Origin of the sequence: Bacillus sp. TE8-1 (genome assembly GCF_008368855.1) — a bacterium.
Taxonomy (GTDB): Bacteria; Bacillota; Bacilli; order Bacillales; family Bacillaceae_G; genus Bacillus_A; species Bacillus_A cereus.
The window spans coordinates 1-57,671 of record NZ_QPET01000032.1 but is presented as its reverse complement, the minus strand read 5'-3'; the positions used below and the strand labels follow the sequence as shown (position 1 = coordinate 57,671).

Genomic DNA, 57,671 nt, shown 5'->3' with positions numbered 1-57,671 from the left:
TTCATACTCTAAACAATTCTTAGATGTTAGTTCTTCTAATTCATCACCGTCTATATCTCTTTTAATTGACAGCTTCAAATTTAATTTACCATTTTGCGCAAAACGTTCTTCATATATTTTTTGATACTTACTGCAAATGTCTTCACTTATACTCTCTAGTTCCATTATTTTTTGTTTTAACTGTTCATTTATCTGTTCATTTTTGATTTCTAAATATTGTCCATCCTTCTCTTCATTCACTTTATTATTTTTTTGAAACCATCTAAACAAATGTTCATTCCCCCTATATAAACTGTATTAATGTCTTTTAAATAGAACTACTGGATCATCAAATTTACTATTTTCAAATAAAACATCTGCAATTTCTTTCGGATTATGCTCATCTATATACAACTTACAGGCCGCATGATATCTGTTCAAAAACATCTTCTCTGCTTCTTCATAACTTCCAAAAGCTTCAGTTTCCCGCTTAGCACCACGTTTTCTCGCAATCTCAAAATTTGTATCTACAAAGATTTTGTAATCAAATAAATACGCAACGTCTTTTTTCAATAGAAACGTTCCATCTACTATTAATATCATATTTTGCGTGGCCAATAGCGGCTCATTATGTACAGACATATCCGTTATTAAGTTATGAGAAATCATTTCATATTGTAAATTCCCGTTAGGTCCTAAAGGCATTAATAATCTTTCTTTGAAAGCTGTATAATCGTGTGCATCTTCATAATACCCTCTTGCAGATTCTTTTCCTTTTGCATAGCGAATCACTCTTGGATTATGAAAATCATCAATGCTGGCGCGTGTTACTGGTAATCCTCGTTTTTTTATTTCTTCCGCTAGTTCGTTTGCAAATGTTGTTTTTCCTGATGCTGTAATACCACTTACTCCAACTCTTGTTGGATAGGTTAAGTTTAGCTTTACAATATGATCTGCAATTTCTTTGATTCGTTGTTTTCGGTTCATGATATCTCCCTTTATAATTAGTTTACATAATGTAATTATAAGTAACAATCCATGTCACTATTTGTCGGTAAATCGATATCCTTTGTCGAATCGTTGATATATTTTAAGTTATGATAGATATATTTGAAAAATCGTTGATATATTATTAGCTTACTTCCCCTTAAACCCTCGATATAAAGCAGTCCGTAATTCTTGTTTGTATTCTTCAATTTCTGGCATTTCGAGTTCTTCTGCTAGTCTGATAGCTAATTCAATATCATACGGTACTCGTACAAGTTGAATAGAAAAGCTCGCTGCTTCTTTTTCATTGTAAGTTCCTTCAAATATTAAATAGGAAGCTTGCGTTATTTCAAGTGGGTTTCCTACGCTGCCGGCATTACATAACGTTTTCCCTCTGAAATTTTGAACGAACGCTTGGTGAACGTCACCGTAACAAACGACATCTGGTTTTCTTTCTCCTTCTATATTTTCTGTCAGATCACTATTTTCGAACATACTAATACGCTCTTCTCTTGAAGCGTGTGGTTGAATTCTTTCATATAAACTTCTCGGTGAGGCGTGGAACATACGAATGAGTTTTCCACTCATATAAAACTCGATTGAAAATGGTAAGCTTCTTAAATAGTCGTTTTGTTCTTCCGATAATTGTTTTTGATGCCATTTTAATGCTTCAAATTCAGTCGGCTTTGTAATAAAATCATCCCAGTTTCCCATTACGACTACTTCACATTCTTTACGAATGATTTCAATTGCTTCACTGGAATGAGGTCCTTTTCCTACTAAATCTCCAAGACAAATAATGCGCTCGATTCCTCTTAATTTAATATCATTCAACACGGATTCTAATGCTTGAATATTACCGTGAATATCTGAAATTACTGCTATTTTATCCATATAAATTACTCCTTTATTTATTACATTCGCTTGATTGATACCATTTTGGAATATAAGATGAAAAATGATTATGCTCTTCTAATATTCCATTTAATCTTTCCTTCATATCATCTACTAAATGCGGCGTACTTCGATTCGTCCAAACGATATCCGCTGGGAATGTCATCGCGGCGTACAATGTATAGAGTTTCCAAAAATGAAGCGATGGTTCGCCTCCGCAATAACCGTGAACTTGTCCAACCGCAAATGGTTTACTTATTCTTGTAGTAAAAATCGCTACATTATAAAAATCGTGTATTGGATCGCCAAAATCATATCCACAAAAATCAATAACGATAAACTCCTTATTATGAATCATACTATTTGCTGGATGGAAGTCATCATGTAAAAATCTTATTGGACGATTTTTCAATAAATCTTTATGATTTTCTACAAAGGTTAATATTGGATTCAAATCCAGAAAATTCACCTCGTAATCTGTTAGTGCCTCTATGTATCTTTCGTATTTATTCCATCTAGATGTTTCCCATTTATTACTTGCACTTTCTCTTTCAATTGAGTGAATCCTCTTTAATACTTCCCCTGCTTTTCTTCCTGCCTTATACTGTTCTTCCACCGATAACTTCGTTAAACCTTCTTCACCATTTATACCTCGGGTCCATTCAAATACTTGAACACATTTATTTAATTCCTCAAGTTTTATGAAATGAATTAACTTAGGCGTTGGAATATGTAATGACTCTAATCGTTTCATATACGTATATTCTTCTTGTTTACGTTCAAAATGAACTGTATCACATACTTTTACAAAATATGTTACTTTGTTTTCTAATTCTATTTTATGTTTCTCTTCATGTGAGAAACCTTTTGAAATAGCTGTACACTTTACAATACGAGGCCATTCTAGTATTCTCTCTATCTCCCTAAGCATTTCTTCCACAACGTTCACCTCTATTAATATATGTACAAACTACCTAGCACTTCATGCTCTCGTTTATTTCCACCTTTAAACTCTACTGCAAATGGATATTCGCCATTCTTATTCAAATGTTCTAGTACTAGCCCTTCTCCAATCGGTTCACAAAACTGCACATGAATATTTCCAAACACTACACTTTGACTCTCAGCATTCCATTTTTCATTTTTCACAACTGAACTTGTAGATAGTCCCATTACTTTTTTCCATTTCCGTACTGTTTCTCGAACGTTTTTTACTGCGTAATAAATCGTTTCAATTTGTTGCACTTTGTTTTTATGTTCAGTGATCGTCCTACTGTTACGTAAATCGTTTCTTCTTTCTTCGTCCGTTTCATTCCACTGTATAAAGAAAGGTAATTTCGGTCCGTTCTCTTCTTGCCTAACAAATAACATTTTCCATTCTAAAAGCCGGCCATCTTTTCTCATGCGTTTCCCTTCAAATGGCCCTATCGTATGTAAGCCGTACTTATTAAAGTTAACTGCTAGCTCCTCAATTGCATCTGTTCGGATCGCGATTTGTAGCATTCCTTCTCCATTTTGTAGTTTCACCACTGTTTCTTGTACTAATGGATTTTCTGCTTCTTTCTCTTTTTCTTCATGTTGAACTGCTAAAAATTCTATATATGATAAATCAAAATAACTTAAACTATTCCAAGTACCCCAATTCGTATGCTCTCCGCCTAATACAGTATGAAATCCAAGTTCCTGCATTTGTTTTGCCGCTTCCTCCGGTGTACCATGAACTGCGTGAACAAGATGATCAAATCGTAACATGTCTTTCTCCCCTTTCTCTCCATCCTTTTATTGTATATTTTATTTTTATTTCATTCAATTCAAAAACTTTAAAACCTAGTTGATTTATACGATTAATATGTATTATAATGAAACAAATTTAATTATTGCTGATTGGAAAAACCAAAGGCACTTTTCTCATACGGGAAAAGTGTCTTTTTCATTTATTATTACAGGGGGATTATTTATGCAGAAATTAATTGTCTTTGCTATTATTGGATTTTTCGCTCAACTGATCGATGGAGCACTCGGAATGGCGTATGGGGTAACGTCTACTTCACTATTATTAATGTTTGGTATTGCACCGGCTGTAGCTTCCGCATCGGTTCATTTAGCTGAAGTCGTTACAACTGCAGCTTCTGGCGCATCTCATATCAAATTTGGAAACGTTGATAAATATACAGTTTCCAGGCTTACATTACCTGGGGCAATCGGCGCATTTGTTGGGGCATGTTTTTTAAGTAATTTGCCTGGAGATGTAATCAAACCGTACATTTCCGTATTTTTATTTACTTTAGGGGTTTATATTTTATTACGATTCATCATTCAAAAACAAATTGTCACTTCAAATAAGCGTATGTCTGCAAAACAACTTGTGCCGCTTGGTTTATTCGCTGGATTCGTTGATTCAACTGGTGGCGGTGGTTGGGGGCCGATTACGACACCTGTTCTTCTAGCAAGAGGAAATGAAGCTAGAAAAGTTATTGGATCTGTAGATACGAGTGAATTTCCTGTTTCACTCGCTGCAACAATCGGCTTCTTCATCTCACTTGGCTGGGAACAAGTAAGCTGGGTTTGGGTATTTTCTCTCATGCTCGGTGGTATCGTAGCGGCACCAATCGCGGCATGGCTAGTTCGCATCGTTCCTTCTCATTTACTTGGCGTATTAGTTGGTGGTCTTATTATCTTTACAAACATTCGTACACTGCTTACTACCTTTAAAGTGGATCCAACTATTATTTCACTTTCTTACGTTGCAGTTGGTCTTGTCGTTATTATTTCTATTTTCATTGCTGTTCGTAATCATTCCAATCGTCCTAATACGTCAACGGCTGAGTATCCGAATGATCAGAAGCAAATGCTACCATAACTATAAAAAATACCGCTCAATTTAGAGCGGTATTTTTTATTTTTCTATTTTCCAATTAATCATCATTTCTGTAGCATTTACTCTCTTCATATGTAACTTTTCTAAAACACGCATCGAACTATAATTATCTAGAAGTGTCTCTGCAATTATTGTTTCTACCTCACCTGTTTTGAAAGCCCAATCGATTAGTTCTTTTACAGCTTCTGTTGCATAGCCCTGATTCCAATATTTCTCAATGAATCCATAGCCAATTTCTACTGTTTGATCCTCGTTTGGTTTCCCTTTAAACCCAATATCACCTAAAACGCTATCATCTTCTTTTCGAAGAACATACCACGCCCCCCATGGTAATAAAGTTGCATCTTGTTTTACATTCTTTACATGCCCTACAATATGCGGGCCGCTATTGTATCCTTGCTCGTTAGCGACTTGAATCCTCTCTTCTGTACACGGCACTATATAGAGCCTTTCTGTTTCTAATTTCATTTTGATTTCCCCTTTTTGCTTAAACGTTACTCTAATTATAACAAATAATATGACTTTATTATGAATGTCGAATTATATTTTTCTGAATTTTCTTTTAATTTAGAGGGTTTTTCAATATTTTTTGCGAAACATTTGTATAACAATTTTTTCTTTGCTTATTGCTACATAATAGTAGGTTCGGGTGGAGTTTTGCAAGCGTTTCCTATACAATAACCGATATTTTTTGACTTTTCCTAACAAAATATCTTGCAATATATTCAGAAAGTCATTACAATTGCCATATATTAAAAATCTTAGCAATATATCAAATCCTCATCAATCCGATGAGGTAGAGGTTGCGACTTTTAAGAGTACGACGGACGAGACACAGAGAATGTCACCGACTCCGTTTGAAAGGAAAAGTTGCCGAAGTTTATATTTCTTCTCTGGAAATATGAGCTGGGGCTGTCTCCGAAAGGAACAGAACTGTCACGTTTACAAAATTACCGTGTAAACGTGGGGTGCTATCTTAACGGAAGGGTATGATGGGGTGGTTATTTGTGAAACGTTCCGCCAAATTCCTTTGGCGGTTTTTTGTATTTTTCTCCCCCGCTCCTTCCTAACCTACAAGAAAAGGAGTGTTGAACATGAATAGCGCAACAAATCAATCTACCTCTAAAACGCAAACTACACAAGGACAAGGTGAATTAAAACGCGGATTAAAATCTCGTCACCTTACGATGATTTCTCTCGGCGGTACAATTGGTACCGGACTATTTCTTGCCAGCGGTGGTGTCATCCATTCAGCTGGACCTGGTGGTGCATTAATTGCATACGCCGCAATTGGAATTATGGTTTACTTTTTAATGACAAGCTTAGCTGAACTCGCAGCTTACATGCCTGTTACTGGATCTTTTAGTACGTACGCAACAAAATTTGTTGATCCATCACTTGGCTTTGCACTTGGATGGAACTATTGGTATAACTGGGCAATTACGATTGCTGCTGAACTAGCTGCTGTAACATTAATTATGAAATTTTGGTTCCCAGATACCCCTTCTCTTATTTGGAGCGGATTATGTTTAGCTATTATTTTCCTTTTAAACTACTTATCTGTTAAAGGGTTTGGTGAATCTGAATATTGGTTCGCACTTATTAAAGTAGTTACGATTATTATCTTTTTAATTGTTGGTTTCATGATGATTTTTGGAATTATGGGCGGCGAAACGGTTGGCTTCAAAAACTTCACTGTTGCAGATGCACCATTTAACGGCGGTATCATGGCAATTATCGGTGTGTTTATGGCAGCTGGTTTCTCATTCCAAGGTACTGAACTATTAGGAGTAGCTGCTGGTGAAACATCTGATCCAGAACGTAATATCCCAAAAGCAATTCGTTCAATCTTTTGGCGTATTCTTTTATTCTATATCCTTGCGATTCTCGTTATCGGTTTATTAATTCCTTATACAACTGAAAGTCTTGCTGCAAGTGATGTAACAGTAAGTCCATTTACACTTATTTTCGAAAAAGCGGGCGTTGCCTTTGCTGCTTCTGTTATGAACGCTGTTATTTTAACGGCAGTACTATCTGCTGGTAACTCTGGTATGTATGCATCAACTCGTATGCTTTGGGATTTAGCTCGCCAAGGGAAGGCACCAAAGTTTCTTGGTAAATTAGATAGCCGCGGTGTACCTGTTAACGCATTAATCGTAACATCGATTGTCGGTAGTATTGCTTTCATTGCTTCTTTATTCGGTGACGGTGTTGTATACATTTGGTTATTAAATGCATCAGGAATGTCTGGCTTTATCGCTTGGGTCGGCATTGCAATTAGTCATTACCGTTTCCGTAAAGCGTATATCGCACAAGGAAAAGATTTAAATGACTTACCATATAGAGCAAAATGGTTCCCCTTCGGTCCAATCTTTGCATTTACACTTTGTATCATCGTAATTTTAGGACAAAACTACGGGGCATTTATGGGTGAGTCAATCGACTGGAACGGTGTACTCGTTTCTTACATCGGTTTACCACTCTTCTTAGTACTATGGTTAGGTTATAAATTTACGAAAAAAACAAAATTGATTCCACTTGATAAATGTGAACTAAAATAAAGTGAAACGAGCAAACAAATTTGTTTGCTCGTTTTTTGTTGCAAACCTCTTTACTTCCCTATTGCTCCTGTTTTTGCAATAATAAAGGAAATATAAATAAAGGTTGGGATACAATGAACATTCGCATTACTGATGAAGCAAAAGCAGCTATACATAGATTAGAACTTGAAGATAAAAAGATCGTTCGCATTAGAGGAACAATGACGAACTCTTGTAGTATTTTCGTTGATGTCGATTTAATTTGGGATACATATAACGCAGATGATGTTGTATATGAAGATGCAGAGCTTATCGTACAAATGGATTCATTCACGAAAGACTACACTGGTGATACGGTGAAACTTGATTATAAGACGACAGGTTTTAGTATTACGACTCCGAGTGAGACTTTGGTTTATGGATTGTCGATTAAAAAATAAAAATTGTTTTCATTTGACCACCGAGGTGAAAAAATGGGTAAATATGTTCCGTTAAAATTTTTATTTAATGAAGAATTAGCAGAAAAAATAGCTGATTCTATTTGTAAACACGATCCTTATTTCTCTAAAAACATCTTTGTAGATTCTGTAGCTTGTAAAGTTGAAAATTTAGAGTTAAAACAGCGTATTGAAGTAATTGCAGATGAATTACACAATGCTTTACAAAAAGATTTTAATGCCGCAATACATATATTACTGAAGACATTAGGACCAGAAAATACAACAGAAGTAGGCACATTTACAAATGGATATATGTATATGCCTCTTGCAAAATACGTTGAAAAATATGGGCTTAACGATTTTAAAATCTCGTTCAATGCAATGTATGAAATAACGAAAAGGAATACTGCTGAATATGCCATTCGGCCTTTTCTTGAAACATATCATGAAGATACACTAGACATATTGCAACAGTGGATTCATGACGAAAACAGCCACATTAGAAGATTAGTTTCTGAAGGTACAAGACCAAGGCTTCCTTGGGCTAAAAAAATAGGAGCTCTAAAAGGTGATTTTAAGTACAATTTACAACTTCTTGAACCATTAATGAATGACCCTTCTAAATATGTTCAAAAATCTGTAGCCAATCATATTAACGATATTACGAAAAAAGATAAAGAACTCGTTTTTCAGTGGTTACAGCAATTACGTGATAAACAGCATCCTATTAATCCTTGGATTATAAAACATGGGTTAAGAACAGTTATTAAAAATGGTACTTTACCAAAAGATTTTTGTTTTTGAGTATATTAAACAAAAACGCTATCTTTTCCTATGATTCTAGAAAAAGAATAGCGTTTTTTTACTCGTCCAGTATTTAGTAGGTATAACTTTTTATATTTCAAAAGACTTTTCTCTCTAAAAATATTTTTCATACAAATTTTCACATTCTAAAAAATCTATAAATTTCTTATAATGTGTCACTGTTCTTTCTAAAGCAATCATTAAAACAAAAATAAAATAAATTGCTTGGATTCCATTCATATAATTAAAGAGTGATTCAAATATATATACAATACTTGCAATCATAGAACAAAACCATAAATAAAACTTCATTTTCAGCTTTTTAATTTTTTGCTTAGTTGTCTTACAATACTGGCCATGAACTCTTATAAACAAATAAATTGCTGTATGTAAAATAATAATTGAAAATTGAAAACTTCGATTATCCTCCGAACTAAATTCAGAAAAATCTATTTCTAATGAATGTAATACTATCCAAATAGAAAATAAAGATAGCAGAAATACATATAAAAAACCAATTAATAATTCAAAAATAAAGAGCCAAGGTTTATTTATGATTGAGTAAAATGGATTTAGATATTTTATGGTTAATAAAAATTTTCTCACTAAATCAGTAATAATAATTGATGTATTAGTTATATTCATATAGAAAAGTAATGTTATTGGAACTAATAACATTATAGTGATGCCCCAAACAGTAATCTTAATGCCTGATAAAAAGAAAACAGCTCCATAAATTATAACTGAAAAAATAAAAGTTGATACTGGAACAAACATTAAAAATGTAAAAGTTCTTATTAAGATTAAATCCCCTAAAAAATCTTTTATTATGGAAACGTGTATTTTTTCCTCCTTGTATTTTTTCACAGTATCAACTATTTCTTTCTCAGATAAAAGAAAACACTTCAATCTATTAAACATAAAAAAACCCCTTTATATTAAAAAGATTAAAATATATACCAAACTGTTATTAAAATTTCATAAAAATAATTGTAAATTTTGTATAAGCATTTTTTTCACTTTCAACTGTAATTAAGGCGTGATGTGCCTCTATAATAGCTTTGACAAGTGCCAATCCAATTCCGGTCGATCCGTGCTTTTTAGAACTACTTGATTTATAGAATCGTTCAAAAATATGAGGTAATTCTTCAGCTGAAATTCCCTCTCCAAAGTCTTGGATTACTAGTTCTGTATAGATTGGAGAATTTTTGGCCTGAATCATTATTTTACCACCGGGTTTAGAATGTTCGATTGCATTCTTCAACAGGTTTAACAAAGCTTCCTGCATCCATAATTTGTCGTGAATAACGACTATTTCTCTTGGTGCATTCCAATCAATCAAAATATTTTTATCACTTATCATGCTTTGCAAGCGATTTAGTACTTCCTCAGTCGTATCTACTAAATTCCCTGGCTCTTTATCAAACGAAATCGCTTTTGCATCAATTTTTGCTACTTTTAACAAATTCTGAATTAAGACATTCATTCTAGAAATCTGAATATCATTATTTTGTAGTAATTGAGCTTGTTGCTCTCGGGATAGTTTCTCATTTAACAACATTTCATTATAGATAGAAATAGTTGAAAGCGGCGTTTTTAACTGATGAGATATATCCTGCAACATTTCTCCTAAAAACCGTTTCTCTTCAAGCAAATCATGCATATTTTTTCTAATGATATCCCTCATTGAACGAAATGAAATCGCCAGTTTCGCGAAATCCCCCTCTTTATTTTCATTGATGACAACCGAGTAATCTCCCTCGATTATCTTTTTTGCAGCTCTAGTAAGCTGGCTAATCTTATTGAAAATAATTTTTTGTTGCATGTAGTTTGCAACAAAAAGTAAAAATCCAAAAGCAATTAATCCCCACATCATAAATTGATTGTGATTAATAATTAGATTATTTAAGTGAGGAAAAAATTTTGAATCCAAGTCTTCATATAATCCATATTGCTTTAGGATCTCTGTCCCTTTTTCCTGATATTTACTTGAGTGAGACGAATGACTTGATAAGACTTTCATAATTTCCGCTTCATTTTCTGGATTCTGCTCTACCAACCTAGCTGTAATTTCCCCCCATGTTGCAATAGAGTCTCTTTTCAAATGATCATAAAATAATTGTTGAATAATAAATTGGTAAATCACAAATATAGATAAAAGGACGGCTAGTATCGTCATATAGCTTTTTAACTCGGTATTTTTCATTATCTTGCTCACCCAATCACGTCCTTGCTCCAACGATAACCATATCCTCTTTCGGTAACGATAAACTGTGGTTTTTGAGGATTGTCTTCAACTTTAGCTCTTAAACGCTTTATGTATACAGATAACGTGTTTTCATCAAAAAAAACATTTTCTCCTTCTGTTATTTGTTGTAGGAGTTCATCTCTTTTTAATGCTTTGTGAGAATTCTTCATGAAATTCAATAGCAGCTTGTATTCTAAATTCGTCAATGTAATACTTTCACAATTTTTATAAACCTTGACTAGGTTCGTATCGATTCTTATATTCTCAGATCTTAAAATTTGAGATGGCGTTTCTAGCGACGCTTGTTTACGCAATTGTACTTTCACTCTGGCCATGAGTTCCCTAACCCGAAAAGGTTTGGTTATATAATCATCACCGCCTATATCCAGCCCCATTACCACATTTGCTTCTTCGTCTAGTGCAGTTAAGAAAATAATAATCGAATTCTCGTTTTTCTTTTTAAAATACAAACATAAGTCATAACCATTACCATCTGGTAGGCCGATATCAAGGATGGACAAATCAAATGTATTGTGAACAAACTGGTGTTTAGCTTCTTTTACACTGGACGCTCTAATCACCTCATAACCTTCATTTCTCAATGAAAATTCGATGGCTATGCCAAGAGCTTCATCATCTTCAACTAGTAATATTTTTTTATTCAAGTATGCCCTCTCCTTTTTTCCCCTAGCTTATACTCCAATTACAATAGCCTGGCTATAATCTAGCCAGGCTTATAATATTATTGTTCTCTGATATTATCAATAATATTATCTTGTTGAATTTTTTTCAATGGATTTAAGACTGATAAATAACTAATTATTAAAGCTGAAACAAACGTAATGATACAAGCCTCATAGGGAATCGTCCATGTCATTTTCAACATATCAGATATAGCTAAATATATAATATAAGACAATATACAGCCAAAAAAGATTCCTTGTAAACTTCCAGAAAAACCGTAAATCAAAGCTTCATAGGTAATCATTTTTTTCAAATCCTTTTGTGACATACCAATGGATTTCAAAGCGGCCAATTCTTTTCGTCTAGTCATGATACTTATAGTTATAGTATTGAGGATATTAACGCTACTAATTAAAGAAATGACTGTGATGAAACCATATGCAAGCACTTGTAAAGTAAGTTTTTCTTCTTTTTTTGTTTTATTTTCTTGATAATTATTTACGATTGTAATGGAATAGCTTTTTCCAATCGTGTTTTCTATTTCCTTTACTGTCGCGGAAGATTGAGTTACATCCTTTAATTTAGTTTCAAAGCTATTCTCCTTTTTTTCGTATACTTTAGATATATTTTCAAGTGATTTCAATTGATGCAAAACTTGTTCACTTTCAGCTAAATGATCTGGATTATTATCCACTATCTTAATTGTAATATCCGATTTAACAGATAACTTATCAAAAGATTTAGATGCAAATGCAACACTCATTAAATACGAGAAAGTAATAAATAACACACTACTTATAATAATTGATAAGATTGTAATGGTATAGCGATTTTTATTTCGCTTAACATTTTTCATAGCCATGCTCAAAGGAATAGATAAAGGTTTTTTCACCATGGAATTCTTTTGTTTTTTGATTTGTTCCTTTTTAATTGACAACCTGCTACTAATTGCCAACAAAGGGGAGATTTTCCCTGCAAAATAAGCTGGGTACAAGCTTGACGCTATTACAGAAAGCAAGGTAATAATCGAACTTATTAGTAAAATATTCCAATCAACATGGAATATCGAGACCGCTTTACTATTTTCCATTAAAAGTGAAAAAGTGAACTGAAGAGAGGTAAGCGCTATTAGGCTGCATATAATTCCAATAGGTATAGCGATAACAGCTAGAAAAGTAGCTTCTCTCAGCACGATTTGTCTAATTTGTTTTCGTGTTGCACCAATGCTTCTCAACAAGCCAAACTGCCTCGTTCGTTCTACGACACTGATTTGAAAAGCGTTGTAAATCACAACAATTGTCGCTATCACAACAATGCTGATTGTAATAATTAGCGTAGCCATAATCGAATTATTGTAACCTGGTTTCTCTAATTGAATTAATTCATTACTTATATTAATATTATTTTCTCCGGAAATGGTCTTGAGTCCCTCTAAAACCTCATTAAAGTTTGCTTTTGAGCTAATTCCAACTAATATTTTTCCTTCACCAGCGCTAAACTTACTCTTATAGGTTAGTAACCGTCCCACCTTATTTTCCTGTGTATATGTACTATCACTTAGAAAACCAACCAATTTGTATTTTTTTTCATTTAATTCGAATGAATCACCTATTTGAATATTTTCTTTTATATAAGGTAATACCCAGGGATCAACAGCAACTTCTTGATCATTAGATGGCAATCTGCCCTTAATAATACTGTATTTTAAAAATTCCAAGGCGTTATCATCAGCAAAATTCATTTGTACAGCAGCCTCTCCAACTTGGACTGTTTCTCCCTGTGACATTAAACCAAATGATTCAATTTGCGGGTTATATTTAATTTTTTTCAATATCGATTCATCGTAATTTAATACAACGGCATGAAAAGAATACCCTTGCCTCTTTTTCGTATTCTCGATTTGAGAAATCTGAGTACCGTTCATAAATAGGCCGATTGTAGAAATTAACGATACAGAGAGTACGATTCCTATCAAAGTTAAAATTGTTCGTTTCTTATTTCCCTTTAAGTATCTCCTGCTTAATTGTTTATAATTACCAATCAAGATTAGTTTCCTCCCGTCTTAGGCTTATTCGTGGATAGCCACTGATCGGAAATGATTTGGCCATCTTCAATTGTAATAATACGGTCAGAAGTTGATGCAATTTTTAAATCGTGAGTAATCAATACAATAGTTTGATTATATTTTTTTGCTGTCAATCTTAATAAATCCATGACTTCTTTTGTATTTTGAGTATCCAGATTTCCTGTAGGTTCATCAGCTAAGATTAAATGTGGGCGATTTATAAGTGCCCTCCCAATCGAAACCCGTTGTTGCTGACCTCCTGATAATTCAGATGGTAAATGATTTCGTCTTTCATGAAGTCCCAGAATTTCAATAATTTCGTCCATATAAGGATTATCTACAGGTTCATTATCTAGTAAAGTGGGCAAAGCTATATTCTCTTGCACATTCAATACAGGAATTAAATTAAAGAACTGAAATATAAAACCAACTTTTCTTCTTCTAAATATCGAAAGTTCATTATCTAAATAATTATAAATATTGTTCTCTCCGATAAATACTTGTCCTGAACTCGGACGGTCCAACCCTCCCAAAATATGTAACAATGTACTTTTACCTGAGCCAGAAGCTCCTACGATTGATACAAATTCCCCTTGCTGTATAGAAAGATTTATGCCCTTCAAAGCATCTACCCTACTATTTCCTTCACCATAACTTTTGACTACATTTTCTATTCTTACGATTTCCATTTATATCACCTTCTTATCATTTTAAGTTAGTCTTGTACCTCTACAAAGTTTATTTTATACTGATTATTCGATGAGACCTTATCAATCTGTTGTAAAACTTTATCTACTTCTTGTTTGTTTTTATAATCAAAATCACGTTTTTTAAATTGAATTAATTTCATTATTGACTCTGATTCAGAAATTGCATTATAGTCTTGGTCTTTTAGAATAACAAGGTTCATTGGGGCATACCCAATCCAAATTTGCTGTTTAACATACTGGGCAGATACCATCTTACCGTTCAAATTCAACTGGTTATTTTCAAAATTATCAACCGTTGAATTATCACCCGCATAAGAAAATAATAGATTCTGATCACTAGATACTTTATTTTTATCTTTCACCCTCTCAGAAATAATAGATGCTAAATTTGGATCTTTTCTAGCTCTTAGAAGTCCCTTATTAAATAATTTTACCGCGGTAGAACTATTAATAACTGCATATTCTGTAGTGTTGATTTCAAATTCTTCATTTGTATCATTTTGTTTCTTATCTTCTTCTGATAATGGAATCCTTTTTGTTGTTGTGACGTACTTTACCTTATAGTCTATTGATTGTTTAGTGTCATCTTTAAACTCTTGTTTAACTTTTTCTACGTCAGTTGCAGTACCACTAACTAGAATCCCATCGACTGGTTGTCCTGGACCTTGCACATAACGTTTTACTCCTAATCCTATTCCTATAAAAATAGCAATAACAACCGTATAACTTATAATTTTTTTCATTAGAATACTCCTTTAGTAAATGATTTATATCTGGATTATAGATGAGTTTTTTTCATAAGTTAATGACTTCTATCTAACTATGTGACTTCTAATCTTACAATTTTGTAAGATTAGTATTCCTCATGCTCAACAAGCTAAATTTATATAATAATAATCTTATACGTTATTATTCTCTTTTTTTATTGAAACGGGTCGAATCACAGGCAATAACCCGACCTATAATGATTAATGTTACAGATAATAACTTAAGGCCCGTCTTATATATAATCTAAATCTTTAAAATAAACAAAGGATATTACTCCTAATACAGCACCAACTACCCCTAGCATCAAACCCTTATAATTTTGTATAAACATCTTATTCCTCTTTTCGTACAAATAAATTATTCCATATATAACAATACTAAATTATAGAATGTTTTCAAAGAATTAAAACGTTTTTATATTCAGTTTATATGTCTACTTCTTTACTTATCCCATAGATAAGTAAATCCAAAGGGATACAAAAACGTCACTTCTTTTATAAACAGTACGACTTTATTGTTACTTAATAGTAGTGAGAAATATCACATATTTCATAAAAGGGCTGGGCGGAAATTTAAGTTTATTAAATACCTTTTCTAAAGTTTGAGTGCACCCTTTTTCTGTACACTCCATCCAATCTTTCATTAAACAACTACCTTCTCCCATAATTTCAAAGGATTTCTACTCGGTTATCCCGAATATATAAATTACCATTCTCACAAGGAGCAAATTTATATGAATCTATTCGAGCACGAAACGTAAAACCGCTTCACTTTCATAAGAGGTCCTCCTTTTTTCTTTTCTCACCATATCATTTACTTACAAAATAGGAGGATACAATTATGAAACGTGATCCATTATTTGTAACTTTATTAGAAAGTGCAAATACACATTTTAGCGGTTGGGATTTTTCTTTCATTTCAGAAACGGGCCGAATGAAGAGCGAGCCTTTATCATGGTCGTACGGCAGTACTGCTTTCCAGCTTATGCAACGCGCTAAATCAATGCTCGATATGGGTACTGGCGGTGGAGAGTTTTTATCTATGTTACAACCATTCCCACCAACTATTTTTGCGACTGAAGGTTATGCTCCAAACGTGCCAATCGCTCGAAAGCAATTAGAACCTTTAGGGGTTACAGTTATAGAGGTAACGGATGATACCGCTTTACCATTTGAAGATGGTCAGTTTGATTTAATCATAAATCAACATGAATCATATGCTGCCTCTGAGGTAAACAGAATCCTTTCTCCAAATGGGATTTTCCTTACACAACAAGTTGGTGGTCTCGATTGTGCGGAACTTAATGAGCAGTTTGACTCACCACTAAATAGCGAATTTGCAAGTTGGTCTCTCGAAATCGCATGCAGTGAGTTAAAGCAAAATGGATTTACTATTTTAGAAGCAAAGGAAGAATTCCCTTTCCAACGCTTTTATGATATTGGCGCTATCGTCTACTATTTAAAAGCGATTCCGTGGCAAATTCCTGATTTTACTGTCGAAAGGTATTATGAGGATTTATATCGTATACATGAAATTATCTTACAAAAAGGATATTTTGATGTGAAGCAACATCGATTTATGATTAAGGCGATTCACAGCTAACAAAAAGGAGGCGGCAAAGCCACCTCTTTTTTGTTCCGTTTACGTATGTTCTCTACGCTTTCACCATAAGAAAGGTTATATCATACATATTACAATTCTGACCAATAAATTGTATTTCTGAAACATATAATCACTTCGTATATATAATGAGAACAAAACGTGATTTTTCACTATCCTCTTCTATTGAGAAATGAGTTGTTTTTCATATCGCTTGTTCGCATCATCTTCTGTCAAACATGCAGTTGTGTAATGAATAATATTCCGGTTATCGTACGTGAATATATGTTTTAACTTATTTTCTTCTGTTAATACTGTCGGTAAGTATTTTGGTAAATTGCTAACTACACCTCTATTATCACCATCTAATATCCAATCAATTTCTTTCCATTCTAATAATCCTTCAGCCGTACGAAATGGTGTATTCATCTGCATGCCATCTGGCAAATCAGCAACGAACACATACATTCCTTCACTAGCCTGGGGCTCATCTTTACCTTTAAAACCAACAGTCCCTTTATACGTTACACTTGAAAGTTCTATACCCGTTTCCTCAAATGTTTCTCTAATTATTCCTTCGTATGGCGTTTCATTCTCTTCTATTTTTCCTCCAACACCATTCCACATCCCCATATTCGGCTTTTTATTTCTATTTAATAGCAATATTTTATCACTTTTTCTAATAAAGCAAATTGTGTATTTGTACATACGATTATTTCCTTTCATTTTCCACATGAGTTATTTGGCTTATTTTCAAGTAAAAACACTCGCCTTACAATTCCTTACTACATAATATATAGTACAACTTTCATGCGTAAACACTTTACGTCAAACGAGAGAAGCCTTTTTAGAAAGGAGAATTTAAAATCGATACTATAAGCAATGAATTTCTAAAACAATATTACGATAGCCTTGTGTGGTTAAAAGATACACATTGGTTTGGAGTTCCAATCTGTAAACTTCCCTCTGATCTCTTTTTGTATCAAGAAATCATTTATGAATTAAAGCCCGATTTAATTATTGAATGCGGGACTTTTCACGGTGGTAGTGCACTGTATTTAGCTTCTATGTTAGATTTAATTGGAAAAGGTCACGTACTTACTATCGATATAACTCCGCAGCCAAATCGGCCATCACATAATCGGATTACGTATTTAACAGCATCTTCTGTTTCTGTGCAGGCCATCCAAACAATAGTAAGCATGCGCAAACCTGATGATGTGATTTTAGTTATTTTAGATTCTGATCATAGTAAAGAGCATGTATCCAAAGAACTCTTACTATATAAATCTATCGTCACTACTGGCAGTTATATAATTGTAGAAGATACCTCCATTAATGGAAATCCGCTTCTTCCCGATTGGGGTCCTGGCCCGATGGAAGCTGTGGATGAGTTTTTAACTAAAAATAATAACTTCATAATCGACGAGTCTAAACATAAATTTTTCATATCATTTAATCCAAAAGGTTTTTTAAAGAAAATAAAGTGAAACTTTAATAAGTGGGGTTTTGCCCATCCCCCCACTTATTCTATCATTTTCATTTTTGAAAATGGATAATATACAAATTCCACCTTGCCAATTATGTTATCTTCTTCAATATATCCTAAGCCATTGCGACTATCTCTACTTACTTCGCGGTTATCTCCCATTACAAATAACTTATTTGGCGGAATTTTTGTCTTTTGAAAGTTATAAAACACTTGTGTGTTGTTAAATAAATCTTTGTTCGTATATGGTTCTTCTTGCTTTTTATCGTTCACATATACCTTTCCGTTCGTTATGTTAATTACATCACCAGGAAGCCCTATTACACGTTTCACATAATATTTCGATTCATCCTCTTCTTTTATAATGACAATTTCTCCGTGTTGTAAATTAGAAAGACGTACTACCGCTTTATTTACAAATACGTAGTCTTCTTCATATAAAGTCGGCTGCATCGATTCCCCTTCCACCTTACATAAAGTAAAAGAATGGTAGCCTATGACTATCACCAATATAAATAGTATGTACTTTCCCCAGCCTCTCTTAATCTCCTTTTTCATATCCATTCCCACCTTATAAAGCGCTTTTTAACTCAAAAAATATATCACTGCACAATATGTTTCCATGCAGTGATACTATTTTTACTGTGCCTTGTTCGGTTGTTCTACTGGAATTGAATTTGTATTTGATCTATTTGTTTTTAATTCAAAATACGCATCCAAAATCTCTTTACCAATCGCAGAATTAATTCCTGATTTATCATCATTCACCCATGGTACAACAACTGAAAAAGCTACTTCCGGATCCGCATCATATGGTGCATAACCGGCAAGAGTTAAATTATAACATTTTTTTCGGTTGTTGTTCTCATCTCTTCCAATATCACTTTCTCCACCATATACTGTCTCAGCTGTTCCTGTTTTTCCCGCTGGTTTATATGGTAGACCTTTAAACGTTCCGGTACCTGTTCCGTCAGCTTCTTGAAAAACTCTTCTAAATCCTTCTTTTACATGATTAATGTACGAAGTGTCCATATCCACTCGATTTAATACAACTGGTTCAATCGACCGAACGACTTTTCCTACATCCTCTGGTCTATTCGGTTGCTCTCTAACTTCTTGTACAATTTGTGGTTTCATTCGGTAACCGCCATTTGCAATTGTGGAAATATATTGTGCAAGCTGAAGCGGCGTATATGTATCATACTGTCCAATCGCGTAATCAAGTAAAAATCCGGGTATGTTATCAGTTCTACCTATTTGACCGATCGATTCATTTGGCAGGTCAATACCAGTCGACACACCTAGGCCAAATTGTCTAAAATAGTAGCGCATTTTATTAAATGTTTCTTGTTTAATATCTAATGGATTGTTTGGAACATAATTAATGCCTGCCATTTTTAAAGCTGTATTAAACATATAAACGTTCGATGACACTTGCAAAGCTCTTAAATCATCAATATCCCCAAATTCTTTCCACGATTTCTTCGGCTTAGAACTTCCTTTAAAATACATTGGCGCATCAAAGAAGTGTGTATACGGCTTAATCGCTTCTGTTTGATATCCAGTTAATAAAGTAGCCCCTTTTACAGTTGACCCTAACTCATAAGAACTTGTCATCGTTCCTAATGCATAATCTTCTATTTGCATACCGCCATCTTTATTTACAATTTTCTTTCCTGCCATTGATAAAATTTGACCGTTTTTCGGATTCATCATTACTACGAACGCACGATCCATCATCGGCTCTGCAGCATGAAAGGCTCGTAAATTCTTTTCAAGGCTTCCCTCTACTCTTTTCTGTAAATCCATATCGACTGTTAACATCAAGTTATTTCCACTTTTTCCTTCAGTCACTTTTTCTGTTCGAACAATCTTCCCTGCTTTATCCATAATATTTTTAGACTGTTCTTTCGTTCCATGTAGTGCATCTTCGTATTGTTTTTCGATGTAACTTTTACCAATACGGTCGTTTCGATTATAATCACGAACTAAATAATAATCTAAGTGTTCTCTTGGCAACCCTTCATTTTCATTAGAAACGCTACCTAGTATAGAGCGCAGTATTTTATCATTTGGGTATTCACGTTCCCAATCTACTGTCGTATCTACCCCTGGTAAGCTTGCCAACCTTTCACTAACAACAGCATATTCATTTTGACTTACATCTTTTTTAACGATTTGCGGCGTCATTTTATATCCCGCATTCATTTTGCTTTTAATTACTAATACTTCTATATCTTCCTTTGAAAGCTCATTTAATTCTTCTTGTGTAATTCTTTCCCGGCGCAGTTCTTCTACTTTTTTATCTAACTCTTTTCCTTCTATTTCTTGCTTTCTAAATTTACTCTCATCTTCTTTCGTTACTTTCGCTGCTGCCCGCTTTTCATTTAACTGCATCCAAAAATCTTTCTTATCTGTGTCTGTTAACTTATCCATGTCCTCTTGCGACATTTCAATTAGTTTGGCTAAATCTCTTGCTACTTGTAAAACTTCTTTCGAGTCTACTCCTCTCATTTTCGTATATGTAACGGTTCGCAATGGTTTATTATTTACAATAACATGACCTTGCCGATCAAACATTTTCCCTCTAGGAACGGGAGTGCTTACCGTTACATCTTCCTTTTTATTTACTTCATTTCTATACGTTTCTCCATCAATGATTTGTACTTTACCTAATTGAATTATAATAGCTGAAAATAAAAGAAAGACAATAAAAAATAGTACATTTAACCGAAATGGAATATGAGTCTTTTTCTTTTTCGATTGTTTTTTCTGCTCCTTTTTCTGTCTCATTTCGCTCCCTCGCTTCATTCTATTAACATTTCTACGCAAAATCATTATGTATCAAATTTATTTATATGATATATATAGAATTTTATATTAATTATAAAAGAAATAAAAGATTTAATTTTCAGTTTTTTGTTTTTATATCCTATTTATTACCATTCCCTTAATGCACAATAACATGAATATTATTCTAAAAGAAAAATGGGGCAAATTGATTTTTATAAATTATAGAGATGTTGTTACTACATTATCAAAATGTTTTCATATGGCTTAAAACAGTGATTACTCAAATAAAAAACTGAGGCAGATACCTCAGTTTTTTCGATAACTTATTTCATTGAAGATAACCCTTCAACAAACTCACCAATCTTATTTTGAAAAACAAAATCAAAGTTATATTCCTGTCCTGTTAACTCTTCATTTACTAAAATAGTTGTTGCTCCTACTTCCCTCTTTGCAATTTGCGGGAATGAAGCGACAGGCTGTACTTTTAGTGATGTTCCCATAACGATAAGCACATCTGTTTCATATAAACGTTTGATAGCATTTTGATATTGCGGCAATGTATCTCCGTATAAAACAACGTCTGGATTTAAAATGAAATTACACTTCTCACAACGCGGTACTTCATGATCAATCATATACTGTAAATCATAGCCTGATTTACATTTTGGACAATGTGCTGTTTGAAGTGTTCCATGTAAATCGATGACATGCTTACTGCCACCTAATTGATGTAAACCGTCAATATTTTGCGTTAAAATCGTAATATCTTTCCCTTGTTCTTCTAGCGCAGCTAAAAAGCGATGTCCACGATTTGGTTTATATTGATGGAACGTATTAATTTGAAAGATTTCTTTATAATGCTTCCAAAACTCTTTCGGACTTCGATTATAATACCCTCTTGATAAATACATCTCCACATTCGCATCAGCATACAACCCATTTGCTGAACGAAAATCTGGAATACCACTTTCCGTACTTGCACCAGCGCCTGTTAATACTGTAATTTTCTTCGCTTTTTCTAAAATTGAACGTACTTCTTCAAATTGTTGCACAAAAATCACCTCTATGTATTTTCCTATTCTTATTATACCAGTTGTTTACAGGAGGTGTTGTACAATTCATTTTACTTAATGCGTTGCGCCCCCAACCTCTACAATATCTACCTTAACTGTCGTCGTTACTTCGATTGCCAATTCTATCCCCTTACGAATAGTAGAAAGTGACATACTCGGTTGCCCTGGATAATTACTCGCTTGTTCTGGTAAAAACGGAATATGAATGAATCCGCCTTTTATTTTCTTATCATGTTTCTCTAGTTCATGCATAAGTCCATAGAATAAGTGATTACAAACGAATGTGCCTGCCGTCTGTGAAACAGATGACGGTATACCCTCTTCGCGAAGTTTTTTTACGATTGCTTTCATCGGAAGTGTAGACCAATACGCAATCGCTCCTTCTTCTACAACCGGTACATCTACCGGCTGATTCCCTTCATTGTCAGCGATTCTTGCATCATCAATATTAATTGCGATACGTTCTATCGTAATATCTGGTCTGCCCCCAGCTTGTCCAATGCATATAATAATTTCCGGCGCTAGTTCTTCTATATACTCTTTTAATACGCTTATTGATTTATGAAATACAGTTGGTACTTGTTTGCTTATTATCTTGTATTCTCCAATTGTTTTTTCATGCAAACCTTTTGCTACTTCCCAAGCTGGATTGATATTTTCTCCGCCGAACGGATCAAACCCTGTTAATAATACTGTTTTCATAGTTTTATCCTCCTAATTAGAAACGATATACTAGGCCGTACATAATAAACATATTTATGATAAAAATTGAAAGAGCAATTGGTACTTGCGCTTTAATAACCGCATTTTTATCCTTTAGCTCTAAAAGCATCGCAGGTACGATATTAAAGTTTGCTGCCATTGGTGTAAGCAGCGTCCCGCAATATCCAGCAAACATACCGAGCGCTGCCATAATTGCTGGGTTTCCGCCGTGCATTTGAACTATTAAAGGTAAGCCAATTCCGCCAGTAATAACAGCAAACGCTGCGAATGCATTTCCCATTACGACTGTAAATAGCATCATGCCTAAACAGTACGCCATAACGGCAACGAACGGATACTCTGTCGGTAGCACTTGTCCGACTAAGTCTGAAACAACTTGTCCAACGCCAGACTTCGCGAATATACCGCCAAGTGCTGCTAACATTTGTGGTAAAATTACAGCCCAGCCAACAGCTTGTAATAGTCTGCTTCCTTCTTGTACAGGTGTTGTTATTTTTGATTTTGTAATACGCATCGCCGCAACAAATGCGAGTAATGCACCAAGCGCTAGTGCAACTAATGTTACTTTATCTGGATCAACAAGAGAGACATTTCCCCATTTAATTTTCCCTAAGGTCAACGTACCGATAATTGTAAAAATAGGAATTAATAGTGCAGGCATAAAAATTTTATTTTTTAATTTCTCAGCATGTTTCACACGTTCTTGTACTGGAACTTCTTTTTCCTCTGATTTTGTTACTTTATTTAGCGAGGCTAAAACGACCATAGCGAGCACGATACAGCCAACGTAAAACGAAGGAATTACATTTCCAAATAAAAATGTAACTGCAAACAATGCCCAAAATAAACTAGAACCGAATCTGTTTGGATGTTCACGATCGAATGCGATACGAACAGCGATAAAAGCAACGATTATCCCTAATACATAATAGATTGTATCCATTGTGATGATGTTCATATTAAATTGCCTCCTTCTCTTCTTTTCCTTCTGCCTTCATTGTTTTCTCTATATATTTATCAAACCTTCTAAATCTAATCCAGCTTACAATAAGTGCAGATATTGCTGTCGGAATGCCCCAAAGTGCCATATCCCATACTCCGACATGCATACCTACTGAATCGAAGAATCCTTTCATTAATAAAATAGCTCCAGTTGCGATGAAAATATCTTCTCCGAAAAACCAAGCTGTATTTTCAGCAGCTGCTGCGTTTGCTTTAATCTTTTCTCTTAATTTTTCAGGAAGTTTACCGTATTTACCTTGCGCGGCCCCTTCTGCCATCGGTGCAACGAGCGGCCTTACTGTTTGCGCATGCCCACCAATATTAAGCCCTAGTGCTGCTGATGATTCTCTTATCGTAAAATATGACATTAATACTCTTCCAGTTGTTGCTCCTTTTGATTTCGTTATAAGTGCTTCTGCTCTTTCTTTTAAACCGTAACGCTCTAAAATTCCGATTACCGGTAAAGTTAATATAATTGGCATAGACATATATCTATTTTCTATGAAAAATTTACCGAACATGCTGATCACATCATAAAAACTTAATCCTGAAACCATACCAGTAACAATACCTGCAACCATAACTACTAAAAGTGTATTTAATCTAAATAAAAAGCCCACTGCAACAAGTAGTATTCCGATTAATTTAATCATCCCAGCACTTCCCCCTATTTTTTATTTCGGTGCACAAATAGAAATATCATTAAGTTTGAATGTTCTGTATATTCTTTTTGCAAATTGCACTGCTTTTTCCCCATCACCGTGTAAACAAATTGTTTGCGCCTGAACTGCTACTTTCTCTCCATTGACCGCATTTACATGGCCTTCTTTCACCATTTGAAGTACTTGCTTTATCGCTTCGTCTTCATCTTTTATAAGCGCATTTTCTTCTGTACGGCTCGTTAATGTACCATCTTGCTTATATGTACGATCCGCAAAAGCCTCTTGTACAAGAGTTACTTTGTATTTTTCTGCAGCCTGTATAAACGCCTCGCTATTTGCTAATCCATAAAGTAATAGACTTGGATTTATATGATAAATTGCCTTTGCAATTGCATCTGCAATTTCCGGATTAGACGCCGCCATATTATATAAGGCACCGTGCGGCTTTACATGCTGCATTTTCCCGCCTGCCGCTTTCACAAATGCGTCTAATGCGCCTGTTTGATATAGAACATAATCGTATACTTCACTTGCTGAAACATTCATGTTTCTTCTACCAAATCCAATTAAATCAGGAAATCCAGGATGCGCCCCTATTGCTACGTTATGCTCCAAAGCTTTTTCAACAGTTTGACGCATAATAGACGGATCACCCGCATGAAAACCGCAAGCAACGTTTATAGAGGAAACGAACGGAAGAATCTCATCATCATTCCCCATTTTATAAGCGCCAAAACTTTCTCCTAAATCACAGTTTAAATCGATTGTAGTCATAATGTATTCCTCCTAATTTCAGCTTCGTAAAGCGATGAATTTCTTTAATAAATTCATATTTACTTCTTGTTCTATGTACAATTGTTCCGCTTCTTCAAGCGTAATTTTCTCAAAAGAAACATAGTCCCCCGGCTTTAGCTGGGCAAGAAGAGGTAAATCTACTGAAATGATATTTCCCATTCTCGGATAGCCACCTGTCGTTTGCCTATCTGCCATTAATATAATCGGCTGTCCACCATTAGGAACTTGAATGGTTCCAAATGTAACAGGACTCGATAAAATCTCTTTTTCTTCATTCCTATTTAAAACCTCTCCCTCAACCCTATAGCCCATACGGTCAGCATAATTAGATACCTTATACTCTTTCGTAAAAAATGCCTTTCTACTTTCTTCTGTAAATTGATCGTATTCAAAGTCAGTTATGACACGAAGCTTTGGATGTTTCTTATACTTTGGTAGTACGCTGTTGCTAATTGCCCATTTCGTTTTTATTCTCGCATCTTTTTGTAAGTCTAGAATGAAACGACTCGCCATTTCTGGTTGTGCACCAATTTGGAAGTAGTCACCCTTTTTCAGCATTCTTCCTTCTATACCACCAATCGCAGCACGTATGTACGTACTTTTGCTTCCCATTGTACGCTCAATATATATACCACCCGCAAAAGTTACATACGCTCTGCAACCACTTTTCACTTTTCCAAAACAAAGCATACTACCTTCTTCCGCTAAAATGGGACGCCATAACGGGATACGTTCTCCATTCAATAACGGTTCCATATCTGCTCCGCCAATCGCAAGTAAAGTCGTTTTCTTTATTAACAATTTAGGTCCCATAATCGTCATTTCGAGTCCCGCTTCATTCTCTTCATTACCAACTAACATATTGATCATCCGAAGTGCACTTTGATCCATCACCCCGCCAACTGGCACACCGTATTGTTGATAATGAGATCGCCCTAAATCTTGGACTGTTGTAAACATTCCCGCATGCAAAACCTCTACATCCATTTTTTAGCCCCCTCAAGCGATACGTACTCTTCCTTCGTTATTGGAATAAATCGTAAATACATACCACTTTGAATATATGTTGGTATTTCTTCTTCCGGATTAAATAATGAAATAGGAGTTCGGCCGATAATATTCCATCCTCCTGGTGTTTCAAGCGGATATATACCTGTTTGATTTCCGCCAATACCTACTGAACCAGGAGAGATTTGTAACCGTGGTGTTTCTTTTCTAGGTGTTTCTAATTCTTTTGAAAGTCCTCCTAAATACGGGAACCCTGGTGTAAAACCTAGCATATATACAAAATATGTAGTTTCACTATGTATTCGAATCACATCTTCTACTTGTAAACCGTGATAATGCGCGACTTCTTCTAAATCAGGTCCATATTCTCCCCCGTAGCACACTGGTATAGAAATATGTTTCACATCCTGTTTTACTTCTTCTTTATAAGAATCACACAGCTCCTTTATATACTGGCGAACGTAATCATGTGACCTTTCACTTCTCTCATTTCCCTTCCATACTTCGTATACATTGTAGTAAACAGCTAATGAAGTAAACGACGGAACGCACTCTATCATTCCTGCAAACGGATGTTGCTGCAGTGCTTGAAATAACCGCTGTACTTTCTCATATATATCCCTCTTAATTTCTTCACCAAATGTAACAATAATTGCTTGATCCCCTAACGCAGAAAATTTCATCCTACTCCCTCTTTCTATGCCAAAAAGCCGAGTTCTTTCGAAATGCGATGCGCTGTTTCTTTCACCTTCGCAATAAAATATGAAATGTTACTTTCGTTGTACTCAATTGCTAATCCCGAAATACTAATGCCTGCTACAACCGTTCCATCGCTCGCGAAAATGGGTGCTGCTATCGCGGCTGTATGATTTTCTAACTCAGAATAACTAATGGTGTAGCCTTCCTTTTTTGCCATTTGCAACACTTCTAACAATTGTTTCTTATCCACGATTGTTCCATCTGCAAACTGTTTTAAATCCACTTCCTCTATGTATCTCCGTTTCTCTTCCTCAGAGAAATACGATAGTAAAATTCTTGGACATGCGCCAGCATAAAGCGGTGCTCTTCTTCCAACCGCCGTATACACGCGTACCGGCTGAACACCTTCCATTTTTTCAACATAAATTGCGTCATTTCCATCCTGAATTATTAAATTAACTGCCTGTCCTAAACTATCTCTAAGTTCTTTCATATAAGGAATTGCTATATTTCTTACTGATAATCGGTGTGAAACAAGTTGACCGAACCGTAAAAATACGACCCCTAAACGATATTTCCCCTTTTCGTTTTTTTGTAAAAACTCCATCTCTTCCAACGAACCAATTAAACGATAAACAGATGTTTTCGGCATATTTGTAAGCTGAACCATCTCAGTTAAACTTAGCTCTTCATGCTCATAAAACAACTCTAAAATATCCATTGTCTTAACTGCCGTTTTATTTATACTCATTCTATCTCCCTTTCGTTCCGAATTACGGAACTTAAATTCCGTTTTTCGAAACAAACATATAATTTAAAATTATAAAATATTCTTTCAATTCAATCAATAGATTTTAAGCAAATAAAAAAGTATGGAAGAATATCTCTCCCATACTTCACCACACTTTATAACGCTCTTACTTGTTCCAACGGCCAGAAAACAGCTTGTCCTTTTCCGACAATTTCATCTTCTGAAATAAAGCCAAACATGCGACCATCCTTAGAAACTTCACGATTATCCCCTAAAACAAATACTTGGCCTTCTGGCACTTTCGTTTTCCCAGTGATTTGTTCTAACGTAAAGTCTGGAGTTAATACACGGCCTACTGCTTTTTCTTTAAACTGTTTTAAATATGGTTCTTCCATCGCTTTTCCGTTTACATATAAAACATCATTTTTATACTCAACTGTATCGCCTGGCAAACCAATTACTCGTTTTACTAAATCGTATCCTTCTTTCCCGTGGAAGACGATAATATCAAAGCGATCTAATCCACTTATACTATAACCAATCTTATTCACGAGAACTCTTTCGTTATTTTTTAAAGTGGGCATCATTGATTCACCTTGTACTAAAGAAGGTGTAAATAAAACACCGCGAATAATAGCAATTAATACAAGGGTAAAACCTATCGTTTTAGCCCAAGAGAATAATTCTTTCTTCGTATTTTCCTTCATCGTTTCTCCTCTTTCTTAAGCACTTATTTTATTATTTCAACTAATTCTTGTACTAAATTAGGATCTATTTCAGAAAAACATGATTTTCCTTCTCTTACCGCTGTACCGACATGCGCCTGCGTGATTCCAGTTTCATCTAGCAATCGCTTTATATTTTCTTTCGTCACGCCAGCTCCAGATACAAGCTGAATTTGACCATCACTTACCTTTTGCATTTCTGTAAGCACCGGAATATTCTCTACTATATTTCCTTGTCCACCTGAAGTTAAAACGTGAGTCACTTTATGAAACTTCTTTAAAGTGCTCATCGCTTCTACTGGATTTTTTATATCATCTATCGCACGGTGGTACGTTACATTTATTCCATCTACAACAGATAGTAAATCCGCTAATTTCTCTTCATCCACTTCATTTCGTTCGTTTAATACGCCTAATACTACACCAGCTGCTCCTAACTTCTGTGCAACTATAATATCTTCTTTCATCATTTCAATTTCTTCTTCCGTATATGTAAAAGACTTCGCATGCGGACGAATCATAACATGAATTGGTATACTTACCACTTCTACCGCTTTTTTTATAAAAGCATAACTCGGTGTTAAACCACCTTCTGTATAAGATGAAATTAATTCAATCCGCTTCCCGCCAGCACTTTCAATTCGTTTTACATCTTCTAAACATGTTGCAATAACCTCTAGCATGAGATGACCTCTTTTCGTGCTTTTTTCTTATTATAACATTAGTAAAAATAAGAAGCCTAGCTTTCTCCTTTAAAACTTAAAAAAGAAGAATGAAAAGAAAGATTTTTTATTGGCAACGATTATTGGTAACATCCTATTATTCATGTACACTCCTACCATAATGAAAAAAGCCCTTCATTTTGACGGATTTTTCTAATTTCAAGCTTTTCTTTCCTCAGTTTTCAGATCAATGCCTAATTGATCTTCCAATAACTTTACACCTTTCTTTGTAAGATGGACAGCTCGGTTCTTATCCGTTTTCGTAATCCATCCCTGTTCAAAAAGCAGTTTTGCAATTGCAGACCCTAACCAACCAGAAATATGGTAACGCCGTTCACTCCAATCAAGGCAAGGTTTTGCAAATACCCTCCTTTTTGTATCTGCCTCATCAACATTTATTCCAAAATTCAGAAACCATTTCTTACCTTGTTCCGTTACAATGTATTCTCCATCCTCTAAAATTATAAATTGCCTATCTAGTAATTTTTCAGTTATCTCTACACCGAGTTTGCCTGCAAGATGATCATAACAAGTTCGAGCATAACGAATTTGTTTTAGTTGGCTTGATTGTTTTAAAGAGCGAACTTGAACTGTTGGTGCAATTGTCCCTAACTTTTCAAGCACTTCTGCAACTTCTTGATTAGCAAGTCGATAGTAACGATGTCTACCATGTTGTTCAACTGTAAGTAAATTCCCTTCTACTAATTTAGAAAGATGCGAACTAATTGTTGGATGTGACACTTTTGCCATATAAGCCAATTCACTAGCAGGTAGTGCCTGATTATTCATTAGACAATCTAAGATGATTGCTCTTGTAGGTTCAGCAATTAGTTTAGCTATATATGAGATATTCGGATATACATTCATATTTCGATGATACCCTAACTATTAAATTGATACAATTATTTTAAGTTTAATAGTAAAGGAGAATGTATTATGAATGCAATTGATCTTAGTATATTAAATTTAAAAGAAACGAGAAGGCGCTCAGAAAAATTATGGAATTCTCTTCCCGATAATTTTCTTAATTGGAAGCCTGATCCTGAGGCTATGTCCTTTGGTGAAATGATTCGTCACGTATGGAGCTCAACTTTTTACTATCATATGATTATAAAAAACAACGGTTCAATAAACGACATACGTACCCCGTATGATGACGAGCCAATTACTTGTGTAAAAAAAGAAATTGAATTGGCACAATCACACTTTACTGACTTCATAGAATATATTCAATCAATAAGCATAGCCGAGCTAGATTCAAGACTTATTGATCGAAGCGATGTTGGCTATCAACGATATTTAGGTGATATGCTATTACGAATTGCCTATCATGATGCGGTCCATGCAGGTCAATTTTTACAATATTTACGAATGGTAAACTTAGAAAGGCCATTAATTTGGGATTAAATACGAAAAATGTTTATACAGCCTCCAAACTGGCATTACAATAAGAATTTTTCAACAAGACACAATCAAAAAAACATGATAATCATTTATATTAAAAACCTACATCTCAACCAAGTGCTTCATACATATAAAAAGCATGGGTTTGATTAGTAATCAAACCCATGCTTTAAAAACTATGACCGAAACGCCGCATCCGCAAGCATAGATAGTGTTGCATCATCCATCGGCGGATTATGCAGTCCTGCTCTGACATTTAAATAGTAACGATGGAGCGGATTTTTTTCTGATAGACTTTTTGCTCCTACGATGCGCATTGATTTATCCACTATGGATATCGCCGCATTTGTTACGGCGTATTTCACTGCCGCTAATTCTGCTTGCAGTGACAGTTTATCTTCTGCCTCATCGTATTTTTTCGCAATTTGATATAAAAAGACGCGAGCTTGCATAAGCTCGAGTTCTAATTCTCCAACTAATCTTCTAACATTCGGTAATAAACTAATAGAATGGTTTAAACTATTTGGTTTGTATGATCCCGCAAACTGAACTGCATAATTTCTTGCTGATTGTGCAATTCCTAAATAACATGCTGGTATATGTAGCAACCAGCCAATACCCTTTTGTTTCACTTTCCCGACTTTTACATCCGTAAAAAAGCGGTTGTCTATCTCTACATTTTGTAAGACAAGGTCGTGGCTAGCAGTCCCTCGCATTGCAACGCTATCCCACGTTTCTTCAATAGATACACCGAGTGTATTTCTTGGAATAACAAACTCACCAACTTCTTCACGGCCTTCCATACTTGCTGAAATAATAAAATAATCAAGTACTGGCGCCATCGTTGTAAAAGTTTTTCTTCCATTTATAACCCACTTCTCGCCTTGTTGAACCGCTATTGTTTCTGGTTTGCCGCCACGCGTCGGACTCCCTGTTTTCGGTTCTGTTGCTGCCCTGTTAAAGAGCGCACCATTACGTACTTCTTCGCAAAACCATTTGAACATCTCATCATTCCAAGAGCGATTTTCCGCTAGCTCCTTCACAATGCCAAGATGCCAGCCAATCGATAATGCAGTAGCTCCACAGCCTTCCGCGATTTTCTCTTGAAATAAAACGAAGTCATATAAAGAAATGGCACTACCACCAAATTCCTTCGGTAACGTTAATTTCGTATATCCGATATCTTTCAAATCATTTATATTTTCATACGGAAATGATCCTAATTCACTTAGCTGATGCTCCCTTTCCATGAACTTCGGAATCAATTTATTTATTTTCTCAATAATTAAAGACTGTTCTTCTGTTTCAACAAATGAGAGTGCCATACTATAATCTCCTTTATGCTCGATTCATAAACCGTTCATTTTATCATTATGATTATATGAAGCTACCTCTCTATTGTTTCACTATTCCGATAAAAATACAATGTTTTTGACTAATAAGAAAAGTTCCTATTTAAGGATAGATCCTTTTCTTATATTAGTCCCCCTTCAATGCTTTTAACGGCAAAGAGGTTACATATCCAATATACGAGAATAATTCTTTAAAGAAGAATGGTATTTCTGTATCTAACGTTTTATATGCTGATGTCGGCGTTGGTGAAGCATACGCTTCAATATTAATATGTTTTGCGATTCTCATTGCGCGTTTCATATGAAGTGGATCACTTACAATCGTGTATGTTTGTATGCCGTTCTCTATTCCAACTTGCTTCGCATTTTTTAAATTTTCTTCAGTGAAAAGGGATTTAGTTTCAATTAAAATATCTTCCTCTTTTACACCTTGTTTCATTGCATATACTCTTGCAGTACGTGCTTCCTCAAGTTCTGCCTCGAACTTTGTACCACCTGTAAAAATAATCTTTTTAATATTTCCGTTCTTATATAAAGAAATCGCATGATTAATTCTTTCTTTAAATACAGGAGATGGTTTTCCGTTCCATGAAGCTGCTCCTAGTACGATACCAGCATCCGTTTTCACGTCATCATTTGCCTTAAAACGATAACTCCAAATATCGTAAGCTGCATAACTTACATATAAAATAGCAGAACAAATCATTAGTAAAAATACTTGAAAGATTCGTCTTTTCTTACTCTTCTTATTTTCTTTCATTTGTAATTGCCTCCGTACATCATCCATACTTCTATAAAAAACATTTATATCAAATCGTTTTGTTTGAGTTTATTTAAAAGAAGGAACTTTACTTGTTATTTATGTATAAAAGGGTTTTCATTTAAAATTGAGGATTATCAATTCATTTTCATTTGCGGTTTTCATTACATTTTTTAAATTCATAAGTTTATTACCATACAACTACATTGTAACGAATTTTTTCTCAGAAGGGAACGATGAAACAAAAGGAATTAAAATAAAGTAGCATTTTGTAAGAAAAAAGGTATATTTTTCATATCTCACGAACAATATACCTTTCAAAACACGAATTATAACTTTTCTTTATACAACTCTAATTTTTCTAACAATTTTTCTTTTACGCTTGGCCATTCACTCGAGATAATACTGTACACCACCGCATCTCTCACATAACCATTCGGTAATTTTCTTTCATTTCGAAGCACACCCTCTTTTACTGCGCCTAACCTTTCAATTGCTCGTTGTGCTTTTTCATTTCTTGCATCCGTCTTAATTTGCACTCTCAGCATATGCAATTTTTCAAAAGCATACTGAAGAAGCATATACTTACACTCTGTATTTATACTCGTACGTTGCACACTCGGATGATACCACGTTTGCCCTAACTCAACTGTCTTATCTTCTACTGAAATATTATATAAACGTGTACTTCCTACAATCTTATTCGACTGTTGATCTACGACTATGAAAGGTATTTGAGTACCTCTTCCGTAACCCTTTATCGCTTTTTGAACGTATTGTTGCATATCTTGCACACTATCCATTTTAGAGATTAAATACGCCCAAATATCCCGATTTCCTTCTACAATCGAAAACAAAGTTTCGACATCAGTATTATCCATTAACCGCAACTTTGCTCTTTCGTGAATAATTTCCATTTTTAAGCCCCCTTTGTTGTTACTATATCATAAGAACCAAAAACGTATTATAAGAATAAAAAAATATAAAAAAAAGAATTCTTTTCAAATATATTCTTCTCGTATAAGGTAGGAAGACTCATCAGTAACCATTAAAAAAAGAATTTTTTGATAATTTCCAATAAATTCTATATAATGATAAACGGGAGGGGATAAAAAATGCTAGATCAAATTACTTGGGGAACGCCAGGCAGCTTATTATGCTTAGGATTCTTTTTTGCGGGACTAGGAATCTTCTTAAGAAGCGTTACGTCATATACGAAAAATAAATAAGAATATCCCGCTTTTAAACAAAAGAAGCCCCCTTTTTACAGACGGCTTCTTTTGTTTAACTTTATCTTATTAAAACTTCAAAGCAACAAATAAGCAATCGGCGTAATAATAAGCAACGTTAAAATCGTTCTCTGCACATATAAAATAATGAGTTCAGATACTTTTAACGGAATATCTGTTGATAATATACAAGGAATGGAAGCGGAGAAAAACAAAATAGATGATACGGAAACAACTGCAATAACAAACTTTGTCACGAGTGGTGCACTTACTACTAATAATGACGGTAAAAACATTTCTGCAATGCCAACTGATGCGGCTTTAGCAGCTAAGTCTGCTTCTGGTAATTGTAATAGCCATGTAAACGGATAGAAAATATAACTGATCCAATCAAATATTGGCGTGAACTTCGCTAAGACGATACCAATTAATCCTACTGACATAATGGATGGTAAAATTCCCATTGTCATAATAAATCCGTCTTTTAAATTCATTGCAATATTTTTCATAATGCTCGGTGCAGACTTTGATACTTCTAACGCATCTTCCCAAGCACGTTCTAACATTTTCTCTTTATAAACAGGCTCTGGGAACCCTTCTTCTGTTACATATGTATCTGGTTTTCTACTAAGGGGTGGGATTCTTACGGTGATAGCAGTCACGATGAATGTTACAACAAGTGTAGTCCAAAAATAAACATTCCATAAATGCATAATATCTAATGTTTTTGCGATGATGATCATAAATGTAGCGGATACTGTAGAAAATCCTGTAGCGATAATCGCCGCTTCTTTTGTCGTATACTTTCCTTCTTTATACACGCGATTCGTAATAAGGAGAGCAAGCGAATAACTTCCAACGAAAGACGCAACTGCATCGATTGCCGATCTCCCCGGCGTATTCCATAATGGCCTCATAATCGGACGACAAAATGTACCGATAAATTCAAGCAATCCATATCCGACTAATAACGCTAAAAACGCCGAGCCAATTGGAACGAGCAAACTTACTGATATGACTAGCTTCTCATATAAAAACGGTCCAACATCTGGCGCAAAGAACCAATCTGGTCCTACTTTTAAACAATATAATATGCCAAAAACAAAGCCAACTACTTTTAAAATAGAAAAACAAATATCTACGATAGATGCATTCCATTTCTTCGTATAAAATGGATAAATCGCACCAATTGCCATAACAAATAATGCATAATAAGGTACTATGCCAGGAACCGAAGCCCTAATCCACGATACGATATGATCAATCATAATAGACGATGCACCGTTTATCGTAACAGGAACGAAAAACATAAACACTCCAACGAGACTAGCAAGTATAAATCGAAGAATAATCCCCTTCTCTCGCCCTGTCTTAATTACATTACTCTTTAATTCAATTTCACCCAAAATTCGACACCTCCTATTATCTAAATATTCTGTATAATTATGTCTTATTCCTTCTTTCCGTTTCTACTATTTAATCATATGAAAAAACCTATTTTGAAATAGGCTTTTCTATTACCCTTTATAATCATCCACAATCACTTGAATGATACGATAAGATTCTCCTGCCACCTTCTCATTACTATCCCTATTTGCGTCATATGTAATTAACGCCTTCCAAAGTGCCCATCCTCTCGCTCTATTCCACGTTTCTTCATCCATGCGTAATACTTCTTTAAATACATTTCTACTATTTTCATCAAAAAACGTCCAAGCCATCGCTGCATCACAAGCAGGATCTCCTACACCTAAAATACCAAAATCAATTACAGCACAAAGCTTTCCATCTTTAACGAGTAAATTCCCTGGCGCTACATCTCCATGAACCCAAACTGGCTTACGATCCCATGTTGAACTAAGTGCTACATTCCAAAGGTGTTTTAATAATGCCTCGTCAAAAACATCCTTATTATTTTCAATAGCAACTCTCGCCTCTTCATCATATACAGATATAAGTCCGCCTCGGTAAAAATTATGTGTTCCAGCTAAAGGTCCGTTACTCGCATTAATAGATTGCAATTCTACTAAAAAAGATCCTAAGTCCGCCGCAAATTCATTTAAATCCCGAACGTTTTGTTTCGTAACTGTTTCTCCCTCTATCCACTTATTAATAGACCAAGGCAATGGATACGCTTCAGACGGATTTCCTTTCGCAAGTGGGGTAGAAATCAGTAAAGAAAGCCCCTTACTTAATATAGGAAGCCAACTATTTTCTTTCTCTACTTGCGGTGCATATGCCACATCACTTGGCAATCTTACGCTCATCTCATCCCCTAAGTGAAACGTCCTATTATCATGCCCACTAAACTTTACAGGTCTCACTTCTAAATGGGCCCATTCAGGAAACTGTTCCTGTATTAACTTTTCAACTAAACTTACGTTAATTGGATGCATTCACATTCTCCTTTTCTTTTGAAACTTACTAAGCCCATCCGTACTTCCAACATATTCAAAACTATTTTTCTTATAAAAATCATTCAACGTACGATTATGCCCCACGCAATCTAACTTCAAATATTCTTTATCACATTGCACATTCTCTTCTACCCACCGTAAAATCCATTCTCCTATTCCATTTCCCTTATACTTCCGTTTCACCGCAAATCTATGAATATATAATGAATTAGAAACTTCCTCTTTACCAAAAATATGTTCATCCCATTCATTTTGTTTAGGAGAAACTGTAACCGTACCAACTATTTCATCTTCTTTCAGAACAACATATGTATATTTCTCTCTTATACATTCTAGTATTTCAGCCGTAGCTTCCTCTCCTAAAAGATACTGCCACTGATCCACTTCTTTATATTGTAGCCACTGTGCTACCTCTTTTAATAAAAGGATAATACTATCACTTTCATTTTCAGTAGCAATTCGAATTGCATGTTCTTTACTTATATTTCTCTCCATATTGCCTTTCCCCTTTCAAATTGCTACCATACTGACAAACGCGTTCTACCGTCGTTTTCGTCTGTAACATATTTCACATAAAATCCTTGTTTCCGTGCGTTTTCATACATTAATTCAATCGCTTTTTGATCTTTCACATAAATTTGTATGTATTGAGCATCCACTGCTAATACGATTAGCTCACACTTACTTTCCTTAAACTCTTCATATGTTTCAATATCTATCGCTTTTTCTCCTTTAGGATATGCTTTTAAATCTGCAAAAATAAGATAATATATGTTGTCTTTAACTAACTTTTTCAACGCTAACCCTTCCACTACACTTGGTTCTTCTGGAAATAATGCCTCATCCAATTCACCACGTGCTATTAAGTAGGACTCCTCATCCCTCACTCGCCAATCAAATACAGTAATATCAATTGGCTTTAATACTTTCCAAAGTACATTGCTGTATTCATTTGGAATATCTACAAAAATCCCTCTTTTCATATGCTTGCTCCTAACTTATTCATTTTCGTTTCATACATTATATATCAAATGTAATTACTATATTTTGTCGATACATATGTACATCATAAAAAAACCGCTCCACGACTAGCGAAACGGTTTCCTTCTGCTTACATTTAAATATTTCATTCAATTGTTGGACTACGTTTTAAAATATTTTTTAATATATGCACCACATCATTCGTTCATTCTTAATGCTCACTTCGACTTTACAAAGTAATATAAAAACCATACTGCATGATTTTGTTCATCCGCAGCTATTCTCCGTAACAACTCTTTCAAATGTACATCCGATGTCTCATCTGAAATTTCCAAATAAAAATCTACTGTTTTTTGTTCATCTTGTATAGCGAACTCTAATCCTTGTAAATACGTATTTGGGCAGTCTTCAGTAATTTGTGGTTTTGGCTGCCTTCCAGTTAAGTTCGTATAAATTTGTACAAAGTTGTGGAAATGCTTTATTTCATCATTACGAATTTCAAGAATTTGTTTTTGTTCTACTTGATTTGGAGCCATATTCGCTAATTTTGCATAGCAGCTTATAGCGCTATACTCTCCATTTATAGCTTTTTCAATATCACTAATTAACTTATCATTCTGCCTATACCAATCATAATAATTCGAATTATACATCATATCCCCCCATACTTTCGCTTAACATTTTATGCATTTAGAAATAGTAGGAGCCTGTGTATTTAACGGGACGGCTTTAGAATGAAAGAAAAGTTTGAGAAAAGGGTCTATTTTGTAAAGGAATTGATTATGCATAAAATAATACTATTGTATACTGTTGCTATAAACTCTCGCGGGAGTTAGGAAAATAAATTCGCGAATCAACGATTGGTTCAACATGATGCAGTGCGAAGCTATTATGAGTTCAGTGACATAACTAGGAGGTTCCACTATGCCATCTTTATTTAAAACTATGGAGTTCCAGCTAAAAACCGAACGACTTGACCTGAGTATGTGGGAGGAATCCGATTCAGTTTGGATGAGAAAATTAATTGGCGAACGTGGTGTGGACATGCCGACCCTCGACTCCGTTCGTAACCGGCTTATTGAGATGCGCAAGAAGGCAGACGAAAATGGTATTTCCCTTCTCACTATTCGAAGGAGAGACGAAGGCGATTTCATTGGGTACTGTGGCTTAATTATCGGTCGTTCCACACTTGAAGAGCCGGAGATTGCATACGAGTTGTTCCGCAGCGCTCATGGTAAAGGTTATGCGACTGAGGCCGCATCTGTTGTACTGGACGCGGCGATTGCTACTGGGCGCCAAAGACTTTGGTCGACTGTAGGTGCTTGGAATATCGCTTCCCTCCGGGTACTAGAAAAGATAGGATTTAAGCGTCATCACAGTACGTGGGATGATGAACGTGGTGAGATTGTTTGGAACGTACGCGATCTTTAGAGATTTCGCCTTAATTCTAAACACTACACTTTTCAACAATCAGGCATTTACATTGAGAAAAAATCAAAAACAAGCCGTTTCACTAATTAGTGAAACGGCTTGTTTTTAAGCGTTCAATTCTGTTTTATGCCCTTTTACTACACTACGTTTGAGTGCAGTTGCTAATATAGTAACCATACTTACTATACCAATCCAAACGAGTACAGTAACAGGTGTATTCCAGCTTAACCCTTTTCCGAAGAAGAAGATTTCTCTTAAGCCTTCAATCATAAATTTCATTGGTAACCATGAGTAAACCCAGTCTTGATAAAACGGAGACAACATCTCAGGTGCTAATGATAATAACGGTGCCCCGAAGAATAGTAATAAAGCGAATAAACCGATTCCTTTTAGCCCAACTAATGATAGTACTGCAGATATCATTAAGAAGAAACTAAAAGAAGTAATGGATAAGAATAGAGCTGTATCCGTGAAGTTCGAAATATTTAATCCTACCATCCCATCTGCAATCCATGTAAGACCAAACCCAATTACAAGTGTCGCAATAGCTCCTGTTACGATTTGTTTTACTTTTAACAGAAAGTTTTCTTTTCTTGATCTTACTGGCATTTTACTAATCGCAATAAAAATAATCGCTGCACTAGCTAAACTTGCAATCCATAACGGCTGGAACAATGATATTGGTGAATTACCGTTCGCACTATTTTTGCCGACCTCATTCACATTTTTCACGTTCTTTACAATAGGTGTTACTAATTTCGCAGCTTGATCTGTTGTTACAGTAGCTCCTTTTGCTTTCAGCCCTTCTAATATTTGCGTACGAACATTATTGTTCATATTATCAACGATCGCCTGTAATATTTGCCCTGCCATAGTTGATGCAGCCGTATTCATTCCTTGATTAATATATATTTCTATCTCAGGTGAAGATGGCTGTGGCGTTCGTAACGACGCTTGTTTTGCGCTAAATTCTTTCGGGATGACTAATGCCGCGTAATACTCTTTATTGTTTAATCCCTTTTGAACGGCTTCTTTATTTTTTACTTCTACCCACTTCACTGCGGGTTCTTCCTCTGATTTCGCTGTTTTTTTCATGTTATCAACGATCGTTTGCCCCATATTCATTTTCGGTTGATTTGGAATTTCTACACCTTGATCCTCATTTACAATTGCAATTGGCAAGTTTTTCGGCTGCGGTTGAACAGTTGGAAATAGCGTTAATGAAAAAATAAAAACAACAAGTAGTGCAATAACTGGTGATAAAAATAAAAGTTTATTTTTAAACATTTTCTTTTCTCCTCCCTTAATTTGATCTATAATAACCAACAACGTGTTGTTTATTTATATTTTGAATTATATGTTCGAGTTGAACCTTATACAATAATCAAAAATCGTGAATGTGTTGGTTATAAGACACATTTTCCAAATGTGTTGAGTAAAATTAAGGAGGGATATGCTTTGCGCGATAATAATTTAGATTTGCGTGTTGTTCGTACGAAAACTGCCATACGAAATGCATTGGTGGAGCTAATTAAAGAAAAAGGTTTTGACGCCATTACAGTGAAAGATATTACAACGAAAGCAAACATTAATCGCGGTACTTTCTATGCGCACTATCAAGATAAATTTGATTTAATGACAAAATGCCAAGAAGACATTATGTACGAGTTTTCTAAAATTGCTAAACAAAAATTCCCGGAAGTTATTGCTGACCTTGGATCAAATCCTTCTCCAACAATGCCATTTATACTTATCACTTCTATTCTTGAATTTCTAAATGAAAATAGTGATTTTATGAAAGCTGTACTAAGTCCGAAAGGAGATTTATCTTTCCAAACAAAACTGAAAGACTTTATGTGGAAAACATTATTTGAAGATACGAATGGTCCCCTCATTAATAAGGAGAATTTACTTGTTCCAAGCGAATACTTAACTTCTTATATGGCATCTGCACATATAGGTGTCATCCAACAATGGTTAAATAATGGACAAAAAGAAACACCTGAGGAGATTGCTCGCTTTTTATCCACTATTGCAGTTCATGGACCTTTTTATGCAGCTGGTTTAAAGAAATAAGTCAGCTTGCTTAGTAATTTCTATTATTTTATTAATAACTTGAAATTTATGTTTCTGTAAAAAAGCTGTTGAAAGGACTTCCCCTTCAACAGCTTCTACATTATTAACGATATAAACGAACTGCACCTGCAGAATTATCATCTGCTTGTCCAACTACTTCAAATTTCAATCCGAATTTTGGTAATTTACGTCCTGCATCTGGGATTAAATCATTTATATACAATTTAGAGTCATCAAACTTCGTTACACCTGGTAATCCTTTGTAATCATATGTTCCGCGTGTTGGAGATACGACTTTCCATGCTGGCGTTTGGTTAAGGGAGAACGCAGCATCTGCGATTTGGAATCGTGTACTATTTTTAACAGTTGGTTTGCCGTTTAGTGTTCCAACAATTGCCTCTGGGTGAGAGTCAACAACTCCTAAGAAACCTTCACCTGGATGTAAACCAACCCAATTATCTGTAAAGCTAGAGTCTGCATACCATACTAGCAGACCTGTATTATATGGTACACCACTGCTATATTTTAACGCTTGATCAGCACCAGCATAGTTTCTCCACTCTAAATAGTAGTTATGCTTCTTCTTATCAAAACCGTCTGCTACAACAAAACCATTTAATTTAAATTTCGTTTCGCCTTCTGCATCATCAGAGAACACAACATTTCCATCTACAGTTAATGTAGCATTATCAAAAGTAAAACCGGTCGGCGCTAAACCACCATCTGTAATGTATTCGAATACTAATTTTACTTTTTGACCTTTGAATTTGCTTAAGTCATAAGACTTATCTACCCATTTACCATCTGTTGTGTCTAGACCATTTTTCACATTTTTTTCACCAATTCGATCCACTAACGTTTTCGTACCATCTTCTTTCACTGCATGTACTTCAAGGAAGTCATAATCCGTTTCAATTTCATACATTGATTTATAATCAAACCTCGCATTTGTTGCATTTGTTAAATCAAACACTGGCGTTTCTAATGTTGTATGAAGGTTATCACCTTTTGTACTATAGTAGTACTTCTTACCGAATGCAGGCTGAATACCTTTTACCTCTTTATCTGGTAAGTTAACACGAATCAGACCAGGACGATTTGATTTCGTTACACTTTGATCTAAATACGTCGCATAACCAATACCACGATTTAATTTATTATAGTCAACCTCTACAATATTGGCCCAGTTTCCACCCATGTTCTTTTGAAAGAACTCTTTGTTTTGCGGAGAGAAACTCGGTGGCGTTGTTCCTGCAATTTTACCAGCCCAGCTACCGCCACTCATAACAGACCAGGAGTTAATTGGCTCACCTGCTCCTGTGTACTTCGTATCATACTCATCTGGAAGACCTAAATCATGACCAAATTCATGTGCGAATACACCAACCGCTCCGTCTTCTGGCTCAATTGTGTAGTCGTATGCTGCCATCTTACCGCCCCAGTTATCAACTTTTGCTTTTGTTCCTTCAATTGGATATGGTGTTCCAAGGTGCCAACGATGTGACCAAATTGCATCATCACCTAGTCTACCACCGCCCCCATCTTGCCCAACTCCAGCGTGAATGACCATTAAGTGATCAATCAGACCATCTGGTTCATTTTTATTGCCATCACCATTATTGTCATATTGATCGTATTCGTCAAATTCAGATAAATCAATACCACTTTCTACAGCCGCATTTAATGCCTCTTTTACAAAATCACGAGGTCCTTTTGGTCCCATATTATCATGACCGCCATCTCCTGCATCTGCGCCATAATCTGCCGCATTACCAGGAACTGTCAACCACTTTGTTACTGTGCCATCTACTGTATAACTACCACCAGATTGCTCTTCATAATATTGTTTAAATGTTGGTACTTTTGAACCATCAAAGAGTGTAAATGGCTCATTACCAAATAACATTTTTTGATAATGTTCTGGATTAAAATCATTTGAATACATATAACCTGGTACTTGATCAATATTGTTATGCTTAAAGTCCGCAAACTCTACTAGCAATACGAGAACTTTATCTTTACGAACATCACCGTTATATTGTTTTTGCTTCGCTGAAGTAGTTGGTACTTGGCCGTTTAATCCCCCTTTAACCGGCTCTTGTCCCGCTACTGGACCACTAGCAGGTTGATCTGCTTTTTCTTTCTCATCTGCTTTTGCATCTTTAACTTTTTTCAAAAAGTCAGCCGCTTCTCTCGTAACACTATCCCCCGCTGCTGGTTCTTTTCCCGCATTTTCTCCTTTTTTCTTCTCTACGTATTTTTCAACAGCTTTTAATGTGTCTTCTTTCGACGTAGATTCATTAATTACACCGCGTTTCTTGAGCGCATCTGCTAAACGCTCCTCTTGAATTAAATTTTCATCAATCGGACTTAAAGTTCCTCCATTAGACGGCGTTGCCGCATAAACAGATTGACCCCCATACCCAAATGTGCAACTAAGCACAGCTGCCGCCGCAAGCGTAGACAGCACTTTAAAAGGTTTTTTCTTCATCCCTATTCCTCCCCAATATTAAATACGATACAACGTTTATATATTACGGAAAATTCAGAAAATTATCAACGCATTGTCTGAATTTGTAATATTTTTGAAAAAATCCTTTGTTTTAGATGAACATACATTCTGATTCATCAATATTTTAGAAAATATTGATGAAAGTTGATAAAACTATTAAAATCATAAAGAAATCGTCCACTATATTTAGTGGACGATTTCTTTATTTATCTAAAATACAACTACAACACTTCAATATATCCTTCTGTTCCATGTACCCGAATTCGTTGCCCGTCTTTTATTAGTTTCGTAGCGTTCTCTACTCCAACAACTGCTGGCAGGCCATATTCACGTGCAATCACTGCTCCGTGCGTCATAAGCCCGCCGACTTCAGTGACTAACCCTTTTATAGAAACAAACAAAGGTGTCCACCCAGGATCGGTAAATGCCGTAACTAATATATCTCCATCTTCCAAATTCGCGTCTTCCATGTTTAAAATAACGCGTGCTCTCCCCTCAACCACTCCAGAAGAAACAGGCAAACCTACAATTGCTTCAGCCGGGAGATTTTCGCGTTTGTACTTACCTGTAATGATTTCTCCATCAGACGTGATAACACGCGGAGGTGTTAGTTTTTCATATAATTTGTACGCATTTTTTTGTTTATGAATAATCTTGTAATCTAGTTTATTTGTGCGGACGACTTCGTGAAGTTCTTCAAAAGTTAGATAGTATATATCTTCTATTTCATCCAGAACATTATTTTGCACAAGTTTCTCTGCTTCTTTCAGTAATGCCTGCTTATATATGAAATAACGATGAATCATGCCGTATTTCGGATATTCACGATAACCGATGAAATTGCGGATGTTACGAATCATTCTCTTCGTCTCTTCTACTTTTTGTTCCCCATCCGGCAAGTGCTGCAATCGCTCTAACAACTCTTTTTCTTTTTTCAAAGCTTCCTGCAGCCCTTCTTCAAACTTCCGCTTACTAGCACCATATTCAAAGTCTCTTATATGATTTAAAATCATCGGTATAATTGTAGCTGGCTGTTCACTCCAGCGCGTTTTCGTAATGTCGATTTCTCCGCTGCATCTCATTCCATATTTATTTAGAAAAGCATCGATTGCATCCCGAACTTTTTCCCCGCCTTTAAACTGAATTAATTCATCTAAAAAGCTGTCATCTTCTACATGCTGTAAATACGCAATGACTTCCGGATACGGCCGAATCACATCTGCCACATCCAATAACGCTAGCCCCATTTCTGACGTAATATTATGTTGTACAGATTGTGAAAGTACATCTGCTGCATTCTTTTCCCCTAACCATTGTTCCATCTTTTCATTAATCCATGATGAAGCATTCATACCTGCCATAATGATAGCTATACTTTGCGAGTTAAATAATACTTTCTTTAATTGCTGAATGTCTTCTAAAATAAAATCAAGTACATCCACCCCTGATTTCGTTTGCATGTTTCGTTTTAACTCTTCTATTGATGATTCACTATTCTTTATTAAATTCGTAACGATTTCCGGATCGTTTTCAGGTTGTGGTTGCGAACTTGCAGGTGGCACTTTTTTACTAAGATCCTTTTCTTTTTCATCATCCGATAACAATTCAATAAAATTCTCTCGCTCAATTACAGTCGTTAATGCATCTCGTATGAGCGGATCCGATTTACCTAAAGTGTTTATTAAGTAATCTCTGCTAGCAGGTGAAGCTAGTCTTTGCGTAGCATCAACAAATAGTCTTCCTCCGGCTTTACACATAGGTGCACTAGTCGTTAACAGGAAAAAAGATAAACCTAATGGTTTCATCGCATCGGTCATCATTTGTTGGTGACCAACTGATATATACACGTGATTTTCCCCATCATTTACTTCTGGAATTGGATATAAAGTCGTAATCGGTCTGCTTTGGACTATATAAATTGTATCATCAACTAAGCACCATTCAATATCTTGCGGACAACCAAAATAAGCTTCGATTTGTCTTCCGATGCGTGCTAGTTGTAAAATCTGTTGCTCAGTAAGTGTTTGAAATTTTTGCTGATTAGGAGCAATTTTCTTTCTCTCTGTTCCACCTTCTTTTCGTCCATAGATGGCTAATTTTTTCGTTGCGATGACCTTTTCGACGATTTCGTCTTCTTTTACCTTATAATTATCGGCAGAAACCAATCCAGATACTAGCGCCTCGCCAAGTCCAAAGCTGGCATCGATTGACAACACCTTCCTATTCGAAGTAATCGGATCCGCAGTAAATAAAATCCCTGAAGCCTCAGGGAAAACCATTTTTTGAATGACAACACATATAGAAACTTGATTATGATCAAAACCGTTTTGCATTCGGTATATAACCGCCCGATCTGTAAACAAAGAAGCCCAGCATTTTTTAATATGCTGCAAAATGTTTTCTTTTCCAATAATATTTAAATACGTATCTTGTTGACCAGCAAACGAGGCATACGGTAAATCTTCAGCAGTAGCACTCGAACGCACTGCATATGCATGTTCATCGCCAAAGTGCGAGAGATAATGAGCTACTGATTCCACTACATCAACTGGAATTTCCACCGCCATAATGACTTCTCTAATCTGCTTACTAATTTCACCAATTCGATCTCGTTCCTCAATTTTTAGCATTGCTAATTGATTCAATAAAGTTTGAAACGCTCCATTTTTTCCGATGGCCTGTTCATACCCTACCGTTGTAACACAAAATCCTTCTGGCACTTGTATCCCTTGAATATTGGATAACTCCCCTAAATTCAATCCTTTTCCACCAACGAGAAAAAGCTGCGTTTTTTCTATTTCCTGAAAATCGAGAACGAAAGAACTCATTTGGCACCTCTCCTTACTATTCATGTGTTCTTGATTGTAACAGTAGTAAATGAGAAGAAACAGTCTATTTCGAACGTAAATTACATGATATAATTAAGTTAGGAAGAGATCATCACTTCTATTTCCCCTCTAATTCACTTCAATTACATCACCAAACTTAAACATTCTTTTATTATGAAAAGCAATCATTAGACATAATGGATTTCTATCGAACTTTGTTATGTCTTTTTTATATAAATCCATATTGTAATATCTTTATAAATCTTTTATTAAGCCATAAATTCGCCTCAAGAATAGTAGAATCTGTGACTTTAAAAGCAATATTTTTTGTTTGCACTTTATATAAATTGATATGAATCCCTCTTAATTCTAGGACTAAATTATTGTTTTTTAATCCCGCATTAATTCTTTTCTCAAATTCGCCAAAATGAATTTTCAAGATTAGGGAACTATAATGTCGTATTAAAATATATTAAGGGGGAGAAAAATTGGACAATGAAATGAATTATGGAAGTGATTACAAGTTTATTCCAGCAACTTCAATTGAAAGTGGTCACGGCATCGAAGTATTGCCTGATTTATTTTGTTACACGATTCAAATCGTCAATATATGCTTTGTTGGAAATCCTAAGACCAATGATTTTGTTTTAGTTGATGCTGGAATGCCTAAATGTGCAAATGAAATTATCTCTATCGCTGAGGATCGATTTGGTACCAATAGTCGCCCAAAAGTAATTATTTTAACTCACGGCCATTTTGATCATGTTGGGGGAATAATTGAACTCATCAAGCATTGGGATGTTCCCGTCTATGCACATCAAATGGAGCTACCGTTCCTGACCGGACAACAAAGCTATCCAGAACCAGACCCTACAGTTGAAGGTGGTATGGTAGCGAAAATGTCTCCTCTGTTCCCAAACGAACCAATTGACTTAGGAAATAATGTAAAAGCGCTACCTACCGATGGAACTGTTCCCCATATGCCAGAGTTTAGATGGATTCATACACCAGGACATACTCCAGGGCATATTTCATTATTCCGAGAAAAAGACCGAACTTTAATTGCTGGGGACGCTTTTGTTACAGTGAAACAGGAGTATCTATATAAAGTCATAACTCAAGAACAGGAAATAAGCGGTCCGCCTCGCTATTTAACAACAAACTGGAAAGCCGCTAAAGAGTCAGTTCTTAAGCTAGAAAAGTTAAAGCCTCTAACCGCTGTTACTGGACATGGAATACCGATGTCGGGTGAATTGCTATCAACAAGCCTCAAAACACTCGTTCAAGAATTTGATAAAATTGCTGTACCTGATTACGGAAAATATATAGATAAAAAGATGCATTAAACGCGGAAATACTTTGTTTATTTTTATATTAATGAATCAAAGTATAATGCAAAATCATCCTTTAAAAGCTTTTAAACTTAATCTGTTAAAAAACTGAATGTAGGCAATATCTATATTCTAAGAATAGCACTACTCTTTTGGAATAAAAATTGAAATTTCGCAAAAACTATATATAATAAAGTCTGCTTCTTACCCAGGCTTTATTTCTTGCCATTAAAGAGCAGTCATAATCAATAACTGCTCTTTTTAATTTTTTAGTATAAGCTCAATTTTTTTGTTCATACTATACTTAACCCATGAGATAGTTATACTCCTTAATTTCATGGATGTAAATTTCTCACTGCAGTTAGCTTTTGCTAACTGCTTTTTTATTTATAGAACAATTACATAAAATTTGTTTTTGAAAATAGAATTATAAGTAGATTGTTATTGAGGGGAGAATCTTAATTATGAAAAACAATATACATGTTTATGTAGGATTGATTTCATCTATAAGTATCTTTTTACTTTCGCTATTATTTCTATATTTTAATCCGTATAGCGATCAACTATCTAATAAAGACTTTTTCATCACGGTTCTTTTCATGTTATTACTCCCCTCTTTTTGGGCGTTCATTTCAATAGTTAAAAGAGAAAATATTTTGATTTTAATTTGCAGTATTTGGTTATTACCTGGAGGAATCTATTTCGGAATATCTACAATTCCAAGTGTTTGGAATTTATATATTTTATTTCTACTTTTTTATTTTTTGTTTGTTTTTCAAATGAAAACTAAACAAAGTTAATTCAAAATGAATGACTCTCCTGTTTAAAACATGTACAAACATCCGTTATAGCTTGTACTAAAAATTCTAGTTCAAGAGATTCCCGATAACAACTTTTTTTACCAATAATCACCACATATTATACAAACATCTACTTCTATTTAAAAAATAATTCTCTAACAAGTTCTTAAATATAGATTCTCGTATTCTAAAACAGCCTTTGTATAATTTCTTAAATATTTTAGAATGAATTTATATTAGTAGAATTTAATCAATTTATTAACAATGGAAATTACCATTTAGTCTTAACTATTCGACCTATATATAAACTATAGTTTTTCTCTAAAGATAATTTCCATATCTTCATTTTAATATTGCATTTGTATCGCCTTTTGCACATTCTGCACATCATTTTTTAATAGCTGCTTTAAATCATAAGCTGGATAGTAACCACGTTCATACATAAAATTAAAAACCTGTGCGTGTAATTGTATAGCACCATTTATTTGACGGGTTAAAACTTCTCTAAGTCGCGGTGTTGCAGTTTCAGTAATCGCTATTGCATAATTTCGAACAGATGTCTTTGCTAACCCAAGCAAATCTCCAGCGTAAAATCCAGTGTCATCACGATGTTGCGATTGAAATCCAGGAGCATATGGATAAAACTGTACTAACTCTTGTAAATTGTTTTGTATAGCATTTATAGCTTTAATATATAACGATTGAAGTGCTTGATCTGGTACATTTCTAACTGATTTTTTTAATTTAATTAAACCATTCGCTTGGAATGCTACTAATTCATGTAAATCCAATGTTTCATGCCAAGCTAATTGATTAGGATAAGACATAGATGTTCCTCCTTAATATGCATTCATTCTACATTATGCAAAAAAATTCAAAAAGGGCCTATACTATATGAATTCATTTCAACCTAATTTATCATTTTTTCCATTCTTCTATGTTAATCACAATAAAATAGACCTAATTCCTCTTCCCTACTTTTTTATATCCTTAATTTTGATTTTCAAAATGACTTCTTCGCCTTTACAATCTATAAATTTAATTTTTTCTTCTTTAAAAATCCACATCATAATACATCCTTTCTTATTTCGTTATAAACCATACTAGTTAGAAAATATAAATGTGAACATTGTACCTACATATTTTTTCAAATTTTATAGTTACTTAAATTTATACATTATTAGATATTAAAGTAACTCGTTGCAGGGAGTACCCATTAAATTATTTCATTTTAATAAAACGAAAAACAATTATTCTTGCTGTGTTAGTCACCTATTTCTAAGTAATTAATAGGCTATATATTATGACTTAGGAGGGATAAAAAGATGACTATACTTTATGATAAAGACTCTTTACAAAAAATTTTTACTACCCTTCCACATTGGCAACAAGAAGCTTTTCGTTCTTTCAAATTGAAAATGACAGATAAAAATAAACCTTTCCCTTGTATACCAGCCCAACACGGTTTTACAGCCAATCACCTCAGATACGGATTCATTGGTGATCCTAGAGATATGAGTACTAGTGCGGATTTTGCTGCATTACTTAAAGAATATACTGAATGTTCTAGAGAAACAGGTCAATACGCCTCATTTATTGTTTTTATTCATACACCAATAGATTTAGAGCGAGAAACTACAGTTGAAGATTTTGAACATATTTATTGGTCTCTTCTTAATACAACTAGCCGTTTGGACGAGATGGAATGGCCTACACACATTCCAAATGACCCTATGGAAAACACTTGGGAATTTTGCTTTCATAATGAATCATATTTCGTTTACTGCGCTACACCCGCCCATGTCAATAGACAAAGTAGACATTTTTCATGTATGATGCTCGCTTTAACCCCTAGATGGGTTTTACAGGGGATTATGAGCTCTGAGAAACGCAGTAGAAAACTAAAAAACTTAATACGTCAACGTCTAGCCGCTTATGATAAAGCTCCTATTCATCCTTCTCTCAAAGATTATGGTCAAAAAGATAATTATGAATGGCAACAATATTTTTTACGTGATGATGAGACAATTCCATCAAAGTGTCCATTTTCTCGAATAATAAAATACTTGCATAAAAATAAATAATCCCCTCTGCTTTTTATTATTTAGTTGTACAAACTTTAACCACTGAATAGATTTAATATAGATCAAATTTAGTGGGAGGAGCATGTTATACGTGGGGATATTTTTAAGCTATGTTTTCTTGGGTTTATCATTATCTGCTCCAATGGGGCCTATAAATGCTGCACAGTTAGAAAAGGGTATTAGAAGTGGTTTTTTTCACGCTTGGATTCTCGGCATAGGAGCCTTACTTGCAGATGTTATCTACATGGCACTTATTTATTTAGGGGTAATTCATTTCCTTGAAAAAGATATTATAAAACTTTTCTTATGGTCTTTCGGAGCTTTTGTTTTAATCTATACAGGCATCGAAAGTTTAAAAAATGCGAATCAAATTAGCATTAGTAATACTAAAAATGACGATTCAATTATTAAAAGCTTCTTTTCTGGTTTCTTTATGTCTTTATCTAATCCATTAACAATCCTATTTTGGCTTGGCATTTTCGGCTCGATATTAGCAAAAGCCGCTTCTTCTTATAATAAAGAGCAGCTTTTGTTATATAGCTTAGGGATTATTTTAGGTATTTTTATATGGGATATTACGATGGCAAGTACATCTAGTATGTTTCGTAAAATTTTGAATGCTCGTATATTGTCTCTTATAACGGTAGTATCTGGCATATCACTTATTATTTATGGATTATATTTTGGTTTTCAAACTTACCAAATTATTTTTCAATAACTTCTATTATTTATTTCTGACATACTATTCCTATTGTGAAAAGAAAGATACTTCATATAGCTGTATTTCTTTTTCTTGAGATAAAATGAACAATTATAGTAACAAGAATAACTATTCCTAAAAACAACAAACTCACTAGGAAACCGAAACGGGTTGTTTTTTGCAATAATGTTCCACTAACAGCTAATGCAATCATAATAAGACCAATAATACTTTTTATCTGCATCCAACCTTTGGGATTCATTAATTTCCAAAATGAAAGAAGAATTAAACTCCATGTATATAACAACATTAATCCAGCTGCAGTTGTTACATATTCATATATATTTTTGGGTAGGAATAAAGCACTAAGGATAGAAGCACCAAGTCCAATTATAATAAGAATTAAGGCTGGAAAAGAGATGTTTTTTTTATTTTTTTTAGCAAACATTGCAGGTGCATCTCCCTCTTCAGCTAAATTCATTAATACACTTGTCACTGCAAATAATGAACCAACTAATGTTGAAAAACCCGCTAAAATTAATACCACATTTAAAATAAATGGCACGTACGGCAAATTATAATCTTGTAATGCTATTACAAAAGGACTTTCTTTCGTATTAAACTGGTTTAATGGAACCATCATAACTGCCAACCCTAAAGAGACTACGTAAATAATCGTTAAAATCATTAACATTACTCTTCCTGATTTCTTTGCATCTTTAGGGTCTTTAAGCCTTATTGTCATTAACCCCATAATTTCAATTCCTCCAAATGCATAAAATGCATAAATTAGAGAGGACCATGTGCCTTTTAATCCATTTGGAAACCAATCTTTAAAATTCCGCGGAATTTGTGCTTTATATAAACCACCCTTTATAAATCCTAAAATAACCAAAATAGCAATTACAATAAACCCCATAATAGCAGCAATCTTTATAATAGCCATCCATTTCTCTAAACGTTCGAATATTTTTACCCCTATAAAAATAATTAATATAGCCGCTACTCCATATATAGTAGCAAATATCCATAATGGTATTTTAGGAAACCAATAGCGTGAAAAGATTCCTAACGCACTTAACTGGCTACCCATAATAAGCAGTTCAGAACACCAATATGTCCACCCATGACTAAAACCCGCCCAATTTCCAAAAGCTTTTCTTGAATAAATGCGAAAAGATCCTTTTTGTGGATCTTCTACAGCCATTTTTGCCAATGCCTCAAATACAATATATGTAGTGAATCCAGTTAAAATAAGAATAAGAATAATTGAAGAACCACCTATTTTAATTCCTATACTAGATCCTAAAAAAAAGCCCGTCCCTATCGTACAACCAATCCCAATAAGTGAGAGTTGCCACCATTTTAAATCTTTTTTTTCTTTCGTTTCATTATTAACATCATGACAGGTCATATTACTATTCTCCTTTATTCATTTCGAGAATGTCCCTCATGATTACTTAAATACTTCTCAGCAAGCTTTTCAACAACATCAACGACATCATGAGCCTTTATTTTATGGTTTGCTACTCTTTCACTTCCTACAGAAATCTCAACTGTAAATAACGCTTCATATTTCATTTTTTCTGCCCCTTTCGCATCAAATATAACCTCTTATCTTTTATTTCACAAAAATTAATTATGTATTTAAAACCTCGAGAGTATAAAATTTAAACAAATAAATTCGAGTTATAGTTGTAAATCTAAAAAAATTCTAACGCTACTAAGCTTATTTACTAAAAAAATGTATGAGAAAGGAGAGACAGCATGCCTCTCCTCTATATCCATTTCGTATATAAAATTAACGAGTAACGCCACCGCCAAGTTGTTGCTCAGCTAATGATACAAGACGTTTTGTAATTTCACCACCAACAGATCCGTTTGCACGAGCTGTTGCATCTGCACCAAGTTGCACTCCAAATTCTTGAGCAATTTCATATTTCATTTGATCAAGAGCTTGTTCAGCGCCACGTACTAATAATTGGTTGCTGCTTCCACTGTTATTGTTTGACATGTTAATTCACCTCCTTCTTTCTTTAATATGTTAAATTACATGATAAAATATATAGTTAATTAATTGGTAATTACGACCACGAATTCAAAGGTATAATTGATGCTCTTTAAGCCCAAAATAATAGTGTATAGGAGAACGAAATATAACATACGTGCCATGGGATATCATAAATAGACCTCCATTACAATATAAAACGGGTTACGCTATATAAAAGCATAACCCGTTTTTAATGGAATGTTTTATTCAATATACTTTTAAATAGTGGAGGAAAAAAGATGAAACATATTGTTGCTTTATTAATTAAGTACACAGCGATAACTGCAGTATTGCTAATCATGCTCAGTATCTTTCAAGGCATTTCAATTCCTAAAGTATTATTAATTTCTCTTTTCCTTACGGGAACTGCCTATTTAATCGGAGATCTCTTCATTTTACCTAAATACGGAAATGCGATTGCTACAATGGCAGATTTCGGTTTAAGCTTCTTTGGAATTTGGTTATTAACATCCTTGTTTACTAATTTAGATGCTACTCATAATATTGGATTTTCTTCATTTTTAGCTGCTTTAATTATTGGCGGAATAGAAGTTTTCTTCCATATTTATATGCAGAAGTTAGTACTGCGTAATGACAATGAATTAAGAGAACATAATCATATTCACCATGATAAATACGCTATGGAGATATCAGATGAATATATGGATTCTTCCATAATAAATAAGTCCAAGCTTGAGGATACACCTAAAAAATAAAAAAGTGGCCAACGCCACTTTTTTATTTTTGTTTATTACGCTTGGTCAGAATTTCTTACATGTAATGGAGGTGGAACTACCCATCCCTTTTTCTTACTTAAACGTAGCAGAGTTACACCTGCCTGCGCTTTTTTCATATGAAATTGTCCGAATAGCATACCTACATCTTCTCGAAGACATTTTCCCATTACTTGACTACATGTCACAAGTCCAGCTGCTAATCCTGTAGAAACAGCTGCAGCAATTTCAACATCATTAATACGCGCTCCCGGAGGAATGTCTTCAATAGATGCAACTGGACGTTCTGGAGGCGCTGGCGGTAAAGCGACCCCATTAACTTTTAAAAGTGCCTTTAATTCTTCTATCTCCGAATTCATATCATTTTCAATTAAGCCTTCTAAAAACTTCTTCAAATCTTCGTCACCTGTGTGATTCATAAATACTTGATGGCTTGCAATTGCACCCTGTGCAGCAAGAAGATAACTCCAAATGTCAAATACTTCTCCGTAATGTAAAGGTTCATTTTGAGGATTTCCACTTAATATACCCATTTTTAAATTCCTACCTTTCGAAAATATCATAATAAATATTGATTTCAATATTGAAATCAAATTTTTAAGTATGCTTTTTCCTGCAAAAGATTTTCTACTATGCATGGAAAACACCTTTCCAACACTGCGTGTTTATTGTTTAGGAAAGTAGTTTACAAATTAAATACTCAAAGATTATGAAAGAAGATTATCAATAATCTTTGAGTGAGAATCTGTTTAATATAAGGTTTTTTATTTTTATGAATACACAAAAGAAATTGATTTACATATTTGCTATATTTTAAGCTAATTTACTTAGCGGTTAGCTCTACCACCAAGTTGTTGTTCTGCCATTGCTACTAAACGTTTTGTAATTTCACCACCAACAGATCCGTTTGAACGAGCTGTTGTATCTGCACCAAGTTGTACACCAAACTCTTGTGCAATTTCATATTTCATTTGATCAAGAGCTTGTTCAGCGCCTCGAACTAATACTTCATTACGACTTCCACTATTATTTTTTCCCATATTGTTTCACCTCCGATGTTTTTAATATGCTACAAATTATGAAATAATAATTATCCTTTTTATGGAAATTATATTATGAATAAAAATTGATTTTTTTCTTAAAGTAGGGCAAAACATATAAGAAAGAATAACTGATATAACATACTTTCATAACAACACTATGTATACTTTCTAATTCCCTTCAGTAAATAAAAGAAGGATTTCTATTTCACCAAGAGATTAAATAAAATTATGTTTTGAGACATAATTCAAAAGGAGATATGAGATGAAAGCTGTAACCTATCAAGGACCAAACCAAGTACAGGTTAAACAAGTGGATGATGCAAAATTAGAGAAAAAAGATGATATTATTGTAAAAATTACTTCAACCGCTATTTGCGGTTCTGATTTACATCTATATCAAGGCAACATGCCCTTACCTCAAGGATACATTATCGGCCATGAACCAATGGGAATCGTTGAAGAAGTCGGGCCAGATGTCACTAAAGTGAAAAAAGGCGATCGTGTTGTCATCCCCTTCAACGTTTCTTGTGGACATTGTTTCTATTGCCAACATGAAATGGAAAGTCAATGTGATAACTCAAACCCTCATTACGATTCTGGTGGATACTTTGGTTACACAGAGAAATTTGGTAATCATCCAGGAGGACAAGCAGAATATTTAAAAGTTCCATTTGGTAATTTTACTCCATTTGTTATACCGGAATCATGCGAACTTGAAGATGAATCCCTACTATTTCTATCAGATGTTTTACCAACAGCCTATTGGAGTGTAATAAACGCAGGCGTTAAGCCAGGTGATACTGTTATCGTCCTTGGTTGTGGACCTGTTGGATTAATGACACAAAAATTCGCTTGGATGCAAGGTGCTAAACGTGTAATTGCAGTGGATTACTTAGATTATCGGATGAATTATGCAAAAAAGATTAACAATGTTGAGGTATTTGAGTTTACAAAATTTCCAGATATGGGAGAACATTTAAAGGAAATTACACATGGCGGTGCCGATGTAGTCATTGATTGCGTGGGAATGGATGGAAAAAAATCGCCTCTAGAATTTCTGGAACAAAAATTGAAACTACAAGGCGGAACTCTCGGCCCTATTCAAATCGCTACGAAAGCCGTAAGAAAATATGGAACGGTTCAAATGACTGGCGTTTATGGTGGCAATTATAATGCATTTCCACTCGGGGCATTTTGGGTTAGAAATATTAATCTTAAAATGGGACAAGCACCTGTCATTCATTTTATGCCGGAACTATTTGAAAAAATAACAAATAAAGAATTTGATCCAAAAGAGATTATTACACACAAAATCCCCCTTGAAGAAGCGAGCTACGGTTATCAAATTTTTAATAATCGTGAAGATGATTGTATAAAAGTCATTCTGAAGCCTTGAAGCTACAATTCATTATTCTTAATGAAAAGATAAGATTACATTTCGTAATCTTATCTTTTTTTATTAAATGCTAAGTATCTATCCCCTATTTTCATCTCACATCTAAAATAGTTATTTTCAAAAACTTTGCATTTTGAGGCAATAAATAATTGGTAAAAACATGAATTAAAGTATTAAGTAACCAAATAGCGGACACGATAACAATGTTAACTAACTTAAAAGAGGTGTACTTCATGTTTTATTATAAAGAAGAACTGATTAATATTATCAAGCCAGACAAGCCAGATCCAGCTGCCGCAAAAGTTTTACAAGAAATATTAGGTGGGCATTATGGCGAAATGCGTACAATGATGCAATACTTCTTCCAAAGCTCAAATTTTAGAGGGAAAGAGAAGCAATATCGTGATTTACTTCGAGGTGTTTTTTTAGAAGAAATAAGCCATGTAGAACTTGTACAACATACAATTAATCAACTATTAACTGGATCTGGTGAACCTACACCAGGAAATGCAGGTGTTGACACAGCACCACTTGATGAAGCGGTTAAACATGCCAATCCTCATCACTTTATTGTAGGTGCTCAAAGTTCATTGCCCGTTGATGCAGCTGGCAACCCATGGAATGGATCTTGGGTATATAGCCATGGGAATTTAATTAGCGATTTATTAGATAACGTAGTACTTGAATCTACAGGTGTACTTCAAAAAACTAGAATTTATGAAATGAGTTCCAATCAAACTTTTAGAGAAACACTTGCATTTTTAATTGTACGTGATAATGCACATCAAAATGCTTTCGCAAAGGCTTTAGAGACATTGGGTGTTGAATGGGGGAAACTCTTCCCTGTGCCGAACTATGATATTAATAAATACCCAGAGTGCAGAAAGTATGTAGACATGGGATTCCATAACGCACAATTTAATTTTAGCTTAGATCCAACAAGAATGGGAGAAATATTCCAAGGTGAATCACCAAGTAGAAACAAAGGAACATTAGCAGTAACGGACCCGCCAAAAGGTTTTCCTGTACCAGAACTTCCTGAAATGCCAAATGAGCATAGTCCCGGATTAAAAGATATGGATCTTTAAGATCATTATGGCCAACTATTGATTCATGGTTGGTCATAGTTATTTATAAAGATTCATGTAAACTTGTTGTTAACATGATAAGATGTTTTAATAAATCCTCTTTATTTAAAAATGATGTTGATTATATTGCTGCTCCTCTTAATTTTGTTTCTATGAACTATTAAACGCCACTGTTACTTACTTATAATCTCCCTACCTCTATTCACATATAAAATCCCTATATTGTAAACAAAGAGGAGGGACTTGTCCCCCCTCTTCTTTTAATTTTTCTTTAAAAGAGTTGCTCCTGCAATCCCTGGGTGTGTCATTTCGAATGGATCTAGAATTAACTCTAAGTCCTCTTGTGACAATACACCATTTTTCACACAAAGTTCTCGAACAGATTGCCCTGTCGCGATTGCTTCTTTCGCAACGCGA

General features: G+C 34.6%; 58 protein-coding genes, 1 pseudogene and 1 riboswitch (1 of these 60 running past the window's edge). Of the genes and pseudogenes, 15 read left to right on the top strand and 44 right to left on the bottom strand.

Features of this window, described 5'->3' with window-relative positions; genetic code table 11:
* The 5 genes from DN404_RS26260 to DN404_RS26240 all read right to left on the bottom strand — a co-directional run.
* Positions 1–270, bottom strand: partial view of a hypothetical protein gene (locus tag DN404_RS26260; RefSeq protein WP_000490271.1) — the 5' portion only. It extends 192 nt beyond the left edge of the window; only the first 270 of its 462 coding nucleotides appear in the window; its start codon is at positions 268–270; the stop codon falls past the left edge of the window.
* 27 nt (positions 271–297) lie between these two features.
* Positions 298–966, bottom strand: coding sequence for a nucleoside/nucleotide kinase family protein (locus tag DN404_RS26255; protein ID WP_048656368.1), 669 nt, complete (start codon positions 964–966; stop codon positions 298–300).
* Positions 967–1,116: 150 nt separating this feature from the next.
* Positions 1,117–1,860, bottom strand: coding sequence for a metallophosphoesterase family protein (locus tag DN404_RS26250; RefSeq protein WP_000357659.1), 744 nt, complete (start codon positions 1,858–1,860; stop codon positions 1,117–1,119).
* A 13-nt stretch (positions 1,861–1,873) separates the two neighbouring features.
* The gene (locus DN404_RS26245; RefSeq protein WP_088363872.1) at positions 1,874–2,800 is read right to left on the bottom strand and encodes an aminoglycoside phosphotransferase family protein; all 927 of its coding nucleotides are present in this window, start codon (positions 2,798–2,800) and stop codon (positions 1,874–1,876) included.
* A 14-nt stretch (positions 2,801–2,814) separates the two neighbouring features.
* A complete protein-coding gene (locus DN404_RS26240) occupies positions 2,815–3,612 on the bottom strand; it encodes a VOC family protein (protein WP_149215634.1) in 798 nt (265 codons plus the stop codon).
* A 97-nt stretch (positions 3,613–3,709) separates the two neighbouring features.
* Here DN404_RS26240 and DN404_RS26235 point away from each other — a divergent pair, with 97 nt between their 5' ends.
* Positions 3,710–4,720 (top strand): sulfite exporter TauE/SafE family protein, encoded by a 1,011-nt coding sequence (locus DN404_RS26235; RefSeq protein ID WP_002024365.1) that lies wholly within the window; start codon positions 3,710–3,712, stop codon positions 4,718–4,720.
* A gap of 36 nt (positions 4,721–4,756) precedes the next feature.
* On the opposite strand, the gene DN404_RS26230 is transcribed toward DN404_RS26235, so the two are convergent.
* Positions 4,757–5,206, bottom strand: a complete 450-nt coding sequence (locus DN404_RS26230; RefSeq protein ID WP_000764607.1) for a GNAT family N-acetyltransferase — start codon at positions 5,204–5,206, stop codon at positions 4,757–4,759.
* A gap of 321 nt (positions 5,207–5,527) precedes the next feature.
* Positions 5,528–5,720, top strand: a riboswitch (Lysine riboswitch).
* A gap of 112 nt (positions 5,721–5,832) precedes the next feature.
* On the opposite strand from DN404_RS26230, the gene DN404_RS26225 reads away from it, so the two are divergent.
* From DN404_RS26225 to DN404_RS26215, 3 genes are all read left to right on the top strand, one after another.
* Positions 5,833–7,299 carry an amino acid permease gene (locus DN404_RS26225; RefSeq protein ID WP_001083385.1) on the top strand — a complete coding sequence of 489 codons (1,467 nt, stop codon included), beginning with the start codon at positions 5,833–5,835 and terminating at the stop codon, positions 7,297–7,299.
* 113 nt (positions 7,300–7,412) lie between these two features.
* The gene (locus DN404_RS26220; protein ID WP_001026167.1) at positions 7,413–7,718 is read left to right on the top strand and encodes an iron-sulfur cluster biosynthesis family protein; all 306 of its coding nucleotides are present in this window, start codon (positions 7,413–7,415) and stop codon (positions 7,716–7,718) included.
* A gap of 33 nt (positions 7,719–7,751) precedes the next feature.
* Complete coding sequence (locus tag DN404_RS26215) at positions 7,752–8,522, top strand: DNA alkylation repair protein (RefSeq protein WP_149215633.1); 771 nt, start codon at positions 7,752–7,754, stop codon at positions 8,520–8,522.
* A 114-nt stretch (positions 8,523–8,636) separates the two neighbouring features.
* Here the strand turns inward: DN404_RS26215 and DN404_RS26210 are convergent, their stop codons facing one another.
* The 6 genes from DN404_RS26210 to DN404_RS26185 form a co-directional block, all read right to left on the bottom strand.
* A complete protein-coding gene (locus DN404_RS26210) occupies positions 8,637–9,443 on the bottom strand; it encodes a hypothetical protein (protein WP_000483294.1) in 807 nt (268 codons plus the stop codon).
* A gap of 49 nt (positions 9,444–9,492) precedes the next feature.
* Positions 9,493–10,728 carry a HAMP domain-containing sensor histidine kinase gene (locus DN404_RS26205; protein ID WP_000798888.1) on the bottom strand — a complete coding sequence of 412 codons (1,236 nt, stop codon included), beginning with the start codon at positions 10,726–10,728 and terminating at the stop codon, positions 9,493–9,495.
* Positions 10,729–10,736: 8 nt separating this feature from the next.
* On the bottom strand, positions 10,737–11,435 hold the full coding sequence (locus DN404_RS26200) for a response regulator transcription factor (protein ID WP_001035094.1): 699 nt from the start codon (positions 11,433–11,435) through the stop codon (positions 10,737–10,739).
* A gap of 77 nt (positions 11,436–11,512) precedes the next feature.
* Positions 11,513–13,498 (bottom strand): ABC transporter permease, encoded by a 1,986-nt coding sequence (locus tag DN404_RS26195; protein WP_048535698.1) that lies wholly within the window; start codon positions 13,496–13,498, stop codon positions 11,513–11,515.
* A 2-nt stretch (positions 13,499–13,500) separates the two neighbouring features.
* Positions 13,501–14,208, bottom strand: a complete 708-nt coding sequence (locus tag DN404_RS26190) for an ABC transporter ATP-binding protein (RefSeq protein WP_023522344.1) — start codon at positions 14,206–14,208, stop codon at positions 13,501–13,503.
* A gap of 26 nt (positions 14,209–14,234) precedes the next feature.
* A complete protein-coding gene (locus DN404_RS26185) occupies positions 14,235–14,972 on the bottom strand; it encodes a lipoprotein BA_5634 family protein (protein WP_113303714.1) in 738 nt (245 codons plus the stop codon).
* Between the two features lie 865 nt (positions 14,973–15,837).
* Between DN404_RS26185 and DN404_RS26180 the strand changes: the two genes are divergently transcribed.
* A complete protein-coding gene (locus tag DN404_RS26180) occupies positions 15,838–16,599 on the top strand; it encodes a class I SAM-dependent methyltransferase (protein WP_016122758.1) in 762 nt (253 codons plus the stop codon).
* 180 nt (positions 16,600–16,779) lie between these two features.
* Here the strand turns inward: DN404_RS26180 and DN404_RS26175 are convergent, their stop codons facing one another.
* Positions 16,780–17,304: an NUDIX hydrolase gene (locus tag DN404_RS26175; protein ID WP_149215632.1), complete on the bottom strand. Its 525-nt coding sequence runs from the start codon at positions 17,302–17,304 to the stop codon at positions 16,780–16,782.
* Between the two features lie 158 nt (positions 17,305–17,462).
* On the opposite strand from DN404_RS26175, the gene DN404_RS26165 reads away from it, so the two are divergent.
* Positions 17,463–18,086 (top strand): cephalosporin hydroxylase family protein, encoded by a 624-nt coding sequence (locus DN404_RS26165; RefSeq protein ID WP_268258618.1) that lies wholly within the window; start codon positions 17,463–17,465, stop codon positions 18,084–18,086.
* 35 nt (positions 18,087–18,121) lie between these two features.
* On the opposite strand, the gene lepB (DN404_RS26160) is transcribed toward DN404_RS26165, so the two are convergent.
* The 13 genes from lepB (DN404_RS26160) to DN404_RS26100 form a co-directional block, all read right to left on the bottom strand.
* Positions 18,122–18,643 (bottom strand): signal peptidase I, encoded by a 522-nt coding sequence (lepB, locus tag DN404_RS26160; protein WP_002094069.1) that lies wholly within the window; start codon positions 18,641–18,643, stop codon positions 18,122–18,124.
* Between the two features lie 81 nt (positions 18,644–18,724).
* A complete protein-coding gene (locus DN404_RS26155) occupies positions 18,725–20,878 on the bottom strand; it encodes a peptidoglycan D,D-transpeptidase FtsI family protein (protein ID WP_149215631.1) in 2,154 nt (717 codons plus the stop codon).
* 323 nt (positions 20,879–21,201) lie between these two features.
* Complete coding sequence (locus DN404_RS26150) at positions 21,202–21,930, bottom strand: NAD-dependent protein deacylase (RefSeq protein ID WP_001183793.1); 729 nt, start codon at positions 21,928–21,930, stop codon at positions 21,202–21,204.
* A 75-nt stretch (positions 21,931–22,005) separates the two neighbouring features.
* Positions 22,006–22,653 carry a pyroglutamyl-peptidase I gene (gene pcp / locus DN404_RS26145; protein WP_000859708.1) on the bottom strand — a complete coding sequence of 216 codons (648 nt, stop codon included), beginning with the start codon at positions 22,651–22,653 and terminating at the stop codon, positions 22,006–22,008.
* Positions 22,654–22,669: 16 nt separating this feature from the next.
* Positions 22,670–23,632 carry a DUF979 domain-containing protein gene (locus tag DN404_RS26140; protein ID WP_001021658.1) on the bottom strand — a complete coding sequence of 321 codons (963 nt, stop codon included), beginning with the start codon at positions 23,630–23,632 and terminating at the stop codon, positions 22,670–22,672.
* A gap of 1 nt (position 23,633) precedes the next feature.
* Positions 23,634–24,329: a DUF969 domain-containing protein gene (locus DN404_RS26135; protein ID WP_000593392.1), complete on the bottom strand. Its 696-nt coding sequence runs from the start codon at positions 24,327–24,329 to the stop codon at positions 23,634–23,636.
* A gap of 21 nt (positions 24,330–24,350) precedes the next feature.
* Positions 24,351–25,112 carry a 5-oxoprolinase subunit PxpA gene (pxpA, locus tag DN404_RS26130; RefSeq protein WP_000207317.1) on the bottom strand — a complete coding sequence of 254 codons (762 nt, stop codon included), beginning with the start codon at positions 25,110–25,112 and terminating at the stop codon, positions 24,351–24,353.
* Positions 25,113–25,130: 18 nt separating this feature from the next.
* Positions 25,131–26,120, bottom strand: coding sequence for a 5-oxoprolinase subunit C family protein (locus DN404_RS26125; protein WP_006927775.1), 990 nt, complete (start codon positions 26,118–26,120; stop codon positions 25,131–25,133).
* Positions 26,111–26,824 carry a 5-oxoprolinase subunit PxpB gene (gene pxpB, locus DN404_RS26120; protein WP_000672280.1) on the bottom strand — a complete coding sequence of 238 codons (714 nt, stop codon included), beginning with the start codon at positions 26,822–26,824 and terminating at the stop codon, positions 26,111–26,113. The genes DN404_RS26125 and pxpB overlap by 10 nt, the downstream gene beginning before the upstream one ends.
* 14 nt (positions 26,825–26,838) lie before the next feature.
* Positions 26,839–27,591: an IclR family transcriptional regulator gene (locus DN404_RS26115; protein ID WP_000026361.1), complete on the bottom strand. Its 753-nt coding sequence runs from the start codon at positions 27,589–27,591 to the stop codon at positions 26,839–26,841.
* Between the two features lie 155 nt (positions 27,592–27,746).
* Positions 27,747–28,298, bottom strand: a complete 552-nt coding sequence (gene lepB, locus DN404_RS26110) for a signal peptidase I (protein ID WP_000662501.1) — start codon at positions 28,296–28,298, stop codon at positions 27,747–27,749.
* A gap of 23 nt (positions 28,299–28,321) precedes the next feature.
* Positions 28,322–28,999, bottom strand: a complete 678-nt coding sequence (locus DN404_RS26105) for a copper homeostasis protein CutC (protein WP_149215630.1) — start codon at positions 28,997–28,999, stop codon at positions 28,322–28,324.
* A gap of 198 nt (positions 29,000–29,197) precedes the next feature.
* A complete protein-coding gene (locus DN404_RS26100; RefSeq protein ID WP_001103806.1) occupies positions 29,198–29,905 on the bottom strand; it encodes an ArsR/SmtB family transcription factor in 708 nt (235 codons plus the stop codon).
* A gap of 69 nt (positions 29,906–29,974) precedes the next feature.
* On the opposite strand from DN404_RS26100, the gene DN404_RS26095 reads away from it, so the two are divergent.
* The gene (locus DN404_RS26095) at positions 29,975–30,445 is read left to right on the top strand and encodes a DinB family protein (protein ID WP_086388310.1); all 471 of its coding nucleotides are present in this window, start codon (positions 29,975–29,977) and stop codon (positions 30,443–30,445) included.
* A gap of 173 nt (positions 30,446–30,618) precedes the next feature.
* Here DN404_RS26095 and DN404_RS26090 read toward each other — a convergent pair whose 3' ends face one another.
* From DN404_RS26090 to DN404_RS26055, 8 genes are all read right to left on the bottom strand, one after another.
* Positions 30,619–31,767, bottom strand: coding sequence for an acyl-CoA dehydrogenase family protein (locus tag DN404_RS26090; protein WP_149215629.1), 1,149 nt, complete (start codon positions 31,765–31,767; stop codon positions 30,619–30,621).
* Positions 31,768–31,921: 154 nt separating this feature from the next.
* Positions 31,922–32,554 (bottom strand): YdcF family protein, encoded by a 633-nt coding sequence (locus tag DN404_RS26085; protein WP_000662215.1) that lies wholly within the window; start codon positions 32,552–32,554, stop codon positions 31,922–31,924.
* 329 nt (positions 32,555–32,883) lie between these two features.
* Entirely contained in the window at positions 32,884–33,471 is a 588-nt protein-coding gene (locus tag DN404_RS26080; protein ID WP_000402586.1) for a GNAT family N-acetyltransferase, read from the bottom strand.
* 389 nt (positions 33,472–33,860) lie between these two features.
* Positions 33,861–35,189 (bottom strand): YjiH family protein, encoded by a 1,329-nt coding sequence (locus tag DN404_RS26075; protein WP_149215628.1) that lies wholly within the window; start codon positions 35,187–35,189, stop codon positions 33,861–33,863.
* 111 nt (positions 35,190–35,300) lie between these two features.
* Complete coding sequence (locus DN404_RS26070; RefSeq protein WP_113302884.1) at positions 35,301–36,179, bottom strand: aminoglycoside phosphotransferase family protein; 879 nt, start codon at positions 36,177–36,179, stop codon at positions 35,301–35,303.
* Entirely contained in the window at positions 36,180–36,695 is a 516-nt protein-coding gene (locus DN404_RS26065) for a GNAT family N-acetyltransferase (RefSeq protein WP_000440744.1), read from the bottom strand. It lies immediately after the preceding gene.
* 23 nt (positions 36,696–36,718) lie between these two features.
* Positions 36,719–37,183 (bottom strand): DUF2691 family protein, encoded by a 465-nt coding sequence (locus DN404_RS26060; protein WP_113302885.1) that lies wholly within the window; start codon positions 37,181–37,183, stop codon positions 36,719–36,721.
* 216 nt (positions 37,184–37,399) lie between these two features.
* Entirely contained in the window at positions 37,400–37,834 is a 435-nt protein-coding gene (locus tag DN404_RS26055) for a ferritin-like domain-containing protein (protein WP_000282831.1), read from the bottom strand.
* A 271-nt stretch (positions 37,835–38,105) separates the two neighbouring features.
* On the opposite strand from DN404_RS26055, the gene DN404_RS26050 reads away from it, so the two are divergent.
* A complete protein-coding gene (locus DN404_RS26050; RefSeq protein ID WP_001139531.1) occupies positions 38,106–38,612 on the top strand; it encodes a GNAT family N-acetyltransferase in 507 nt (168 codons plus the stop codon).
* Positions 38,613–38,717: 105 nt separating this feature from the next.
* On the opposite strand, the gene DN404_RS26045 is transcribed toward DN404_RS26050, so the two are convergent.
* Positions 38,718–39,899: a YhgE/Pip domain-containing protein gene (locus DN404_RS26045; protein ID WP_113302886.1), complete on the bottom strand. Its 1,182-nt coding sequence runs from the start codon at positions 39,897–39,899 to the stop codon at positions 38,718–38,720.
* A 171-nt stretch (positions 39,900–40,070) separates the two neighbouring features.
* Here DN404_RS26045 and DN404_RS26040 point away from each other — a divergent pair, with 171 nt between their 5' ends.
* Positions 40,071–40,688 carry a TetR/AcrR family transcriptional regulator gene (locus tag DN404_RS26040; protein WP_304520711.1) on the top strand — a complete coding sequence of 206 codons (618 nt, stop codon included), beginning with the start codon at positions 40,071–40,073 and terminating at the stop codon, positions 40,686–40,688.
* Between the two features lie 103 nt (positions 40,689–40,791).
* Here the strand turns inward: DN404_RS26040 and DN404_RS26035 are convergent, their stop codons facing one another.
* Positions 40,792–43,179: an immune inhibitor A domain-containing protein gene (locus DN404_RS26035; protein WP_016122771.1), complete on the bottom strand. Its 2,388-nt coding sequence runs from the start codon at positions 43,177–43,179 to the stop codon at positions 40,792–40,794.
* Positions 43,180–43,421: 242 nt separating this feature from the next.
* On the bottom strand, positions 43,422–46,028 hold the full coding sequence (gene ppsA, locus DN404_RS26030) for a phosphoenolpyruvate synthase (protein ID WP_149215626.1): 2,607 nt from the start codon (positions 46,026–46,028) through the stop codon (positions 43,422–43,424).
* A gap of 488 nt (positions 46,029–46,516) precedes the next feature.
* Between ppsA and DN404_RS26025 the strand changes: the two genes are divergently transcribed.
* Positions 46,517–47,374 carry an MBL fold metallo-hydrolase gene (locus DN404_RS26025; protein WP_149215625.1) on the top strand — a complete coding sequence of 286 codons (858 nt, stop codon included), beginning with the start codon at positions 46,517–46,519 and terminating at the stop codon, positions 47,372–47,374.
* A gap of 1,132 nt (positions 47,375–48,506) precedes the next feature.
* Here DN404_RS26025 and cotF read toward each other — a convergent pair.
* Positions 48,507–48,986, bottom strand: a complete 480-nt coding sequence (gene cotF, locus DN404_RS26015; RefSeq protein ID WP_065484273.1) for a spore coat protein CotF — start codon at positions 48,984–48,986, stop codon at positions 48,507–48,509.
* 498 nt (positions 48,987–49,484) lie between these two features.
* Between cotF and DN404_RS26010 the strand changes: the two genes are divergently transcribed.
* Both DN404_RS26010 and DN404_RS26005 read left to right on the top strand, forming a co-directional pair.
* Positions 49,485–50,243: a YqcI/YcgG family protein gene (locus DN404_RS26010; RefSeq protein WP_006920793.1), complete on the top strand. Its 759-nt coding sequence runs from the start codon at positions 49,485–49,487 to the stop codon at positions 50,241–50,243.
* A 91-nt stretch (positions 50,244–50,334) separates the two neighbouring features.
* Complete coding sequence (locus tag DN404_RS26005; RefSeq protein WP_060852530.1) at positions 50,335–50,961, top strand: LysE family transporter; 627 nt, start codon at positions 50,335–50,337, stop codon at positions 50,959–50,961.
* A 52-nt stretch (positions 50,962–51,013) separates the two neighbouring features.
* Here the strand turns inward: DN404_RS26005 and DN404_RS26000 are convergent, their stop codons facing one another.
* From DN404_RS26000 to DN404_RS25995, 3 genes are all read right to left on the bottom strand, one after another.
* Entirely contained in the window at positions 51,014–52,357 is a 1,344-nt protein-coding gene (locus DN404_RS26000; RefSeq protein ID WP_113304770.1) for an amino acid permease, read from the bottom strand.
* A 14-nt stretch (positions 52,358–52,371) separates the two neighbouring features.
* Complete coding sequence (locus DN404_RS30675) at positions 52,372–52,524, bottom strand: hypothetical protein (protein WP_006920787.1); 153 nt, start codon at positions 52,522–52,524, stop codon at positions 52,372–52,374.
* Positions 52,525–52,744: 220 nt separating this feature from the next.
* Positions 52,745–52,957, bottom strand: a complete 213-nt coding sequence (locus DN404_RS25995) for an alpha/beta-type small acid-soluble spore protein (protein ID WP_000069660.1) — start codon at positions 52,955–52,957, stop codon at positions 52,745–52,747.
* A gap of 275 nt (positions 52,958–53,232) precedes the next feature.
* On the opposite strand from DN404_RS25995, the gene DN404_RS25990 reads away from it, so the two are divergent.
* Entirely contained in the window at positions 53,233–53,709 is a 477-nt protein-coding gene (locus DN404_RS25990) for a YndM family protein (protein ID WP_149215624.1), read from the top strand.
* 35 nt (positions 53,710–53,744) lie between these two features.
* On the opposite strand, the gene DN404_RS25985 is transcribed toward DN404_RS25990, so the two are convergent.
* Both DN404_RS25985 and sasP read right to left on the bottom strand, forming a co-directional pair.
* Positions 53,745–54,260 carry a DUF3231 family protein gene (locus DN404_RS25985; RefSeq protein WP_000512122.1) on the bottom strand — a complete coding sequence of 172 codons (516 nt, stop codon included), beginning with the start codon at positions 54,258–54,260 and terminating at the stop codon, positions 53,745–53,747.
* Between the two features lie 294 nt (positions 54,261–54,554).
* The gene (gene sasP, locus DN404_RS25980) at positions 54,555–54,767 is read right to left on the bottom strand and encodes a small acid-soluble spore protein, SasP family (protein WP_000517671.1); all 213 of its coding nucleotides are present in this window, start codon (positions 54,765–54,767) and stop codon (positions 54,555–54,557) included.
* A 265-nt stretch (positions 54,768–55,032) separates the two neighbouring features.
* Here sasP and DN404_RS25975 point away from each other — a divergent pair, with 265 nt between their 5' ends.
* Both DN404_RS25975 and DN404_RS25970 read left to right on the top strand, forming a co-directional pair.
* Complete coding sequence (locus DN404_RS25975; RefSeq protein WP_000649085.1) at positions 55,033–56,166, top strand: zinc-dependent alcohol dehydrogenase; 1,134 nt, start codon at positions 55,033–55,035, stop codon at positions 56,164–56,166.
* A 233-nt stretch (positions 56,167–56,399) separates the two neighbouring features.
* Positions 56,400–57,254, top strand: a complete 855-nt coding sequence (locus tag DN404_RS25970) for a manganese catalase family protein (protein ID WP_000500358.1) — start codon at positions 56,400–56,402, stop codon at positions 57,252–57,254.
* A 260-nt stretch (positions 57,255–57,514) separates the two neighbouring features.
* Here DN404_RS25970 and DN404_RS25965 read toward each other — a convergent pair.
* Positions 57,515–57,671: pseudogene (locus DN404_RS25965) on the bottom strand (aspartate ammonia-lyase); the annotation flags it as partial.

What these genes read in the sequence shown, in the direction of transcription:
- DN404_RS26255 (WP_048656368.1), bottom strand. Translation starts at nt 966, where the DNA reads ATGAACCGAAAACAACGAATCAAAGAAATTGCAGATCATATTGTAAAG.
- DN404_RS26250 (WP_000357659.1), bottom strand. Translation starts at nt 1,860, where the DNA reads ATGGATAAAATAGCAGTAATTTCAGATATTCACGGTAATATTCAAGCA.
- DN404_RS26240 (WP_149215634.1), bottom strand. Translation starts at nt 3,612, where the DNA reads ATGTTACGATTTGATCATCTTGTTCACGCAGTTCATGGTACACCGGAG.
- DN404_RS26235 (WP_002024365.1), top strand. Translation starts at nt 3,710, where the DNA reads ATGTATTATAATGAAACAAATTTAATTATTGCTGATTGGAAAAACCAA.
- DN404_RS26230 (WP_000764607.1), bottom strand. Translation starts at nt 5,206, where the DNA reads ATGAAATTAGAAACAGAAAGGCTCTATATAGTGCCGTGTACAGAAGAG.
- DN404_RS26225 (WP_001083385.1), top strand. Translation starts at nt 5,833, where the DNA reads ATGAATAGCGCAACAAATCAATCTACCTCTAAAACGCAAACTACACAA.
- DN404_RS26220 (WP_001026167.1), top strand. Translation starts at nt 7,413, where the DNA reads ATGAACATTCGCATTACTGATGAAGCAAAAGCAGCTATACATAGATTA.
- DN404_RS26215 (WP_149215633.1), top strand. Translation starts at nt 7,752, where the DNA reads ATGGGTAAATATGTTCCGTTAAAATTTTTATTTAATGAAGAATTAGCA.
- DN404_RS26210 (WP_000483294.1), bottom strand. Translation starts at nt 9,443, where the DNA reads ATGTTTAATAGATTGAAGTGTTTTCTTTTATCTGAGAAAGAAATAGTT.
- DN404_RS26205 (WP_000798888.1), bottom strand. Translation starts at nt 10,728, where the DNA reads ATGAAAAATACCGAGTTAAAAAGCTATATGACGATACTAGCCGTCCTT.
- DN404_RS26190 (WP_023522344.1), bottom strand. Translation starts at nt 14,208, where the DNA reads ATGGAAATCGTAAGAATAGAAAATGTAGTCAAAAGTTATGGTGAAGGA.
- DN404_RS26185 (WP_113303714.1), bottom strand. Translation starts at nt 14,972, where the DNA reads ATGAAAAAAATTATAAGTTATACGGTTGTTATTGCTATTTTTATAGGA.
- DN404_RS26180 (WP_016122758.1), top strand. Translation starts at nt 15,838, where the DNA reads ATGAAACGTGATCCATTATTTGTAACTTTATTAGAAAGTGCAAATACA.
- DN404_RS26175 (WP_149215632.1), bottom strand. Translation starts at nt 17,304, where the DNA reads ATGTACAAATACACAATTTGCTTTATTAGAAAAAGTGATAAAATATTG.
- lepB (WP_002094069.1), bottom strand. Translation starts at nt 18,643, where the DNA reads ATGAAAAAGGAGATTAAGAGAGGCTGGGGAAAGTACATACTATTTATA.
- DN404_RS26155 (WP_149215631.1), bottom strand. Translation starts at nt 20,878, where the DNA reads ATGAGACAGAAAAAGGAGCAGAAAAAACAATCGAAAAAGAAAAAGACT.
- pcp (WP_000859708.1), bottom strand. Translation starts at nt 22,653, where the DNA reads ATGAAAACAGTATTATTAACAGGGTTTGATCCGTTCGGCGGAGAAAAT.
- DN404_RS26140 (WP_001021658.1), bottom strand. Translation starts at nt 23,632, where the DNA reads ATGAACATCATCACAATGGATACAATCTATTATGTATTAGGGATAATC.
- DN404_RS26135 (WP_000593392.1), bottom strand. Translation starts at nt 24,329, where the DNA reads ATGATTAAATTAATCGGAATACTACTTGTTGCAGTGGGCTTTTTATTT.
- pxpA (WP_000207317.1), bottom strand. Translation starts at nt 25,112, where the DNA reads ATGACTACAATCGATTTAAACTGTGATTTAGGAGAAAGTTTTGGCGCT.
- DN404_RS26125 (WP_006927775.1), bottom strand. Translation starts at nt 26,120, where the DNA reads ATGGATGTAGAGGTTTTGCATGCGGGAATGTTTACAACAGTCCAAGAT.
- pxpB (WP_000672280.1), bottom strand. Translation starts at nt 26,824, where the DNA reads ATGAAATTTTCTGCGTTAGGGGATCAAGCAATTATTGTTACATTTGGT.
- DN404_RS26115 (WP_000026361.1), bottom strand. Translation starts at nt 27,591, where the DNA reads ATGAGTATAAATAAAACGGCAGTTAAGACAATGGATATTTTAGAGTTG.
- lepB (WP_000662501.1), bottom strand. Translation starts at nt 28,298, where the DNA reads ATGAAGGAAAATACGAAGAAAGAATTATTCTCTTGGGCTAAAACGATA.
- DN404_RS26105 (WP_149215630.1), bottom strand. Translation starts at nt 28,999, where the DNA reads ATGCTAGAGGTTATTGCAACATGTTTAGAAGATGTAAAACGAATTGAA.
- DN404_RS26100 (WP_001103806.1), bottom strand. Translation starts at nt 29,905, where the DNA reads ATGAATGTATATCCGAATATCTCATATATAGCTAAACTAATTGCTGAA.
- DN404_RS26095 (WP_086388310.1), top strand. Translation starts at nt 29,975, where the DNA reads ATGAATGCAATTGATCTTAGTATATTAAATTTAAAAGAAACGAGAAGG.
- DN404_RS26090 (WP_149215629.1), bottom strand. Translation starts at nt 31,767, where the DNA reads ATGGCACTCTCATTTGTTGAAACAGAAGAACAGTCTTTAATTATTGAG.
- DN404_RS26085 (WP_000662215.1), bottom strand. Translation starts at nt 32,554, where the DNA reads ATGAAAGAAAATAAGAAGAGTAAGAAAAGACGAATCTTTCAAGTATTT.
- DN404_RS26080 (WP_000402586.1), bottom strand. Translation starts at nt 33,471, where the DNA reads ATGGAAATTATTCACGAAAGAGCAAAGTTGCGGTTAATGGATAATACT.
- DN404_RS26070 (WP_113302884.1), bottom strand. Translation starts at nt 36,179, where the DNA reads ATGCATCCAATTAACGTAAGTTTAGTTGAAAAGTTAATACAGGAACAG.
- DN404_RS26065 (WP_000440744.1), bottom strand. Translation starts at nt 36,695, where the DNA reads ATGGAGAGAAATATAAGTAAAGAACATGCAATTCGAATTGCTACTGAA.
- DN404_RS26060 (WP_113302885.1), bottom strand. Translation starts at nt 37,183, where the DNA reads ATGAAAAGAGGGATTTTTGTAGATATTCCAAATGAATACAGCAATGTA.
- DN404_RS26055 (WP_000282831.1), bottom strand. Translation starts at nt 37,834, where the DNA reads ATGTATAATTCGAATTATTATGATTGGTATAGGCAGAATGATAAGTTA.
- DN404_RS26050 (WP_001139531.1), top strand. Translation starts at nt 38,106, where the DNA reads ATGCCATCTTTATTTAAAACTATGGAGTTCCAGCTAAAAACCGAACGA.
- DN404_RS26045 (WP_113302886.1), bottom strand. Translation starts at nt 39,899, where the DNA reads ATGTTTAAAAATAAACTTTTATTTTTATCACCAGTTATTGCACTACTT.
- DN404_RS26035 (WP_016122771.1), bottom strand. Translation starts at nt 43,179, where the DNA reads ATGAAGAAAAAACCTTTTAAAGTGCTGTCTACGCTTGCGGCGGCAGCT.
- ppsA (WP_149215626.1), bottom strand. Translation starts at nt 46,028, where the DNA reads ATGAGTTCTTTCGTTCTCGATTTTCAGGAAATAGAAAAAACGCAGCTT.
- cotF (WP_065484273.1), bottom strand. Translation starts at nt 48,986, where the DNA reads ATGTCTTATCCTAATCAATTAGCTTGGCATGAAACATTGGATTTACAT.
- DN404_RS26010 (WP_006920793.1), top strand. Translation starts at nt 49,485, where the DNA reads ATGACTATACTTTATGATAAAGACTCTTTACAAAAAATTTTTACTACC.
- DN404_RS26000 (WP_113304770.1), bottom strand. Translation starts at nt 52,357, where the DNA reads ATGACCTGTCATGATGTTAATAATGAAACGAAAGAAAAAAAAGATTTA.
- DN404_RS30675 (WP_006920787.1), bottom strand. Translation starts at nt 52,524, where the DNA reads ATGAAATATGAAGCGTTATTTACAGTTGAGATTTCTGTAGGAAGTGAA.
- DN404_RS25995 (WP_000069660.1), bottom strand. Translation starts at nt 52,957, where the DNA reads ATGTCAAACAATAACAGTGGAAGCAGCAACCAATTATTAGTACGTGGC.
- DN404_RS25990 (WP_149215624.1), top strand. Translation starts at nt 53,233, where the DNA reads ATGAAACATATTGTTGCTTTATTAATTAAGTACACAGCGATAACTGCA.
- DN404_RS25985 (WP_000512122.1), bottom strand. Translation starts at nt 54,260, where the DNA reads ATGGGTATATTAAGTGGAAATCCTCAAAATGAACCTTTACATTACGGA.
- sasP (WP_000517671.1), bottom strand. Translation starts at nt 54,767, where the DNA reads ATGGGAAAAAATAATAGTGGAAGTCGTAATGAAGTATTAGTTCGAGGC.
- DN404_RS25975 (WP_000649085.1), top strand. Translation starts at nt 55,033, where the DNA reads ATGAAAGCTGTAACCTATCAAGGACCAAACCAAGTACAGGTTAAACAA.
- DN404_RS25970 (WP_000500358.1), top strand. Translation starts at nt 56,400, where the DNA reads ATGTTTTATTATAAAGAAGAACTGATTAATATTATCAAGCCAGACAAG.